The 57,671-nt window shown below is 46.6% G+C and carries 49 protein-coding genes and 2 tRNA genes; 19 read left to right on the forward strand and 32 right to left on the reverse strand.

The window, feature by feature from the left end:
• Positions 1-175: 175 nt before the first annotated feature.
• The 12 genes from IY568_RS03830 to aspS all read right to left on the reverse strand — a co-directional run bounded on the left by IY568_RS03830 (position 176) and on the right by aspS (position 10,348).
• Positions 176-251 (reverse strand) — tRNA-Lys (locus IY568_RS03830).
• A gap of 35 nt (positions 252-286) precedes the next feature.
• Positions 287-362: transfer RNA gene (locus tag IY568_RS03835), tRNA-Lys, on the reverse strand.
• 157 nt (positions 363-519) lie between these two features.
• Entirely contained in the window at positions 520-1,275 is a 756-nt protein-coding gene (gene ybgF / locus IY568_RS03840) for a tol-pal system protein YbgF (protein ID WP_049866418.1), read from the reverse strand.
• Positions 1,276-1,290: 15 nt separating this feature from the next.
• Positions 1,291-1,824, reverse strand: a complete 534-nt coding sequence (pal, locus tag IY568_RS03845; RefSeq protein WP_194866823.1) for a peptidoglycan-associated lipoprotein Pal — start codon at positions 1,822-1,824, stop codon at positions 1,291-1,293.
• 41 nt (positions 1,825-1,865) lie between these two features.
• Positions 1,866-3,224: a Tol-Pal system beta propeller repeat protein TolB gene (gene tolB, locus IY568_RS03850; protein ID WP_194866824.1), complete on the reverse strand. Its 1,359-nt coding sequence runs from the start codon at positions 3,222-3,224 to the stop codon at positions 1,866-1,868.
• Positions 3,225-3,233: 9 nt separating this feature from the next.
• On the reverse strand, positions 3,234-4,175 hold the full coding sequence (gene tolA, locus IY568_RS03855) for a cell envelope integrity protein TolA (RefSeq protein WP_194866825.1): 942 nt from the start codon (positions 4,173-4,175) through the stop codon (positions 3,234-3,236).
• Positions 4,175-4,603 (reverse strand): protein TolR, encoded by a 429-nt coding sequence (tolR, locus tag IY568_RS03860; protein WP_058795850.1) that lies wholly within the window; start codon positions 4,601-4,603, stop codon positions 4,175-4,177. Before tolR ends, tolA begins: the two co-directional genes overlap by 1 nt.
• Positions 4,590-5,294 carry a protein TolQ gene (gene tolQ / locus IY568_RS03865; protein ID WP_010382197.1) on the reverse strand — a complete coding sequence of 235 codons (705 nt, stop codon included), beginning with the start codon at positions 5,292-5,294 and terminating at the stop codon, positions 4,590-4,592. The genes tolR and tolQ overlap by 14 nt, the downstream gene beginning before the upstream one ends.
• A 984-nt stretch (positions 5,295-6,278) precedes the next feature.
• On the reverse strand, positions 6,279-7,286 hold the full coding sequence (gene ruvB, locus IY568_RS03870; protein ID WP_125560215.1) for a Holliday junction branch migration DNA helicase RuvB: 1,008 nt from the start codon (positions 7,284-7,286) through the stop codon (positions 6,279-6,281).
• Between the two features lie 20 nt (positions 7,287-7,306).
• Positions 7,307-7,924, reverse strand: coding sequence for a Holliday junction branch migration protein RuvA (ruvA, locus tag IY568_RS03875; RefSeq protein WP_010382201.1), 618 nt, complete (start codon positions 7,922-7,924; stop codon positions 7,307-7,309).
• Between the two features lie 2 nt (positions 7,925-7,926).
• Positions 7,927-8,448 carry a crossover junction endodeoxyribonuclease RuvC gene (ruvC, locus tag IY568_RS03880; protein ID WP_010382203.1) on the reverse strand — a complete coding sequence of 174 codons (522 nt, stop codon included), beginning with the start codon at positions 8,446-8,448 and terminating at the stop codon, positions 7,927-7,929.
• Between the two features lie 124 nt (positions 8,449-8,572).
• Complete coding sequence (aspS, locus tag IY568_RS03885) at positions 8,573-10,348, reverse strand: aspartate--tRNA ligase (protein ID WP_194866826.1); 1,776 nt, start codon at positions 10,346-10,348, stop codon at positions 8,573-8,575.
• Positions 10,349-10,526: 178 nt separating this feature from the next.
• On the opposite strand from aspS, the gene IY568_RS03890 reads away from it, so the two are divergent.
• A complete protein-coding gene (locus tag IY568_RS03890) occupies positions 10,527-11,375 on the forward strand; it encodes a DUF72 domain-containing protein (RefSeq protein ID WP_125560211.1) in 849 nt (282 codons plus the stop codon).
• 34 nt (positions 11,376-11,409) lie between these two features.
• Positions 11,410-11,562 (forward strand): hypothetical protein, encoded by a 153-nt coding sequence (locus tag IY568_RS03895; RefSeq protein WP_194866827.1) that lies wholly within the window; start codon positions 11,410-11,412, stop codon positions 11,560-11,562.
• Here the strand turns inward: IY568_RS03895 and IY568_RS03900 are convergent.
• Complete coding sequence (locus IY568_RS03900; RefSeq protein WP_194866828.1) at positions 11,532-11,939, reverse strand: GFA family protein; 408 nt, start codon at positions 11,937-11,939, stop codon at positions 11,532-11,534. The two genes, IY568_RS03895 and IY568_RS03900, sit on opposite strands and share 31 nt — an antisense overlap.
• A gap of 71 nt (positions 11,940-12,010) precedes the next feature.
• Here IY568_RS03900 and IY568_RS03905 point away from each other — a divergent pair, with 71 nt between their 5' ends.
• Positions 12,011-12,535, forward strand: a complete 525-nt coding sequence (locus IY568_RS03905; protein WP_194866829.1) for a M48 family metallopeptidase — start codon at positions 12,011-12,013, stop codon at positions 12,533-12,535.
• A gap of 1 nt (position 12,536) precedes the next feature.
• Here IY568_RS03905 and IY568_RS03910 read toward each other — a convergent pair whose 3' ends face one another.
• The 3 genes from IY568_RS03910 to IY568_RS03920 all read right to left on the reverse strand — a co-directional run bounded on the left by IY568_RS03910 (position 12,537) and on the right by IY568_RS03920 (position 15,066).
• Positions 12,537-13,334, reverse strand: a complete 798-nt coding sequence (locus tag IY568_RS03910; RefSeq protein WP_125560205.1) for a M48 family metallopeptidase — start codon at positions 13,332-13,334, stop codon at positions 12,537-12,539.
• A 117-nt stretch (positions 13,335-13,451) separates the two neighbouring features.
• Entirely contained in the window at positions 13,452-14,063 is a 612-nt protein-coding gene (gene grpE / locus IY568_RS03915) for a nucleotide exchange factor GrpE (RefSeq protein ID WP_010382216.1), read from the reverse strand.
• 58 nt (positions 14,064-14,121) lie between these two features.
• On the reverse strand, positions 14,122-15,066 hold the full coding sequence (locus IY568_RS03920) for an HrcA family transcriptional regulator (protein ID WP_228553125.1): 945 nt from the start codon (positions 15,064-15,066) through the stop codon (positions 14,122-14,124).
• Positions 15,067-15,158: 92 nt separating this feature from the next.
• Here IY568_RS03920 and nadK point away from each other — a divergent pair, with 92 nt between their 5' ends.
• The 3 genes from nadK (at position 15,159) to recN (ending at position 18,447) form a co-directional block, all read left to right on the forward strand.
• On the forward strand, positions 15,159-16,043 hold the full coding sequence (nadK, locus tag IY568_RS03925; protein ID WP_125560199.1) for an NAD(+) kinase: 885 nt from the start codon (positions 15,159-15,161) through the stop codon (positions 16,041-16,043).
• Positions 16,044-16,105: 62 nt separating this feature from the next.
• Positions 16,106-16,681, forward strand: a complete 576-nt coding sequence (locus tag IY568_RS03930) for a hypothetical protein (RefSeq protein ID WP_125560197.1) — start codon at positions 16,106-16,108, stop codon at positions 16,679-16,681.
• A gap of 89 nt (positions 16,682-16,770) precedes the next feature.
• Positions 16,771-18,447 (forward strand): DNA repair protein RecN, encoded by a 1,677-nt coding sequence (gene recN, locus IY568_RS03935; protein ID WP_125560195.1) that lies wholly within the window; start codon positions 16,771-16,773, stop codon positions 18,445-18,447.
• Between the two features lie 1,286 nt (positions 18,448-19,733).
• Here the strand turns inward: recN and IY568_RS03940 are convergent.
• From IY568_RS03940 to IY568_RS03950, 3 genes are all read right to left on the reverse strand, one after another.
• Entirely contained in the window at positions 19,734-21,149 is a 1,416-nt protein-coding gene (locus IY568_RS03940; protein WP_194866830.1) for an FAD-dependent oxidoreductase, read from the reverse strand.
• Between the two features lie 8 nt (positions 21,150-21,157).
• Entirely contained in the window at positions 21,158-25,618 is a 4,461-nt protein-coding gene (gene gltB / locus IY568_RS03945) for a glutamate synthase large subunit (RefSeq protein ID WP_194866831.1), read from the reverse strand.
• A gap of 524 nt (positions 25,619-26,142) precedes the next feature.
• The gene (locus tag IY568_RS03950) at positions 26,143-26,490 is read right to left on the reverse strand and encodes a Grx4 family monothiol glutaredoxin (RefSeq protein WP_046006741.1); all 348 of its coding nucleotides are present in this window, start codon (positions 26,488-26,490) and stop codon (positions 26,143-26,145) included.
• Positions 26,491-26,763: 273 nt separating this feature from the next.
• On the opposite strand from IY568_RS03950, the gene IY568_RS03955 reads away from it, so the two are divergent.
• From IY568_RS03955 to IY568_RS03970, 4 genes are all read left to right on the forward strand, one after another.
• Entirely contained in the window at positions 26,764-27,345 is a 582-nt protein-coding gene (locus tag IY568_RS03955) for a Fe-Mn family superoxide dismutase (RefSeq protein ID WP_010382239.1), read from the forward strand.
• A gap of 423 nt (positions 27,346-27,768) precedes the next feature.
• Entirely contained in the window at positions 27,769-29,691 is a 1,923-nt protein-coding gene (locus IY568_RS03960; RefSeq protein ID WP_010382242.1) for a PrkA family serine protein kinase, read from the forward strand.
• Positions 29,692-29,714: 23 nt separating this feature from the next.
• Complete coding sequence (locus IY568_RS03965) at positions 29,715-30,995, forward strand: YeaH/YhbH family protein (RefSeq protein WP_125560189.1); 1,281 nt, start codon at positions 29,715-29,717, stop codon at positions 30,993-30,995.
• Positions 30,996-31,009: 14 nt separating this feature from the next.
• A complete protein-coding gene (locus tag IY568_RS03970; protein ID WP_058795865.1) occupies positions 31,010-32,521 on the forward strand; it encodes a SpoVR family protein in 1,512 nt (503 codons plus the stop codon).
• Positions 32,522-32,577: 56 nt separating this feature from the next.
• Here IY568_RS03970 and IY568_RS03975 read toward each other — a convergent pair whose 3' ends face one another.
• Together IY568_RS03975 and IY568_RS03980 are read right to left on the reverse strand one after the other, a co-directional pair.
• Positions 32,578-33,549 carry a diguanylate cyclase gene (locus tag IY568_RS03975; protein ID WP_125560187.1) on the reverse strand — a complete coding sequence of 324 codons (972 nt, stop codon included), beginning with the start codon at positions 33,547-33,549 and terminating at the stop codon, positions 32,578-32,580.
• A 4-nt stretch (positions 33,550-33,553) separates the two neighbouring features.
• Entirely contained in the window at positions 33,554-34,558 is a 1,005-nt protein-coding gene (locus IY568_RS03980) for a response regulator (RefSeq protein ID WP_125560185.1), read from the reverse strand.
• Positions 34,559-34,760: 202 nt separating this feature from the next.
• On the opposite strand from IY568_RS03980, the gene tpx reads away from it, so the two are divergent.
• Positions 34,761-35,348, forward strand: a complete 588-nt coding sequence (gene tpx, locus IY568_RS03985; protein ID WP_125560183.1) for a thiol peroxidase — start codon at positions 34,761-34,763, stop codon at positions 35,346-35,348.
• 63 nt (positions 35,349-35,411) lie between these two features.
• Here the strand turns inward: tpx and IY568_RS03990 are convergent, their stop codons facing one another.
• Entirely contained in the window at positions 35,412-35,846 is a 435-nt protein-coding gene (locus tag IY568_RS03990) for a GNAT family N-acetyltransferase (protein WP_125560181.1), read from the reverse strand.
• Positions 35,847-35,896: 50 nt separating this feature from the next.
• On the reverse strand, positions 35,897-36,640 hold the full coding sequence (locus IY568_RS03995) for a sporulation protein (RefSeq protein WP_010382254.1): 744 nt from the start codon (positions 36,638-36,640) through the stop codon (positions 35,897-35,899).
• A gap of 214 nt (positions 36,641-36,854) precedes the next feature.
• On the opposite strand from IY568_RS03995, the gene IY568_RS04000 reads away from it, so the two are divergent.
• A complete protein-coding gene (locus IY568_RS04000) occupies positions 36,855-38,426 on the forward strand; it encodes a cation:proton antiporter family protein (RefSeq protein ID WP_125560179.1) in 1,572 nt (523 codons plus the stop codon).
• 284 nt (positions 38,427-38,710) lie between these two features.
• On the forward strand, positions 38,711-38,995 hold the full coding sequence (locus IY568_RS04005) for a hypothetical protein (RefSeq protein ID WP_125560177.1): 285 nt from the start codon (positions 38,711-38,713) through the stop codon (positions 38,993-38,995).
• A 56-nt stretch (positions 38,996-39,051) separates the two neighbouring features.
• Here IY568_RS04005 and IY568_RS04010 read toward each other — a convergent pair whose 3' ends face one another.
• The 6 genes from IY568_RS04010 to ilvY form a co-directional block, all read right to left on the reverse strand.
• The gene (locus IY568_RS04010; RefSeq protein WP_194866832.1) at positions 39,052-40,029 is read right to left on the reverse strand and encodes a sterol desaturase family protein; all 978 of its coding nucleotides are present in this window, start codon (positions 40,027-40,029) and stop codon (positions 39,052-39,054) included.
• Positions 40,030-40,137: 108 nt separating this feature from the next.
• The gene (locus IY568_RS04015) at positions 40,138-42,366 is read right to left on the reverse strand and encodes a TonB-dependent receptor family protein (RefSeq protein ID WP_228553126.1); all 2,229 of its coding nucleotides are present in this window, start codon (positions 42,364-42,366) and stop codon (positions 40,138-40,140) included.
• 10 nt (positions 42,367-42,376) lie between these two features.
• Positions 42,377-43,651, reverse strand: a complete 1,275-nt coding sequence (locus IY568_RS04020; RefSeq protein ID WP_125560171.1) for an imelysin family protein — start codon at positions 43,649-43,651, stop codon at positions 42,377-42,379.
• Positions 43,652-43,736: 85 nt separating this feature from the next.
• Positions 43,737-45,536 (reverse strand): DUF4856 domain-containing protein, encoded by a 1,800-nt coding sequence (locus IY568_RS04025; protein WP_194866833.1) that lies wholly within the window; start codon positions 45,534-45,536, stop codon positions 43,737-43,739.
• Positions 45,537-45,869: 333 nt separating this feature from the next.
• A complete protein-coding gene (locus IY568_RS25230) occupies positions 45,870-46,568 on the reverse strand; it encodes a response regulator transcription factor (protein ID WP_125560167.1) in 699 nt (232 codons plus the stop codon).
• 62 nt (positions 46,569-46,630) lie between these two features.
• Positions 46,631-47,521 carry an HTH-type transcriptional activator IlvY gene (ilvY, locus tag IY568_RS04035; protein WP_125560165.1) on the reverse strand — a complete coding sequence of 297 codons (891 nt, stop codon included), beginning with the start codon at positions 47,519-47,521 and terminating at the stop codon, positions 46,631-46,633.
• 131 nt (positions 47,522-47,652) lie between these two features.
• Between ilvY and ilvC the strand changes: the two genes are divergently transcribed.
• From ilvC to IY568_RS04055, 4 genes are all read left to right on the forward strand, one after another.
• A complete protein-coding gene (gene ilvC / locus IY568_RS04040) occupies positions 47,653-49,125 on the forward strand; it encodes a ketol-acid reductoisomerase (protein WP_194866834.1) in 1,473 nt (490 codons plus the stop codon).
• A gap of 222 nt (positions 49,126-49,347) precedes the next feature.
• Entirely contained in the window at positions 49,348-51,255 is a 1,908-nt protein-coding gene (locus IY568_RS04045) for a methyl-accepting chemotaxis protein (RefSeq protein ID WP_194866835.1), read from the forward strand.
• A 201-nt stretch (positions 51,256-51,456) separates the two neighbouring features.
• The gene (locus IY568_RS04050) at positions 51,457-52,662 is read left to right on the forward strand and encodes a tetratricopeptide repeat protein (RefSeq protein ID WP_194866836.1); all 1,206 of its coding nucleotides are present in this window, start codon (positions 51,457-51,459) and stop codon (positions 52,660-52,662) included.
• Positions 52,643-53,533, forward strand: coding sequence for a M20/M25/M40 family metallo-hydrolase (locus IY568_RS04055; protein ID WP_194866837.1), 891 nt, complete (start codon positions 52,643-52,645; stop codon positions 53,531-53,533). Before IY568_RS04050 ends, IY568_RS04055 begins: the two co-directional genes overlap by 20 nt.
• Here IY568_RS04055 and IY568_RS04060 read toward each other — a convergent pair.
• A complete protein-coding gene (locus tag IY568_RS04060; protein WP_049864269.1) occupies positions 53,473-53,781 on the reverse strand; it encodes a GIY-YIG nuclease family protein in 309 nt (102 codons plus the stop codon). The genes IY568_RS04055 and IY568_RS04060 overlap by 61 nt on opposite strands.
• Positions 53,782-53,911: 130 nt before the next feature.
• On the opposite strand from IY568_RS04060, the gene IY568_RS04065 reads away from it, so the two are divergent.
• The gene (locus tag IY568_RS04065; protein WP_125560155.1) at positions 53,912-54,271 is read left to right on the forward strand and encodes an outer membrane protein assembly factor BamE; all 360 of its coding nucleotides are present in this window, start codon (positions 53,912-53,914) and stop codon (positions 54,269-54,271) included.
• A 53-nt stretch (positions 54,272-54,324) separates the two neighbouring features.
• Here IY568_RS04065 and IY568_RS04070 read toward each other — a convergent pair whose 3' ends face one another.
• Positions 54,325-55,686 carry an ankyrin repeat domain-containing protein gene (locus IY568_RS04070; RefSeq protein ID WP_194866838.1) on the reverse strand — a complete coding sequence of 454 codons (1,362 nt, stop codon included), beginning with the start codon at positions 55,684-55,686 and terminating at the stop codon, positions 54,325-54,327.
• A gap of 362 nt (positions 55,687-56,048) precedes the next feature.
• Here IY568_RS04070 and IY568_RS04075 point away from each other — a divergent pair, with 362 nt between their 5' ends.
• Positions 56,049-56,225 (forward strand): DUF2897 family protein, encoded by a 177-nt coding sequence (locus IY568_RS04075; RefSeq protein WP_125560151.1) that lies wholly within the window; start codon positions 56,049-56,051, stop codon positions 56,223-56,225.
• A 32-nt stretch (positions 56,226-56,257) separates the two neighbouring features.
• On the opposite strand, the gene IY568_RS04080 is transcribed toward IY568_RS04075, so the two are convergent.
• Positions 56,258-57,628, reverse strand: coding sequence for a YjiH family protein (locus IY568_RS04080; protein ID WP_194866937.1), 1,371 nt, complete (start codon positions 57,626-57,628; stop codon positions 56,258-56,260).
• Between the last annotated feature and the right edge of the window lie 43 nt (positions 57,629-57,671).

Consider the following 57,671-nt stretch of genomic DNA (forward strand, 5'->3'; position numbering starts at 1 on the left):
ACCAACTGAGCTAATGACCCGCTCGGTGTTAAAGTGCCATTAAGTCATCCTGACGATTGGGCCCGGCTTGTCGTCCTGACTCGCTTCGAAAACTGCGAAGCGGTGCTTCGTTTTTCTCACCCAACTGAGCTAATGACCAGCTCGAAAATACTTAAGTAATACACCAAATTTGAAATGGTGGGTCATGATGGACTCGAACCATCGACCAATGGATTAAAAGTCCACTGCTCTACCAACTGAGCTAATGACCCGCTCGAGGATACTTAAGTAATACACCAAATTTGAATGGTGGGTCATGATGGACTCGAACCATCGACCAATGGATTAAAAGTCCACTGCTCTACCAACTGAGCTAATGACCCACTAAATTGTTCGCTGCAAGAAGTGTGTAACACTATCGGCTGCTGCGGGCGCTTATAATACTTATTTAAAAATCTTGTGCAACCGAAATCGCCTGTTTTTTTCAATTTTCGCGTCTAAGCGCCTAATTTTAAATCACTCTGAGAAAAATTCAGCCATTTATATTTTACTGAGTCGTTCTGTTGCCAGTTTTGCCGCTGTAGTACTGGGGTATTCTTTGATTAAATTCTCAAACAGAGCCTTTGCTTCAGCAGATTGCCCCACTTTTTGCAGTAAGGTTCCCAGCTTTAACATCGCATCAGGTCGCTTATTTGAGTCAGCAAACTGATCAACCACTGTACGGAAGTGCACCATGGCCTGAGCATCCTGATTCTTGATAGACTGAAGCTGACCCAACCAGTAATGTGCATTAGGAATATAAACAGAATTTGGGAACTGCTTTAAGAAGCCTTCAAATTCAGGAATAGCGGCATCGTAGCGCTTATCCTTCATGATCAAAGCAACCGCTCTGTCATACGCCTCATTTTCAGATAAGTCCGTGCTCACAGCCTGCGCAGTTGCACTATCAGGCGTCACAACGGGTTGCAGCTGCTTGCTTTGCTCATAGACTTGGGTGACACGTGTTTCGATTTCCTGATACAGCTCACGTTGGCGCTGCAGTACTTTTTCGAGCTTGTAACTTTGTTCCTCTGTCACACCACGGATCTGGCTCACTTCATCCTGAAGTTGATCAAGTTGTGTTTGCAGTTCAGCCTGGATCAAGTTGCGGTTACGCATTAAATTTTCAAGCACAGACAAACGTTGTTCTATAGTTTGGGTAGCACCAGCAGCATCAGATACAGCAGCGGGAGCTGCCCACAATTGGGAGCTCCCGCTGACTAAGATGATGGCTGCCAAAATAGTATTCGGCTTCATAGCATCTCTTTACAATTAGTATACCAGTACCGCGCGGCGGTTCTTAGCAAAAGCTTCTTCGTTGCGCGCTTTGTCCATCGGCTTCTCTTCACCGTAGCTCACAACAGAAATTTGGCTGTCAGATACACCCAGGCTCTGTAAGTACTTAGCAACGGCTTTACCACGGCTTTCGCCCAGTGCGATGTTATACTCAGGCGTACCACGCTCATCGGCATGACCTTCAATCAGTACTTTTACGCTTGGGTTTTTAACCAGGAAATCAGCGTGTGCTTGTAGCAGCTCTACAAATTCGCTGCGTACAGTAGACCGGTCAAAGTCGAAGTACACGATCTGCTCTTGACGCAACGCTTCATACTTTTCTTTCAGTAGCTCTTCTGCTGATTTCTGACGTGTTGCAGTGTTCACATCAACGTTGCTGCCGTTGTTTGCAGTAGCTGCGTTTGTTTCGCTGCCAGCGCCTTCACCAACATTTGACGACGAGCTACATGCAGCCAGCGTCATCACAGGCAACGCGACCAAAAGGGCCTTGAGAGTTTTGTTAAGTTGCATCGAGTATATTCCTATATCTTTTATAAGTCTTACCAGCAAAATTACTGTAAAAATGGCGACCAAGCTGGTGCCTTAACCTGTCCGTCTAATACCGGCAGGCGAGCCTTGAAACGGCCATCCATCGACACCAGCGCCAGTACCTGCTTATTATTATGCAAGGTACTATAAATAATCATAGAGCCGTTCGGCGCAATACTCGGTGATTCATCGAGTCTGGTGCGCGTTAATACCTGAAACAGCCCAGAATCCAATTCTTTCTTAGCAATATGGTAACGGCCTAATGTACGATTTACCATTACCAGTTGTTTACCATCTGGCGTGATTGACCCGGCTAGGTTCATGTCGCCGTCAAAAGTTACACGCCGTGATCTTCCTGTATCTAAATTTAACTTATATATCTGGGCATTACCACCCCTTTCAGATGTATAGACTATTTCTTTGCCATTTGGGTGCCAGGTTGGCTCAGTATCTATACTACGGTGCTTAGTCAGACGTCTTTCTTTACGCGTTTCAAGGTCAATCACATAGACTTCTGTAGCGCCGCCTTTATCTTTTGACAACACGATCAGCATTTGTGTGCCGTCAGGAGAAAATTGCGGTGCACCATTGATCCCGGGATAACTGGTTAAGATCTCACGCTTACCTGTATAGATATCCTGAATATAAATTTGTGACTGACGATTCTCAAACGTGACATACGCTAACTTGTTACCATCCGGTGACCAGGCCGGTGACATCAACGGCTCTTTAGAGCGCAACAGCACCTGTTCATTGTAGCCGTCATAATCTGCCACAACCAGCTGATAAGGTTTATCCTGCTCTTCACGCACAATGACATAGGCAATTTTAGTACGAAATGCGCCTTTTTCACCCGTCAGAGATTCGTAAACAACGTCACTGATCTGGTGCGCATAATAGCGAAAGCTCTGCGCATCAATAACGCTCTGGCGCGCCTCCAGGACATGATCCTGGCTTTTCATCAATTTGCCGTTGGTCATCATGCGCGTTTCCCCTCCGGTGATTTGAGCACGGATCACATCGATCAGCTCATATTTCACCAGGTAACGATTCGCAGGCTGTTGAGTAATGGTGCCCACAACAACGGCTTCGACACCTAGTTCAACCCAGGCGTCGTAGTCTACTTCTTCATCCGTTGTTGGTAGCTGAGGCATTTGTTCCTCTGCCACCGGCTTAAACTTACCACTGCGGATCAAATCCGCTGCAATCACTGAACTCAGCTCAGCAGGTGCTTCGCCATTGCCAATGTATTTAAACGGGGCTATCGCAATCGGTCGAGCACTGTCGACCCCTTCTGTAATTACGATCTCCAGTGCGGCGTAGGCGACCCCCTGCGCAGCGAAAGCCAGAACCAATAGTAAATTTCTTAAATGGTTGTACATGGTCTTCCTTTATAGAGTTGGTTTAATCGTCAGGTTAATATTCTTAAGCTGTTCGAAAACATCTTTATTTTCAGAAACAGGTAACGTATCTGCCATTCGTACTGCTCGTAAAGCCGCTTCACATACCAGTTTGTCACCACCGAGTGACTCTGCTTGTGTCACCAGGCCATTAAAGCCCAGACGAATGTTCAGACGACACTGCTTACCTTTCATTTTCTCATCAATCAACAGGTTGGATTGGATCCGCTGCATGATCAATGCTTTGTACTTGTCGACTTCCGTCAGGATCTGTTGCTGGCGGACTTTTGCCCTGGCGGCTTGTTCTTGCGCCAATTGCTCCTGAAGCAATTGCTCTTGCAAGGCTTTTTGACGTGCTTCTTCAGCAGCCTGAGCCTTACGTTTAGCTTCTTCTTCTTGTTGCTTGCGCTTCGCTTCTGCCTGTCTCAGCCTGTCTTCCTCAGCTTTACGCTTTTCGGCAGCGGCTTTAGCGGCCTGCTCAGCGGCATGGGCTTCTTTACGGGCTTTTTCAGCCTGCTGACGCTCTTTGTTTTGAATTTCCTGAGCACGTTTCGCCTGCGCTTCTGCCTTACGCTTTTCTTCAAGCTTAGCCAGACGCTGTTGCTCTAGTTTCTTGATCCTACGGGCTTCGGCTTCACGGTCTTTACGTGCCTGAACTGCACGGCGCTCTAAATCGCGGATCCTTTTTTCTTCGGCTCGTTTTTGTTGCGCTTCTTTTTCACGAAGCTGAGCAATCTTCTTTTCTACAGCCTGCTGGTCAACCGAGATCGCTGACACAGCTTTAACTTCTTCTATTTCATTAACGGCAGGATTAAGCTGAACTTCCATCACACTGGGGCTGGAAAACTGGAAATTAGCCGTTGCAAACAATAACCCGGCTATCGCGAAATGCAGTAAAAATGACTTAAATATGCCGCTGGTTAAAGCATCCATTAACTGTCCTCAAACGATTTAGTCATTAACCCAACAGACGGCACACCGGCATTTTTCAAAAAGTCCATGAGTAACAGAACTTCCTGATATGACACATGCCCTGAGCCTTTAATCATCACCGGGGTCTCCGGGTTTTGCTGTAACTTCAACTTAATAATGGCTGCCACTTCGACGGCATCCATTGGTGCATCTGGATCAGTGCCCACGGTCACATAGTAACGGCCCTCAGCATCGATAGTAGCGATAATGGGTGGCGCATCTTTTGTGTCTACCAGGTCCGACTCTTCCATTTGCGGTAAGTCCACTTTAACACCATGGGTGATCAGCGGCGCCGTTGCCATAAAGATAATTAGCAGCACCAGCATAACATCAATGTATGGCACCACATTGATCTCTGCGACAGGGCGGCGTCTCTTATGCTGATACATTTTGCTTAGCCTCAGTTAAGCTGGCAGCCTGGCGATGCAGAATATTGGCAAACTCTTCCATGAAGTTGATGTAGTTTGACTCCAGCTTTTCTACATTCTTTGCAAAGCGGTTATAGGCCATGACCGCCGGAATAGCCGCAAACAGACCCATTGCCGTCGCAATCAAAGCTTCAGCAATACCAGGCGCAACCATTTGCAACGTTGCCTGCTTCACTTCACCCAGCGCAATAAATGCATTCATGATCCCCCAAACAGTACCGAATAGGCCGATGTAAGGGCTGATAGAACCCACCGTTGCTAAAAATGACAATCCGGATTCCACTTTCTCAACTTCACGGGACAGAGCCACACGCATAGAGCGGTGTGTCCCTTCTATGATCATGCTCGCCGATCCTGTGTTTTGTTTTTTGTGACGTGCAAATTCTTTAAACCCGGATACGAATAGCGCCTCTAAGCCACTAGAGCTGCCCGCTCTGGCCGTAATTTCATTATATAACTTGCCCAAATCCATTCCCGACCAGAACTTTTGTTCAAATTTCTTCGCATCTGCCAGAGACTGCGCCAGTATGCTGCGGCGCTGAAAAATAATGGCCCATGAAGCAACCGACATGCCGACCAGTGTCAACATTACAAGTTGCACGAGAATACTGGCTTCTAAAATGAGATCTACGAAATTAAGTCCCGATTCCACGTTGTTATACTCCTAGAAAATAATTGTGTTCTCGGCCAAGGCAGCCGTCACCGTATTGACTGTAAGCCAGCAAAAAGGTTCAGGTAGTTTAACCACACTAATAAGGGCTTACAATCTCAATGCCGTAAAATCCACTTAAATGCCGATAATTCGCACATTCAGCCCCTTGACGCTTTATTTTGGCCCGATTGACGGACCTACACTCAACATCGGCGCAAATACAGCTCACACAAAACCCCACCTACATAGCCCACGGTTAGCAGTAAAACCGGCCCATAATAAAGTGAACTGAACCCTTAATTGCAAAGCCTAGCGCGTGTTTGTGACAGAAAATTAATGTGGTCGGAACAGTACAGCGTTGAGCGTGTTTATTTATTTATGCAACCTGCATAAAAGTAAAGTTTTATTCACTATCTCCGAATAAACCCTCAAAAACCGATTGGTAATACCAATTAACAACAAATAATCTAATATTCACAAATTGAGTATAATAAAGACAAATTCTTATTTTACATAAACTTACAGAACATCATCAGTTTATGTTTTGCTCAATAAGGGACTGCAAAAACTCATCGCATTAGTTTTTTTTATAGCAAAACTGCAATTTTTCTAGTTTGATAAAATCCCTCAGTCGCCTTATTATACTCCCCGTACTGAGCGAGCAGCATCTCTCAATGCAAATGCACAGTTACTTAGGCCGCAGAAGTCTGATTTATTCTGCAGTCATGATGAGGAAGTTTTGGATAACACCTTAATGTACTCATCTGTTCCCTGGATTACTTCCTTCAACTTGTTGTTTTCGCCCGCACACTGTGCGGGCTTTTTTTTGTCCGCAATATACCAGCACAACAGATTCTTGATCCGCTTAAAATAAATGAAGCAAAATGAGCACGAAATGAATACGGGTGCGGAAATAGAAGAGAAAGACCCAGGCAACGCGTTGCGCGCTGCCAGTCAGGTCGTTTGAAGGTATAACAGTATGCGTTAGTCGTCTGGTTTCGCTAAGTCAAAATGCAGATAAGCCCTGTCTGATACGATCCGCCCTCTGGGTGTACGCTGAATAAAACCCTGCTGGATCAGATAAGGTTCTATCACATCTTCTATGGTTTCACGCTCTTCACCTATGGCCGCAGCCAGGTTATCCAAACCCACAGGCCCCCCCGTGAACTTTTCAATGATTGCAAGTAAGTACTTACGATCCATGTAATCAAAACCACATTTGTCAACGTCGACCATATCCAGCGCCTGACTGGCAATCACTTCATCGACACTGCCATCTCCTTTTACCTGAGCGAAGTCCCGGACACGTCTTAGCAAACGGTTAGCAATACGCGGCGTACCACGCGCCCGTTTGGCCACTTCAACCGCCCCGGCGTCACTGATCTCAAGATTCAAGAAATGTGCAGAGCGTGACACAATCGATGCCAGCTCAGCCACAGAATAAAATTCCAGACGTTGTACAATGCCGAAACGATCTCTCAGCGGTGAGGTCAGTGATCCTGCTCGGGTCGTAGCCCCCACAAGCGTAAAAGGTGGCAAGTCCAGCTTTATTGAGCGGGCTGCCGGCCCTTCACCAATCATAATATCGAGCTGGTAATCTTCCATCGCGGGGTAAAGAATCTCTTCAACCTGAGGACTCAGACGATGTATTTCATCAATAAACAACACATCCCCTTGCTCCAGATTGGTCAGCATTGCAGCAAGGTCGCCAGCTTTTTCAAGCACAGGCCCTGAGGTGGTTTTAATATTCACCCCGAGCTCATTCGCCACAATATTTGCCAAGGTCGTTTTACCCAACCCCGGCGGACCAAATATCAGCAAGTGATCGAGTGCTTCTTCACGACTGCGCGCCGCTTCAATGAAGATTTCCATTTGCTGCTTGACATGCTGCTGACCGGTATAGTCCGCCAACAACTTAGGTCGTATTGCTCTGTCTACGGCCTCTTCACTGCCCTGAACTTCCGGCTCTATGAGTCTGTCTGCTTCAATCATAATTACCTAATCAGCCTTTCTTACATCATAGATCTCAGGGCTTCTTTGATCAGCCCTTCGGTATCCATGCCTGGTTTACTCACCGCTTTCAGTGCTTTTTGCGCTTGTGCAGGTTTATAGCCAAGTGCTAACAATGCTGCCAGCGCATCGTCTTCAGGCGTATTCGCCACAGTGGGATCTTCCTGAGGTGCTAAGATGGCGTTATCGCTGAATGGAGTCAACAAATCATGACCAAAGTTCTTCAACTTATCTTTCATCTCAAGCACCAGCCGCTCAGCCGTTTTCTTGCCTACACCCGGAATTTTCACCAAAGTAGACGCATCGCCCTGATTGACACACTGTACAAACTGCTCCGCGGACATACCCGACAAAATCGCCAGTGCCAGTTTAGGGCCAACCCCATTGGCCTTGATCAACTCGCGAAACAACGCCCGCTCAGTTTTATGGTTAAAGCCAAACAGTAATTGTGCATCTTCGCGCACCACAAAATGAGTATAGATGGTTGCTTCATTACCCGCCTGAGGTAACTCATAAAAGCACGTCATCGGCATTTGCACTTCATAACCGATCCCACTTACGTCTAACAGGATCTCTGGTGGTTGTTTTTCTACCAGAATACCTTTGAGTCTGCCTATCATAATTACCTCAATCTTCCTCGTACGGTTTTTTTCGCGTTACCTGCCAGCTTGATCAGGTTTTGCTCTGAATGTGCATGACAAATTGCAATGGCCAGCGCATCAGCAGCATCGGCCTGGGGAGTGCCCGGGAGTTTTAATAGTCGCTTAACCATTTCCTGAACCTGAGACTTATTCGCTCCGCCGGTGCCAACAACGGCTTGTTTGACCTGCCGGGCTGAGTATTCAAAGACCTCAATCTCGTTCATCGTAGCTGCAACAATGGCTGCACCGCGTGCCTGACCGAGCTTTAAAGCTGAATCTGGGTTATGCGCCATAAAGACTTGCTCAATCGCAAATCCCTGCGGATTAAACTGTTCGATGATCTGGCTTACGCCCTGATAAATCATCTGTAGTCGTTGTGGAAATGGCTTATCACCAAGCCGAATACAACCGCTGCCCAGATACTGAAACTGACTGCCTTGACGCTTAACTACGCCGTACCCGGTCAGCCTGGAGCCTGGATCTATGCCTAAAATTACTGCCAAGCGCATACTCTCGTTGTTTTTTCGCTATCATGCCAAAATACTGTATGAATTTCCAGTTATCTGTACGACTCGCAGAATAAAAAAAAGCGGCTTAGTCGCCGCTCTTTCATGCTATTCGCTGTAATTATTCAGCATCTTTTTGCTGCGCGGTTACTGTTACCGCGAGCTCTTTTAGTGCATCCGGATTAGCGACGCTAGGGGCATTGGTCATCAGACATGATGCCTGAGTCGTTTTCGGGAACGCAATCACATCACGAATGTTGTCTGTACCACACAACAACATGACCAGACGATCCAGACCAAATGCCAGACCTGCATGTGGTGGCGTACCGTACTTCAGTGCATCCAGCAGGAAGCCGAATTTGTCTTGCTCTTCTTGTTCATCAATACCCAGGATACGGAAAGCCGCCTGCTGCATATCGTTGTTGTGGATCCGCACAGAGCCACCACCGACTTCGTAACCATTCAATACCATGTCATAGGCATCTGAAATTGCACCAGCCGGATTGGCTTCCAGCTCTGCCGCTGAAATATCTTTAGGTGCCGTGAACGGGTGGTGTACTGCATGCAGATTACCTTCGTCATCTTCCTCAAACATTGGGAAATCAACAACCCACAGCGGTGCCCACTGGTTCAGGTTTGTCAGCTCAAGGTCCAGGCCCACTTTCAGACGCAGTGCACCCATTGCTTCATTGACAACATTACGCTTATCAGCACCAAACAGGATGATGTCGCCAGTCTGCGCATTTGTGCGCGCCAGGATCCCTTTGATCACTTCTTCGTTCAGGAACTTGGCAATCGGTGACTGAATACCTTCAAGGCCAGCGTCCAGATCGTTCACCTTCATCCATGCCAGGCCTTTTGCCCCATAGATACCCACAAACTTTGTATACTCGTCAATTTGCTTACGAGACAATGACGCACCACCCGGTACAGTCAACACAGCCACACGGCCTTTCTCGTCATTTGCAGGGCCGGCAAGTACTTTAAACTCAACGTCCTTAACCAGATCAGCAACATCAATCAGCTCAAGCGGGTTACGCAAGTCAGGCTTGTCTGAACCATATCGACGCATTGCTTCTTCGTAGCTCATTACCGGGAACTGACCCAGATCTACCTCAAGCAATTCCTGCCACATTTCGCGGATCAAACGCTCAGTGATATCACGCACCTGATCAGATGTCATGAACGACGTCTCTAAATCGATTTGTGTGAATTCAGGCTGGCGATCTGCACGTAAATCTTCGTCACGGAAACATTTCACGATTTGATAGTAACGATCAAAGCCAGACATCATCAGCAACTGTTTAAACAGCTGAGGCGATTGTGGCAATGCATAGAAACTGCCTTTATGTACACGGCTTGGTACCAGATAATCACGCGCACCTTCAGGGGTTGCTTTAGTCAGTACCGGCGTTTCGATGTCCAGGAAGTCATTGCTATCCAGGAAGCGGCGCACAAAGCTTGATGCTTTGGCACGCAGTTTAATGCGGTCGCTCATTTCAAGACGACGCAGGTCAAGATAGCGATAGGTCAGGCGACGCTCTTCTGAGTTTTCCTGGTTAAAGTCCAGTGGCAGTGGCTCAGCGCGGTTAATAATTGTCAGACCAGTACCGAGGATCTCTACTTCACCGGTCGCCATGTCCTGATTGATTTGGCTCTCAGGACGCGCACGAACTGTACCTGTCACTTTAACACAGAACTCTTGACGCAATGTGTTAGCAACATCCATCAGGTCATCTACTTCTGGATCAAACACAACCTGGACCAAACCTTCGCGATCTCGCAGATCAATGAAGATCAGGCCACCCAGATCGCGACGTTTGTTGATCCAGCCACATAGCTCCACTTCCTGACCTACATGGTCCTTGTTTAATTTTCCGCAGTATATTGAGCGCATAATAATCCTATTTGCCTACTTACTCTAAAGGGCATAATGAATGATAAATTTAATCGCCAATTATATAAAATTGCCACGCTTTGTCATCCCACAATGGCCGGATTCTTTCGCTGTTACGATTTTTTCTCCATCCGGACTTTGTTAGACTCCAACGCAAAGCAATATGGGAGCGAATGAGATGCTGTATTTGGGGTGCCCTCAGTGGAGCGCAGCACACTGGAAAGGCCGTTTTTTTACGAGTGACTGTAAAACCGCAGATATGTTGCGCGAGTATGCACAGATCTTTAATAGTGTAGAGGGCAATACCAGCTTTTATGCCAGCCCTAAGCCAGAAACGATCACAGCCTGGTCAAACGCCGTACCTGACACCTTTCGCTTTACCTTTAAAATCCCGAAACACATTTCTCACGAACTGGCGTTAAGCCAATGCCAGCAAGAACTCAAGCAGTGGCTCAATTTATTCGAGCCACTCTTTTCACGCCTTGGCATGGTTATGCTACAACTCCCGGCCAGTTGCAGCCCCGAGTACCTCACCCGTATTGCAGACTTCATAACACAAATGCCAAAAGAACTAACATTGGGTATTGAAGTCAGACACCGGGATTTCTTTGCCAAGGGAGACGCAGAAAAACGCTTTAACCAGCTCTTAATGCACGCAGGTGTGAATCGTATTATCATGGACACCCGGCCGTTATTTAGTGAGCCCCCGGCAACCCCCGCCATCATTGATGCTCAGCAAAAGAAACCTCGGGTACCCGTAAATGTCATCGCTACTTCTCAGGCACCGATGCTGCGCTTTGTTGGCTGCTCAGATTTAACAGCTAATCGCGCATTTTATGCGCCCTGGCTTAACAAAATTCGCGTCTGGTTGAATGAAGGCCGCACACCTTATGTGTTTTTTCACACTGCTGACAACCACGATGCCCCGCTGCTAGCCAGACAGTTTATTCAAGATCTGGGGATACCACATCAAGTGCTGGACCCATTTCCTGCTGAACGTCAGCCCCAACAACAGACTTTAATTTAACTACTTGAGAGTAAACAACAATAAGAACAATATTATGCAATTAAAATTCAAAAAGTCGGTAAAACAGCTCTCTGATGAGCAGTCGGTATTGCCAGCAAAAGCGGCACTACAAAAAGCAGGTACGCGCATCGATAGCTGTACTGCGTGGCCTGCTTATCATTCTCTGCCCGGCTCTTTAGCCTCATAGCGAGGTAAGCTGGCATCCAACTCTTCCCAGTTTGCTTTCGACGTCACATAATTATGCGACATAGGTCGTTCCGAAATATCAGAATCCAGAAGCCCGAGCCGCAGCCTGAGCTTATCAGGGTTGTCCTCATTAGAACTGAATAAAGGCGATGCACAAACCCCACAAAAATGCCGTAGTCTGCCGGGTTTAAAAGCATAATGACGAATATGTTCCGCTCCGGAGACGATCTGCAGTGCATCACGATCGACAAATCCATTCGTCGCATAAGCTGTGCCCGAGGATTTACGGCACAAAGAACAGTGACAATGAATGATGCTCGAGATGGATCCGTTTAACTCCAGTTTAACCGCACCACATAAACAACTGGCCTGATACATTTATTATTATTCCTGTTATGATCATGAGCCAACTAGCTTAGAATGTTTGTTTCCGGATTACTACCGCCATCATGAACTATTTGCAGTACTTTCAATACTATCCGCCCAGCTTGCAAGCACAGATCAAGGCCTTGCTGGAGCCCAATAAACTCACTAACTATTTTAGACATAAATATCCACAAGGCCATCAGCTGCAACATACACAGGCACTTTACGATTACTGTCATGTTTACAAAAAAAAATACCTGAAAAATGTACCCCGCCTACATAGAGTCAACTATGCAAAAGGCCGGGATCTAATGACGGGAACTCTGGGACATCACAGCCAGACGCGCAAGCAACATGGCGGAAAAGTCAAAATACGCTATGAAATTGTACTTTCTCAGCTAGTGAAACATGCACCGGAGGCGGTATTGAGAGCACTGGTTGTTCACGAGCTTGCACATTTTAAAGAGTTGGATCATAACAAAGCATTTTATCAGCTTTGTTGTCATATGGAGCCGGATTATCATCAACTGGAGCTGGATCTCAGGCTGTTTATTGTACTAGATAAACTGGGCAGTAACTTTTATCAAAGCCCCGCCCAGCACCTTTAGCTTACTGGCAAGATGGATTACGCCCCTGCCGCTTAGCATTCGCAGCCAGGGTATTTGCCTGTGCCATCTTACTTTGCAGCATAGCTATCCTGTTTTGCGGCGATGGGTGCGTTGATAAAAACTCCATCGGGCGCTCTCCCCCGGCCTTCTCCATATTTTGCCACAATTCAACAGCGCCCTCAGGCTTAAACCCGGCTTTTGCCATCAGATCAAGTCCAATGACATCTGCTTCACTTTCATGAGCGCGGCTAAATGGTAGCGCTATTCCATATTGAGCGCCTAACCCCAGGCCCTGCATGATGGCATTCCGATACTGCACATTGCCCATTTCGAGCGCCGCATTGCCAGCCTGCAACCCAAGCTGTAGTAAGCTGTTTTGAGATACCCGTTCGTTGGCATGTTCGGCAATCACATGGCCGACTTCGTGGCCCATCACAGCTGCGAGCTGATGTTGATTTTTGGCCACATCCAACAGCCCGGTATGGACCCCAATCTTGCCGCCTGGCAGGGCAAATGCATTCGCACTGGGCTCTTTAAAGACAATCACTTCCCATTGCTGCTGAGCATACTGCGCAGGTAACTGCGCGATCAATGCATCTGCAATGCACTTAACATAACGATTTGTATCGGCATTACGTTCTATGGCCTGCTCCTGCTTCATTTGCTCAAAGCTCGCCACGCCCATTTTATCCATCTGCTGCTCTGAATACAGGGCTATCTGAGTTCGCCCTGTCGGGGAAGTTTTGCAACCTGCCAGCGCTAAGGCTAAAACGGTTGCGGCTATGATTTTTTTATTCATTGGGTCATGCCTGCTAAAACATACTATTGATTAGTTTAAAAGGAGCCTGTGGCCTATGCAAATCAGATCAAAAAAGCCCGCACAAATGCGGGCTTCAAAAACTTTACATTCGGTCGCTTAGTCAGCCGCTTTTGACACCATCACCATAGCTGGGCGAAGCAAACGGCCGTTTAATGTATAGCCTTTTTGCATCACAGCTAATACTGTGTTCGGCGACACATCATTGCTCGGCTGAATTGACATTGCCTGATGCAGTTCAGGGTTAAATGCTTCCCCTTGTGGGCTTACCGCTTCAACACCAAACTTAGCCAGTGCATCATTGAACGATTTTAATGTCATTTCGATGCCTTCTAAAATTGACTTAGTCGCTTCGTTTTCTTTATCAGCAAACTCAATGGCGCGCTCTAAGTTGTCAACCACAGGTAGCAACTCATTTGAAAACTTTTCCAATGCAAACTTCTGTGCTTTTTCTACATCCTGAGCGGCACGGCGACGGACATTTTCAGAATCAGCAGCGGCACGTACCACACTGTCTTTCTGACCTTCAATAGTTTGCTTCGCCGCTTCTAGCTCTGCATACAAACCTGCAATCTCTTCTTCTGGGCTCAACTCAGCTTGCTCAGTTTGTGCACTCTCTTGCGCTGGTTCTGCTTGCTCAGCCGTATTTTCCTGTACGTCTTCTTGCACTAACTCTTGTTCCTGCTCTTGGGCTTTTGTCTGCTCAGACATGAAAAACTCTCTCCGATTCTTTACAACTGCCGTAATTATGGGGATTCAAATTCGTTATTCAAGCTTCTTTTTTGGGGATTTGCGTAAATTCACCGATAATTGCTTCAATTGGCGCATCGGCCGGACAAATCAAACAAAAACGACTCTGGTATTCGCTGGCCGTAAAATAAGGCACACTCAGAACAACAAATCGCTCTAAATTCAAATAGCTAAGTTCACTACCAAGTAACACGGACAGGCCATTTTTAAATGCCAGATGATCCTCTACCTGATGCAAAAAACTCACACCCAAATTCAGTTCGTTGTTCCCTTCCAGGCGGTTATACAGATAGCGTTCTCCAACCACAATGCTGTTATCTGTGCCCAGCTGCAAACTTAACTCACGGCTCCATTGCATCAAAGAGCCCCGGCAGTCGGCCATCGCACTTTTAGCCATCGCCCGCATTCTGTGTAACCCTTCTTTAAGCGTTTGCTGACTAAATACCGTATTCATCCAGGCCGCAAACTGATAGCGCACCTGATCTGAATTCGACTCCGGTTTATTGATCAGAATATTATTGGACTGGCCTGTGCGGTCTATCAGTAATACCAGCCAGTGCTTACGGTCAAAATCTAATACCTCGACCCGGAAAATGGTCTGCTCACTCACCTGCGGTAAACCAACAATACAACACACCTGGTATTTTTGGCTTAACGTATGGGCAAAGCCTGTGAGTTGCTCACGCTCAGGCTCCCAATAAGGCGCAATCTCCTCAAGCCCGAAATACTCCTGTAGCCAGTATTTGATCCCCAGATCGGAAGGAACCCGCCCTGCCGATGTATGAGGAGAAAAAAGCAACCCCTGATTTTCGAGGCGTGCCATGGCATTGCGCACTGTCGCAGAGCACACCGCCATACCTTTTAGTTTTGCTATCTTACTCGATGCCACAGGGTGACCTTCACCATTACAATAAAGGCTCATTACGGCAGAGAAGACTTGTTTATCACGTGCACTAAGTTTCATAACATTATAAATAAGGCTAAATTTGCGAGTTTCAAGCGAATTCATTTTAAGATAATCTTGGCAATAGATATTTTGCCAAGGAAACTCACTGAATGAGCACACCATTTAATACCATCGGCCTGATTGGAAAACCCAACCATGATGGCGCTGCCCTGACATTACAACGCCTGTACACTTTTTTGCAAGCACTTGGCTATGAAGTTTTTGTTGAGCAACGCGTTGGCAAGCAGATAGCAGATCTACCCGACTCACACATACTCGATGTGGTTGCGCTGGGCGAACGCTGCGACCTGGCTGTGGTAGTGGGTGGAGACGGCAATATGCTTGGGGCTGCCCGGGTGCTGGCCAGATTTGATGTGGCAGTGATAGGAGTGAACCGAGGCAACTTAGGATTTTTAACAGACCTTGATCCGGACGATTTTGAAGCAGAGTTAGAACAGGTGTTGAGTGGCAAATTTGTTGAAGAACAGCGTTTTTTACTGGAGGTTGAAGTATTTCGCCATGCCGAACTAAAGAGCGCCAACCTGGCGGTTAATGAAGCAGTGTTGCACGCCGATAAAGTGGCTCACATGATCGAATTCGAAGCCTTTATTGACGAGCAGTTTGTGTTTTCTCAGCGATCCGATGGCCTGATCGTCACCACACCAACAGGCTCCACTGCCTATTCGTTATCGGGCGGAGGTCCTATTTTGACCCCGGAACTCAATGCCATGGCACTCGTGCCTATGTTTCCACATACGTTATCAAGCCGGCCATTAGTGGTCGACGCCAGTAAACAGGTCAAACTCAAACTCAGCCCGGAGAATACCGCAAGCTTACAGGTCAGTTGCGACAGTCATGTAGTACTCGCACTGTTACCCGGAGATGAAGTAGTCGTAAAAAAAGCAGAGAAAAAGCTGCGCTTAATCCATCCTGACAGTTATTCCTACTACAATGTTCTGAGACAGAAATTAAATTGGGGCAGCAGGCTTTACTAAGCGCTGGAAGTTCAGCAGAATAAGTAAAATTTGTTTTCTATTTTAGGGAAAAGTAAACCAACATGAGCTACGTTGTTTTCGTATCTATTACCTTATTAATCACCATTTTGGGTGTCTATGTGGTAATTGAGAATAACCGTAAAAAAGCACGCGAAGCCGAAAAGCGCGTGTTCAATGAACGCCTGAAAGAGATCAGCAGCCACTTTAAAAGTAAAATCAGTGAGTTTGTGAGTTATAAATTGATCCGCCCTAAACATGCGCCTCAGTTTAACGCCATTGTCGGCAACTTTTTTGTTGTTCAGGCTCACAATGACGACAATCTGGAAGCACTTGAGCGGGTCACAGATCACTTGCTTGGCACCATAGGCAATGAACTAAATAAATGTCGTGAAAATGGCAATATGGAGCTGCTAGCTGACCAATTGTTTATGTTTGTCAGTGAATTGCCGTCTGCTGGGCTTGCCTACAACAAAGCATTTTACAGCGAAATATTGCCTGCACTGATATCACGGATCCAAACCCCTGATATGCCGGCTCAAGCCGATGCCCAGGAAGTGGTGCAGAATGAGGAAGAACCTGTAACACAGAGCGAAAGTAACGACTCTTCAACACAACAGCAAAAAGCTGCTGCTCTGTAACGCACTCACACACCAAAGTGCAATTTCAAGTTGCATTTCCTAAGAATGCTGTATAGATTAACAGTAATTATACTGTTTGGATATACAGCATGCTTATCAGTCTGCAAATTAAAAACTTTGCCATTGTTAACGAACTAACCATCGACTGGCGCTCAGGTATGACCGCTATCACAGGTGAAACCGGAGCGGGTAAATCCATTGCGATCGATGCATTATCTTTGTGTTTGGGTGAACGCGCGGATGTTGCCAGTATTCGTCCGGGTGCCGCCAAAGCAGAGATTTCCGCTCAATTTGATATCAAGCAGCTCCCCTACGCACAGCAATTTCTGAGTGATCTCATGTTGGATGATGAAGAGCAAAACTGCATATTGCGTCGAGTCGTCATGCAAAATGGCCGTAGTAAGAGCTTTATAAATGGCAATTCAGTGACCGCGGCCCAGTTAAAAGAGCTAGGCCAACGCCTCATCGCCATCCACGGTCAGCACGCTCACCAGCTATTGCTCAAGCCTGATCACCAGCTCGGGTTACTGGATGCCTACGCCGGGCACGACACTTTACTACATGCTGTACGTGCTCAGTACCAGCACTATCACACGCTGCAAAAAGAACATGCCGAGCTCATTAAACAGCAACAAGCACAGGCTGCCAAAAAGCAGCTGCTTGAATACCAGGTTCAGGAGCTGGATGAATTCGCTTTGGAAGAGGGTGAGTATGAGCAGATTGAAACTGAGCATACCCGGCTAAGCCATAGCCAAACGCTGGCTGAAAGCTGCCAACGCGAATTAATGTGCCTGTCAGAACAGGACGATCAGACAGTATTAGGCCAGCTGCAACATAGCGTACAGACTTTCATTGAGCTCAGTAATTATGACCCCAAATTACAAGAGATCAGCCAGTTATTAGGAGAAGCCGCGGTGCAACTCGAAGAAGGCTGTCGGGAGCTGCGTGCTTATGGTGAAAACATAGAGCAAGACCCGGAGCGCCTACAGAGCGTCGAAGACAGGCTGGCACAGGCCATGGCCTTGTCACGTAAACATCAAATCAACCCAGAGTTACTGCACCAGCATCATCAGCAGTTACATGAAGAGCTGGCTTCCATTTGCTCTAACAACGAACGCATTGAAGATCTGCAACACGAAATAGCGGAGGCACTGCACGCCTATCAGATCTCAGCAGCACAGCTTAGCGAAAGCCGAGCACAGGCGGCACTGACGTTAAACGATCTGATCAGTGAAAGCATGCATGAACTGTCAATGGAAAACGGCCAGTTTGCGATTCAACTCAGTCAACATGAAGACCGACGCCCCAATGAGCTGGGCATGGATCAAATTGAGTTTCTGGTTTCGACCAACCCAGGCCAACCTCTGCAAGCACTGGCCAAAGTGGCCTCCGGGGGTGAACTATCGCGGATCAGCCTGGCCATTCAGGTGATTATCGCAAATCGCGTGACCACCCCCACCCTGATTTTCGATGAAGTCGATGTGGGAATATCAGGCCCAACCGCTTCTCAGGTCGGTAAACAACTACGCTTACTTGGTAAGTCAACTCAGGTTATCTGTGTGACACACCTGCCTCAGGTTGCCTGTAGTGGCCATCATCAGTTCTTTGTATCCAAGCGTGTTGAGGGCGGGGAAACCTTTACGTCTATGCTCCCACTGGTGCTGGAGCAACGTATTGATGAAATCGCCCGCTTGCTTGGTGGTGACAAAATCAGCAGCACCACACTTGCCAGTGCTAAAGAGCTGCTTGAGGTGCAGGGGGCATAACGCGGCAAGTTAGGAGTTGTGACAAAGTGAACAGGCAAACGAGAAGCTCGATTTTATATGATTTATAAATCCTCTAATGCCGTTTGCTTATGCCTAGAATGATTGTCGACTCTGTACTGAAATAAAAGTTCGAGGTGAGCCAGCCTTACAAAGTTATACGCTGTGCTCCGCTCAACTTCAAACTAGTTATTCTTACTATATGACTAAAGCTGCTATTTAAATTGCTTCTGCACTGTCAGTTCAAACCTACTATACAAGTCGGGCCAACATAGCTAGACATAAACGATCTCCGCCCGCAATTTTTAGTTATCATAACCTGATAGCCCTTTTGCGCAATAGACAACTGTGTCTGACGCATTTGAAACACAAAGCATATCATTGTCATCCGTACTCGATATTTCAACGCCGGACAGGTCATTGATAATAACCTCCTTCTCGCTTCCCTTTACGATTATGGACACTCTAGCCCCGTTATCATATTCCCATCCAGCGGACAGACTATGTATATTTCTACAAATGAAAGCCTCACAGATAAACTCTTGTTTTTGACTCGTCTTAGTGACTGAACAGGATGTGTCAATTACAGTACATGCAGCACGTACTTTGAAGCTGGTTAGCAGACCGACGACAAAAAAACCTAAGAGCATTGATTGAATATTCACTTTCAAAACGTTCCTTACCTTGTAGATACCGACTTTAAGGTTGACGAGAAATCTATCTAAATAGTGTGGGAAGTGCGCCATCTATCCAGGCCTGTACAGGAAGTCGCCCGCTCTCCAGACAAATAGAATTTCCTGTTGAAGCCGGATAATCGAAATAGACGCACAACTCATCGATGTGCGTTGCCCAATCATTTATCTCGTACATGCCCACTAAATCGTGCTTTACATCAATCACGACTAGGCGCTGAGACGCCCTCAGTCCCCCGTTAAAATAACGACGATAGTTAAAAACCTTATCTCCATTACTGAGCGGTCCTAAAAATTAAAATTCAGTCTGTTTATCAATAACAATATGTTCTGAGGATGAGGCTGTTTTTTTAAATATCAGACTAATATCTGAGCTAATCGGTATAGTTACCAGAGCGATTGCGACAGTAATATAGTTCATGGATCCCTCAATCAATGCTTACAGCACCAGTAGCTGGCTTGAGCGTACTCTACTTGATAATCCAGTCCAAGAACAGAGCGATTACTCCCCAAAAATCAAAAAGCCTACCGTACAGGAAACTGATTTACGGTAGGCTTATTTTAAGGCAGAACCACACTCAGTGCAGTTTCACAACTTTATACCCCAAGATAGTCCATGATCCCCTCTGCAGCATTACGGCCTTCGAAGATAGCTGTGACCACCAAGTCAGAACCACGTACCGCATCGCCACCTGCGAAGATTTTTTCATTGCTAGTTTGATGTGTGAACGCGCCTTTTTCAGGGGCAACGATACCGCCCCACTCATTGATAGCAACGTCATATGCTGCAAGCCAGTCAAGGTTATGAGGTTTAAAACCAAACGCCATAATCACCGCATCAGCTTCAATCAGGTGCTCTGATTCAGAGACTTCCTGTGCCCGTCTGCGTCCGTTCTCGTCTGGCTCACCCAGTTCAGTTCGGACCATGCGTACACCTGTTACCTTACCGTTTTGGTCTAATTCGATGCCTTTGGGCTGAACGTTAAAGCTAAACTTAACCCCCTCCTCTTTGGCGTTTTTTACCTCACGGCGTGATCCCGGCATATTGGCTTCGTCACGGCGATATGCACAGGTTACCGACTTTGCGCCCTGACGCACAGAAGTGCGCACACAGTCCATCGCGGTATCACCGCCACCTAACACCACCACACGTTTACCGGCCATGTCGATATACGCCTGCTTCTTCTCGTCGTATCCCATTACGCGGTTGGTATTGCCAATCAGAAACGGCAGTGCATCATACACCTGATCTGCATCTTCATTGTCCAGCCCGGCACGCATGTACTGATAGGTACCCACGCCGATAAACACCGCATCATACTGAGATAGCAGTTCATCCATGCTAATGTCTGTGCCAATTTCAGTATTCAGACAAAACTCCACACCCATTTCCGTAAATATCTCTCGACGTTTCTCCATCACCGATTTTTCCAGCTTGAATGATGGTATGCCAAACGTCAGCAAACCGCCGATCTCTGGGTTGCGATCAAATACCACAGGTTTCACCCCATTACGTACCAGAATATCGGCACAACCGAGCCCGGCAGGGCCCGCGCCAATGATGGCCACTTTTTTATCGGTCCAGGTCACATAAGACATATCGGGCTTCCAGCCCTGTGCAAATGCAGTGTCAGTGATGTATTTCTCAATATTACCTATGGTCACGGCACCGAACTCATCGTTCAATGTGCATGAGCCTTCGCAAAGCCTGTCTTGTGGGCAAACCCGGCCGCACACTTCCGGCAAGCTATTGGTCCGGTGCGACAACTCTGCAGCTTCCTGGATCCTGCCCGTACGGATCAATTTAAGCCACTGCGGAATATAGTTGTGCACCGGACACTTCCACTCGCAATAGGGATTACCACAATCCAGGCAACGATCGGCTTGCGAGCTAACCTGCTGCTTAGAAAATGGTTCGTAAATTTCAACGAAAGAGCTCTTACGCGTCGTGATTGGCTTCTTTCTCGGGTCGATGCGCTGAACATCGATAAATTGATAGACATTTTCGCTCATACTTCCCCCTACTGTGCCTGTACACGTAATTCAGCACTGCTGCGTGCACGGTGCCCCAACAAGCTCTTCACGTCGCTAGATTTTGGTTTGATAAGCCTAAACATAGGCACATACAGCTCAAAGTTAGCCAGGATCTGCTCTGCCCGGCATGACGCCGTATGCTCAAGATGTTCAGCGATCAGGCCTCGTAAGTGCTCCTGCATAGTTGCCAGCCCTTCCAGCGACAGCACTTCAACCAGCTCAGGATTGTAGCGTTTATCAAAATCCCCAGCCTCGTCCAGCACATAGGCAAAACCGCCTGTCATACCAGCGCCAAAGTTAACCCCTACCTGACCCAGTACGCACACCACGCCCCCGGTCATGTATTCACAACCATTATCACCTAGCCCTTCCACTATGGCCTGAACACCTGAATTGCGTACTGCAAAACGCTCTCCGGCACGACCAGCTGCATATAACTTACCGCCGGTGGCCCCATACAAGCAGGTATTACCAGCGATCGTGGCAAGGTGCGTTTGGAAGCTCGAACCGACCGGTGGGCGCAGTACCAACTTACCACCCGCCATGCCTTTGCCAACGTAGTCGTTCGCATCGCCAACCAGGGTCATTTCCAGACCTCCGGCATTCCACACACCGAATGCTTGTCCGGCAGTACCATGTAGCTCAATCACGACAGGATCTGCGGCCATCCCCTGATTGCCGTGACGAGACGCAATATAGCCAGACAACATGGCGCCCACAGAGCGATCCGTATTTTTGATCCGATTCACCAAAGACGTGCCGGTCTTATCGTCAATCGCCTGTTTTGCCTTATCCAGTAAGCTCTCATTCAGTTGACCTTGATAGTGCGATGTATTTGGCGCACTGCAAAAGAGCGTTTCGCCCGAAGGATTCGCAGGTTTTGCCAGTAAGGGTTGCAGATCAAGCTTTTGCTGTCTTACAGTCGTGCCTTCCAGCACCTCAAGCAGGTCCGTTCGACCAATCAGGTCGGTCAGCTTGCTTACCCCCATCGACGCCATGAGCTCTCTCGCTTCCTGAGCGATGAAGCGGAAATAATTCATCGCCATTTCTGGCAGGCCATGGTAGTGCTTCTGTCGCAGTGTCTCATCCTGCGTTGCGACACCTGTCGCACAGTTGTTGAGGTGACAAATACGCAGGTATTTACAACCCAGCGCAACCATAGGTCCGGTGCCGAAGCCAAAGCTTTCAGCGCCCAGAATGGCCGCTTTGATGATATCCAGGCCCGTCTTCAAGCCACCATCCGTTTGCAAACGGATACGATGACGCAACCCATTCTCAACCAGAGCTTGCTGAGTCTCAGCGAGGCCTAGCTCCCAGGGACTGCCGGCATACTTAACTGAGGTAAGCGGGCTGGCGCCTGTACCACCGTCATATCCCGCTATGGTAATTAAGTCTGCGTAGGCCTTCGCCACACCGGTCGCTATGGTGCCTACTCCAGGCTCAGACACCAGTTTGACGGAGATCATGGCTTTAGGATTGACTTGCTTGAGGTCAAAGATCAGCTGCGCTAAGTCCTCAATGGAGTAAATATCATGGTGCGGCGGTGGAGAGATCAAGGTGACCCCAGGCACTGAGTATCTTAATTTAGCGATATAAGGCGTCACCTTTTCACCCGGTAACTGGCCGCCTTCTCCAGGCTTCGCGCCCTGCGCGACCTTTATCTGGATCACGTCGGCACTTTGCAGATAATGCGGCGTCACCCCAAAACGGCCTGATGCCACTTGCTTGATACGCGAGTTTTTCTCAGTCCCAAATCGGAGTTTATCCTCACCACCTTCACCGGAGTTAGAACAGCCACCAAGCCGGTTCATAGCAATCGCCAGGGCCTCATGAGCTTCTGGCGAAAGCGCACCAATACTCATTGCCGCTGAGTCAAAACGTTTATATAACTCAGTGGCAGACTCAACCTGGTCAACATCTATTGCGGGGCCGCTGGTATTGAGCTTGAGTAGATCCCGTAAATTGGTTACCGGTCGGTTGTTTACCAGATCGGCATATTTTTGATAATCCGTGTAGTTACCGGAGCGCACTGCAACCTGGAGTGACTGAACAACATCCGGGTTATAGGCATGATACTCGCCACCATGGACGAATTTTAATAAACCGCCATGTGACAGTAACTTGCGCTTGCTATGCGCCAGTTTGTGTAACTGCACGCCGTCAGCCTCAAACTCCGCAAAGCCTGCACCTTGTATCCGACTGCTTACGCCTTTAAAACACATATCAACGATTTCGTCTGACAGACCCACCGCCTCAAACAGCATAGAACAGCGATAAGAAGCAATTGTACTGATCCCCATTTTGGACATGATCTTGTACAGGCCTTTATTAATCGCATTGCGATAAGCTAGGGTGACATCACGATAGGTTTTATCAATGACTTTACTGTCGCACAAAGCAACCAGAGTCTCGTAAGCCAGGTAAGGGTAAACTGCGGTTGCACCAAACCCGAGCAAAACAGCAAACTGATGTGGGTCGCGCGCGCTGCCCGTCTCCACGATAATGTTAGAGTCACAACGCAGATTGGTGTTTACTAACCGTTGCTGTACTGCTCCCACCGCCATCGCTGCGGGTACCGGCATAGTATCTTTACTAATAGCTCGGTCGCTTAATAACAACATCACACAACCGTGTGCTGCTTTTTTTTGCGCTTCATCACAGATCCGAGCGATTGCACTTTGCAGACTTTCGGCTTGAGGATCGTAGTTCAAAGAAATACGACACGCACTGTAATGATCGTCATCAGCAGCCAGCAATTGCTGAATATCTGAATAGGTCAAAACCGGTGAATCAAACTGTAGCCGTTTAGCGTGCCCGGTGGTTTCGTTAAACACATTCTGTTCACGACCAATGCAGGTCGCCAATGACATCACGTGGTTTTCTCGTAACGGATCAATTGGTGGATTGGTGACCTGTGCGAACTTTTGTCTGAAATAGTCGTAGAGCGAGCGGATCCCTTCCGATAACACAGCAAATGGCGTGTCGTCTCCCATTGACCCTGTTGCTTCCTGGCCATTTTGGCCCATCACCCGGATCACTTGCTCAATTTCTTCATTGCTGTAAGCAAACAGCTTTTGATAAGTCAGCAAGGTATCGTCATCAAAATCCCGTTGACCCGCATCCGCTTCAGCCAGGGCTTCAAATGGTGTTAGCCGCTTAACGTTTTGCTCTAGCCAGGTTTTATAAGGGTGTCTGGCCTTAAGGTCTTCGTCGATTTCGTCGGATTGCCAGATTTTGCCATGCAGTGTGTCTACCACTAACAGTTCACCAGGTCCAACACGGCCTTTCTCAATAACTTCATCGGGCTCGTAATCCCAGATTCCGACTTCAGATGCCAGAGTGATAAAGCCATCTTGCGTAATCACATACCGCGCAGGTCGCAGGCCATTTCTGTCCAGGTTGCACGCAGCAAAACGACCATCAGACATCACGATTCCTGCTGGACCATCCCAGGGTTCCATATGCATTGAGTTAAAGTCGTAAAATGCCCTGAGCTCTTCATCCATGGCACGATTTTTTTGCCAGGCAGGCGGCACCAACATGCGCATCGCGCGAAAGATATCCATGCCCCCGGCCAGAAATAATTCAAGCATATTGTCCAGGCTGGAAGAGTCTGAACCGCTTTCATTGACAAATGGCGCGGCATTTTGCAAGTCTGGTAGCAATGGCGAAGCAAACTTATAGGCCCGCGCTTTTGCCCACTGACGGTTACCAGTGATGGTATTAATTTCACCATTATGCGCCAGATAACGAAATGGCTGCGCCAACGGCCAACGCGGTTGTGTGTTAGTCGAAAAGCGCTGGTGAAATACACAGATGGCGCTTGTCATTCGGATGTCTGCCAAGTCCAGATAAAAGTTTGGCAGATCGGCCGGCATCATCAGGCCTTTGTATATAGTCACCAGGCCCGACAGGCTCGCAATGTAAAAGTCCGGATCTGCTTCCAGACGCTTTTCAATACGCCGACGTGCAATGTACAGTCGGCGCTCCAGGTCTTTTGGTCGCCACCCTTCCGGGGCAGACACAAACACCTGCTCAAACTGAGGCAGCTGCTCGGTAGCGATTGGGCCAAGCATACCCGGGTCTGTCGGCACTGTCCGCCAACCGACGAGCGTTAAAGTTTCTTTTTCTAATTCTTCGTTGATGATGTCACGTGCTTGCTTGGCAAATGACGGATCCTGGTTAAGAAACACCATGCCTACTGCATAGTTTTTCCCAAGATGCCAATCATTCTCAGCTGCAATTGCTCTGAAAAAACTATCGGGTTTTTGTAGCAGCAAGCCACACCCATCCCCTGTTTTTCCATCCGCAGCTATGCCCCCACGATGCTGCATTCTGTCCAGGCCAGTAATTGCCGTACGGATCAGCTTATGGCTCGCCTGACCTTGCGTGTGCGCAATCAAGCCAAAACCACAGTTTTCTTTTTCTAATGCCGAGTCATATAACATGGACTCCTCCCCTTGCTACAACTGCCAGCCGGTAATTTCAGACGAACTACTGGCAGATAATCAAAGCTAGCCTTGATTAGTATTCGAGTCAATACAATAAAGAATAGTTATTCACTTACATGAATATTTCTCATTAAAAGGTACTCAAATCTCTTCTTCTCATATAAAAGAATATTGAATAAAGGTAGAGAACCACAAAATGACACCGGTATCAAATCAAAAAAATAGGACAAACCGAACAAAACAAGGGAAGTTTACGTTAACGTAACCCCACTATTGAAATGAATAAATATTCACTATTCACCTTGTGAATTTGGCAACCCCTTGATTTGTGCAGGACGCGAGCTTGACGCATGCGTAAACCGAGTGTTGCAAAACTTAAAATACACCGTGAAACAAGAGAAAAGATATCAATGATAAATGCACAAATAAGCTGGTGCGGTACAAGAACAGAAAGGAGGAAAAAGGAACAAAAAAGGGCATGCAACCAACAGTCACATGCCCCACTATGAGTTAAATCAGACTTACTCGGCTTTTTCAGCGTCGTCTTCTTTATACTTAGCGGCTGTTTCAGCAATCAATGGCTGCAATTCGCCTTTTTGGAACATCTCGATAATGATGTCACACCCACCGATCAGCTCACCCTCAACCCATAGCTGTGGAAAAGTCGGCCAGTTGGCATAATGAGGCAGCTCAGCACGAATGTCCGGGTTAAGCAAAATATCGACGTAAGCAAACTGTTCACCACACGCCATCAGCGCCTGAGATGCCTGCGAGGAAAAACCGCAGTTAGGTAGCTTAGGTGACCCTTTCATATATAGAATGATCGGATTCTCTGCGATTTGCTGTTTAATCTTTTCAATGGTTTCCATTATTTACCTCAAAATGACGATAGCATAACCCATAATCGCATCCGCTTTGCCAGGCACCGCCTGTCAGCCGTTACTCTGCCCGTACAAAATAAATGCAATCTGAGCCATTCATTTTACAAGTCTTGGCTATTGCCATTGCTGTTTGCCAAAACTTGAGTAAAATACTCAGGAATTATAATATCACTATATGCCGTCAAATCGTATAGAAATGTAAGCTAAGAAAGACATTGCTTTTATTTGCTTTGACAATTTAACAACGAAATGGAGATTAACATGGCTTTTGAACTACCGTCACTTCCGTATGCTATCAACGCGCTTGAGCCGCATATTTCTCAGGAAACGCTTGAGTTCCACCACGGTAAACACCACAACACGTACGTTGTAAAACTAAACGGCCTTATCCAAGGCACAGACCTTGAGAACAAATCTTTAGAAGAAATCGTATGTAATTCAGAAGGCGGCGTATTCAACAACGCAGCGCAGATCTGGAACCACACTTTCTACTGGCACAGCCTTGCACCAAATGCAGGTGGCGAGCCTACTGGTAAGGTCGCTGAGCTGATCAATGCAAAATGGGGCTCTTTCGCAGCATTCCAGGAAGCATTCAATGACAAAGCTGTTAACAACTTCGGTTCTAGCTGGACTTGGTTGGTACAACTTGCTGACGGTTCATTGGATATCGTTAATACTTCTAACGCGGCAACTCCGTTAACGGAAGCAGGCGTAACGCCAATCATCACCGTAGACCTGTGGGAACACGCTTACTACATTGATTACCGTAACGTTCGTCCAGACTACCTGAAAGGTTTCTGGGCACTGGTTAACTGGGATTTCGCAAACGCAAACCTTGCTTAATTCTGAGATAGTGTAAAAGGCGCTTTTTAGCGCCTTTTTTGTTACCCTTTACACCTGACTATTACCCCTTTTCACCGTCCGTTATTCCTAATATTAAACACTTCAATTCCAACACCTGAGATGTACTGCACATAGCTCATTTTCGTTATACACTGCTGACACCAATACAGGAACTGAATTACATATTCAGACGGGCTAATTGGCATTTAGATACCTGCCTTACTATCCTAATTTGACCATTTGTATGAAATCTGTAAGTAAAAGCTCCTTAAGGTCAATTGACGCCCATATTCCACACTAATGCATTGAGCTGAATAGACATTAAATTACTGGAATTTTTAGGCAATTTTTAAATAACCCGACTAAGCTTTAAGTAGCCTTGCATTAAGAGACCGCATCATCAACAGGTTATTGGAGTTCATTATGAGTATATTTGAGCATTACCAGTCCAGATACGAAGCGTCCCAAGAAGAAGAGTTCACGATTGCGGAATATTTGGAAATATGTAAAGAAGATAAAGCTGCATATGCGAGCGCCCCAGAGCGCCTGCTAATGGCAATTGGTGAACCTGAAATGGTTGATACTTCGACAGATGCGCGGCTCAGCCGTCTGTTCTCAAATCGCGTCATCGCACGCTACCCCGCTTTCCATGAGTTTTATGGCATGGAAGACGCCATTGAACAGATCGTTTCTTACCTAAAACACGCCGCACAAGGCCTGGAAGAGTACAAGCAAGTACTTTACTTGCTTGGCCCAGTCGGTGGCGGTAAGTCCTCAATTGCTGAAAAACTCAAGTACCTAATGCAGCAGGTACCCATCTATGCAATTAAAGGCTCCCCGGTCAACGACCACCCACTGAGCCTGTTTAATCCGCTCGAAGATGGTGAACTACTTGATAAAGAGTATGGCATTAACAGCCGTTATTTGCGCACCGTAATGTCACCTTGGGCAACTAAGCGATTGCATGAATTTAACGGTGACATATCCAAGTTTAGAGTAGTAAAACGCTATCCCTCAATTTTAGACCAAACAGCCATCGCCAAAACTGAACCAGGCGACGAAAACAACCAGGACATTTCCGCATTGGTTGGTAAAGTCGATATTCGTAAACTGGAGCATTACGCTCAAAATGATCCAGATGCCTACTCATATTCAGGCGCACTGTGTTTAGCGAATCAGGGCTTAATGGAATTTGTAGAGATGTTTAAAGCCCCCATTAAAGTGCTGCACCCATTACTCACCGCAACGCAGGAAGGCAACTATAACGGCACAGAGGGTATCTCGGCTCTGCCCTTTAACGGCATAATTTTAGCGCACTCCAACGAGTCGGAATGGCAATCATTTAAAAATAATAAAAACAATGAAGCGTTTCTGGATCGGGTCTTTATCGTTAAAGTGCCCTACTGCTTACGTGTTTCGGAAGAAGTTAAGATATACAAAAAACTCATTGAAAATAGTGAACTCAAAACTGCACCTTGTGCTCCTGGTACGCTAGAAACCTTAGCTAAATTTTCAACTCTGTCTCGTATTAATGAGCCTGAAAATTCCAGTATCTATTCTAAGATGCGTGTTTATGATGGTGAAAGCCTCAAAGACACAGATCCAAAAGCGAAGTCTTATCAGGAGTATCGAGACTACGCTGGGGTCGATGAGGGCATGACAGGCTTGTCAACTCGCTTTGCATTCAAAATATTGTCACGTGTATTTAACTTTGATCATGCAGAGGTTGCTGCCAACCCTGTACACTTGTTTTATGTACTGGAGCAACAGATTGAACGTGAGCAATTCAGTGCAGAAGTCCAAGAGCGTTACCTCAGTCACCTGAAAGGCTACTTGATCCCACAATATGTCGAGTTTATTGGCAAAGAGCTACAAACGGCGTACCTTGAATCGTACTCCGAGTATGGACAAAATATTTTCGACCGTTATGTCACGTACGCCGATTTTTGGATACAAGATCAAGAATACCGCGACCCGGATACTGGCCAGTTATTCGACAGAGCAGCACTCAATGCTGAGCTTGAAAAAATTGAAAAGCCAGCAGGCATTTCGAACCCTAAAGATTTTCGTAATGAGATCGTCAACTTTGTGTTGAGAGCTCGTGCTCACCATAATGGTGCAAACCCTGTCTGGACAAGTTACGAAAAACTCAGAACGGTGATCGAGAAAAAAATGTTCTCGAACACAGAAGAGTTGTTACCCGTTATCTCATTCAATGCGAAAACCTCAGCTGAAGATCAGAAAAAACACGAAGACTTTGTCAATCGTATGATGGAAAAAGGCTATACCCAAAAGCAAGTCCGCTTACTTTCCGAGTGGTATTTACGGGTTAGAAAATCTCAATAACATTAGCGGTTGGAGGGTGTTCTATGGCACATTTCATCGATCGTCGACTGAATGGCAAGAATAAAAGCACGCTGAATCGTCAGCGCTTTATTAGACGTTACAAGAAACAGATAAAAGAAGCTGTTTCTGACGCCATCAATAAAAGGAGTGTCACTGATATTTCAAGCGGTGAGAGCATCTCTATACCGCAGCGAGATATCAGTGAACCGATTTTCCATCAAGGCAAAGGCGGTAATCGCGAGCATATTCACCCGGGCAACGATCAGTTCACAACCGGTGACAAAATTCAGCGTCCGCCCTCAGGCCAGGGCGGAGGTGCTGGTGAGGGCAATGCGAGTGATCAAGGTGAAGGCCAGGATGATTTCGTTTTTTCCATATCGAAAGACGAATATCTTGACCTGTTGTTTGAAGACCTTGAGTTACCAAACTTACAAAAAAGCCAACTCGACAAGTTGGTACAAATGAAAACACACAGAGCGGGCTTTTGTAATGACGGTATGCCCAGTAATCTCGACATTGTGCGATCTTTAAAAGGATCTGTTGCACGCCGAATTGCTATGACAGCCAGTAAAAGAAAACAACTTAAAGAGTTGGAAGATAAGCTTGAACTATTGTTGCAAGAACCCGTTCCTAAACAAACCGAAATCCAACAGCTAGAGCAGGAAATTGCAGAACTGAAACGTAAAATTGAAGCAGTGCCATTCATTGATAATTACGATTTGCGGTTCAGGAACTACGAAAAGCGACCGCACCCTACGAGCAAAGCAGTCATGTTTTGTTTGATGGATGTGTCAGGCTCAATGGATCAGGCAACTAAAGATATGGCAAAGCGCTTTTATATTTTGCTCTATCAGTTTTTAACACGCACCTACAAAGACATTGAAGTCGTTTATATTCGTCACCATACACAAGCCAAAGAGGTCGACGAGCAGGAGTTTTTCTACTCGCAGGAAACGGGCGGTACCATTGTGTCGAGTGCGTTGAAATTAATGGATGAAATTATCGCTGATCGTTATGCGCAGGGCGATTGGAATATCTATGCCGCGCAAGCATCTGATGGCGATAATTGGGCGGATGACTCTCCACATTGTACTGATATATTGACGAACAAACTGCTAAACACGGTGCGTTACTACGCCTATATCGAAATCACCACACGTGCACACCAGAGTCTGTGGCGCGAATACCAAGGTATTGCGGACACATTTGACAACTTTGCCATGCAGCATATTCGGTCGGTGGAAGATATCTATCCGATATTCAGAGAGCTGTTCAAGAAAAACCGACAACAGAATGCAGCCTAACAGGGGAAGTGCCTATGACGTATAACCCGCTAAATGATGGCCCGGATTGGACGTTCGACCTGCTTGAGGAGTATCAGGCTGAAATTGCCCGTGTAGCGGCCCATTATAGACTGGATACCTATCCGAACCAGATTGAAGTGATCACCGCAGAGCAAATGATGGACGCCTACTCCAGCGTTGGCATGCCCATTGGCTATGCACACTGGTCTTACGGTAAGAAGTTTATCCAGACTGAGCAGACTTATAAACGAGGGCAAATGGGCCTGGCTTATGAAATTGTGATTAATTCAGACCCCTGCATTGCCTATTTAATGGAAGAAAATACCATGCCAATGCAGGCGCTGGTAATGGCACATGCCTGCTACGGACATAATTCCTTTTTCAAGGGCAATTACCTGTTCAAAACCTGGACAGACGCTTCTTCAATTATTGATTATCTGGTTTTCGCAAAAAACTATGTTGCCAAGTGCGAGCAAAAATATGGGATAGATGAGGTAGAAAACTTACTGGACTCTTGTCATGCTCTGATGAATTATGGCGTGGACCGCTATAAACGCCCTCAGCAGATATCAATGTACGAGGAACAGAAGCGTCAAAAAGAACGTGAAGACTATCTACAGTCACAGGTCAATGAACTCTGGCGGACCATTCCTCAAGGCAAGCAACAGGACGAACGAGAAGACGTAAAGTTCCCATCTGAGCCACAAGAAAACATTCTGTACTTCATCGAGAAAAACGCACCGCTGCTGGAGTCCTGGCAACGTGAGATAATTCGGATTGTGCGCAAAGTCTCTCAGTACTTTTATCCACAACGACAAACTCAGGTCATGAACGAGGGGTGGGCAACATTTTGGCATTACACGATCCTTAACCACCTGTATGACGAGGGGAAGTTAAGTGATGCATTCATGCTGGAGTTTTTGCAAAGCCATACCAATGTGGTTTATCAGCCTCCCTACAACAGCAAATTTTACTCGGGCATTAACCCCTATGCGCTGGGCTTTAATATGATGGTCGATATACGTCGTATCTGTGAAAACCCAACGGATGAAGACAAGTATTGGTTTCCGGAGTTTGCCGGTAAAGATTGGCTGGATACGCTGCACTTTGCTATGGAGAATTTTAAAGACGAAAGTTTTGTGAGCCAGTTTTTGTCGCCAAAAATAATGCGCGATTTTAAGCTGTTCACCATTATAGATCAGGAAAAGTCCCCTCACCTGGAGGTCGGCGCTATTCATGATGAATCAGGCTATCAGAAAGTCAGAAATAGTCTGTCTGCTCATTACAACTTGAGTAATCATGAACCAAATATTCAGGTTTACAATGTTGATATACGAGGTGACCGCTCACTAACTTTGAGGTACGTACCGCATAACAAAGTACCTCTTGCAGATTCGAAGAAAGAAGTAATAAAGCACCTGTATCGATTATGGGGCTTCCCCGTTAAACTTGAAGAGCTTCAGGATGATGGGTCAGTGAACATACTGGGCCAGTGTCCTCAGGAAAGTAAAGAAGACGCTTTATAGCAAAAAGCCCTTGTGATAAGGGCTTTTTTCTTTGTCACTACAAATATCAGACTTAATTAATGGGCCATCGAAGGGTCGTACACAGTCACCGTGTTACGACCATTTTCTTTTGAATGGTACAAAGCGGTGTCTGCAGCCTCTATCCACTGCTCGTACTTTTCGAAATTGTCATCACAACATGCAATGCCGAGGCTCACCGTTAATTTAATCTCTTTGTTATCATAATAAATAACTGAATTCTCGATTAAGCTACGCAGCCTCTCTGCGAATACTTTGGCGCCTTCGGCGTCGGTATCAACTAAGGTTACCGCAAACTCCTCACCACCATAACGGCCTGCAACATCTGTTTCACGAAGTGTCTTTTGTAGCAAGTCCGAGATATGGCGAATAGCCTCATCACCGCCGCTATGCCCGTAGGCATCATTTATGCGTTTAAAGAAGTCGATGTCAAACATCAGCAAACTGCTGCTACCATGACTGCGCTGCAAGCGTTTGAACTCTGTCCTTAAGCTCTCCTCCCAATAACCACGATTTGCCAGTTTAGTGAGGCTGTCAGTGCGGCTCATTTTTTCCAGAGTTTTATTGACCTTTTCAAGTTCAAGCTTGTTCATGGCTTCGTCAGTCACATCGTAAATGATGACACAGATGTGACCCACTTCGCCGGTCACTGTCGTTAGTGGAATAAAAGTCGCATTTTGATACATATAGTCGGCTTTGCCGGTAATTGGCCGATAATTCTTGAACCGAAAAATATAGGGCTGCTGCTCCCAGATAGTAAACGAGCGGTTCTTCAATACAAAAACCGGTTCTGATTTACTCTTAAACCACGCTTCGTCAATACCAGGGAATAAGTCGAACACGTCTTTGTCTTTAACCGCGCTTGGCAATAACCCGGAATGGTTTTCCATAAAACCATTCCAGACGCACACTCGATAATGCCTGTCCAGTACGACCAGGCCAACATCAACTGTGTTAAACATATCCATTAACCAATGGATCTCATTCATGTCAAAATCAGATGCAGGCATAATTCTAATCTTCTAGCAGGTACTCAACTTTATATTTGAGTGTTTTCAGTGAGTCTTCGGTAAACAACAACATTAAATCACAATTAATGTCATGGTTTTCGATCCCGTAACTAATTTCAATCGCTAACGTACGTTGCCACCTGGCTTTATTTGCCTTCACCAGTTCGGACACTTCGCAATGCTGCCCTAGTACCACAGGGTGGCCCTGGCTGAATGGCATGTCGAGCTGCTTCGAGAGTCCGGTCAATATTGCTCCTATCAGAATATTACTGATGTCCATGAGCAACTCAAGCTCCACTTTTTGATTGAGCTCTCCTTGATAACTCATCAACGACGCAATTTCTTTAAAACTGGAATCATTGAGCAGGAGTAAGGCTTCTCCGGATACACCACCACCGATGAACCCCTGGCACACACCGGACGTCGTGGCGCTAGCATCGATGGCTTGCAATGCCATATGCAGCTCACTGACCTCAAGGACGTTGACATTCGGAATAGGTAATTCTACGAAGACGTTCAACAAGCGTGCCAGTAAATCACCGGCCTGACCCATCGCGACATTGGTGATCTCCTGATAGATATCACGGATCTCAGGCTCAAGCTGCTCCCCGAGTTTATGCACCAGATTGGCCCGAATGGCTTTGTCCTTGATCCCATGATGAGTGATGATTTCTTCAAGCTTCGCGGCATCACAGGGTTTTCGAATAAAATCTATTGCGCCCAGTTCTATGACTCTTTGGTGCGCGTTTGGCTGGATATCTCCAGAGACGACGACTGTCAAAACATTCAATCCTTGTTCGTTTATTGCTTGTAACACCTCATATCCATCCATGTGAGGCATGTTTAAATCCAAAAAAAGTATCTCAGGCGAGACCACTTTTATTTTTTCAATACAGTCCAGGCCGTGCTCAGCAAATTCTACTTTAATATCCCAGTCGTCCGGCAATGACCGCGCCAGTTGCCGGCGAGCCAATTTTGAATCATCGCATATCAGGACAGGTGTTGACATAAAAGCTCTCTTCGCTTAGCGGCTAACTCATTGTAAGAAGCCGAAATTTTTCTAATTATAGTTATGACACAGCAGCATTTTAGGACTTACATGGTAATCAAAGCTTGACTGATTTACAATCCAATTTACTGCAAAGGTTGGTTATATAATTTCAGTATAATACACTGACGAGAATTGCAAAAAATTTAAAAGGGAATACGTTATGCGGATCTTAACCTTGCTTGCTGCGTCTCTATTGACAATTGCCAACCCAATCCATGCCAGTGAGTTGCCTGAAAATCAGGTTGACGCGGGCAAAGTCAACGCTCAGGGAAAGCCTGTTACCTTATTAGGCCAGGGCATTAAAGTCGGCGACACTGCACCTGACTTTAAAGTTGTCGATGGCAACTTTGTACCTGTTACCTTAGCCAACTATCAGGGAAAGCCCGTTCTGATCAGTGTGGTGCCGAGCCTGGACACCGGGATTTGTAGTCTACAAACCAAGTACTTCAATGAAAAAGTAGCTAAGGAGTTTGCTGGCGTAGCAATGCTCACCATCAGTGCAGACCTGCCATTTGCACAAAAGCGTTTTTGTAAAACAGAAAACATCGACCAAATTGATACCCTGTCAGATTCAGTCTGGCGTGACTTCGGCGCTAAGTACGGACTCTACATCAAAGATATGGGATTATTAAGCAGAGCGGTTTTGGTCTTAAACAAAGACCATAAAGTGGTATACAAGCAGCTGGTCAGTAATCTGGCCAGTGAGCCTGACTACCAGGGTGCCATCGAAGCACTTAAACAACTCTGATTAGCACTACATACCGCTAAACTGGTATATAGTGCCCACTGTATACCAGTACCCACTCTAGCTCTAGCGCAATATCATGTCTATGTGCTCAATCCCGTCTTCCAGATATGCCTCGCCACAAGGTACAAAGCCGAGAGACTGATAAAATGGAGTCAGGTAAGTTTGCGCTGCGATTTTAATCGGTTGTGCACCATAGTGAGCGTGACAGGCCTCTATCGCTCGGGTCATCAAAGTTTGTGCAACCCCCTTCCCCCGGCATTCTGGCGATACCAGCACACGTCCAATTGCACTGGTATTGGATTGTGGCTTGTAACAGCGGGCATATGCCTGCACTTCCCCCTGCTTAATTAAGAAAACGTGATGTGTATCAGCGGCCCTGTCAACCTCATCAATTTCCTGATAAGCGCAGGCCTGTTCAACAACAAACACGGCAACCCGAGTTTTCAAAATACTGAAGAGCTCGTCATGTGACAACTGGTAAAAGGTTTTAACTTGCATGGGTTTTATCACTGTGGGTAGATACGCCTCCGATGAGGCGTAGAATAGATTCAGGCAAATAGCCTTTCCAGCTGGTCACACAACTGAGACAGGTTCACGTGGTCATGCTCAATCGTCAGGTCTACATAGCCATCTCCACGAAAAGCTCTGTCGAGCTCAATCAGCACATGCGTGCGATGTGCTTCCGGCACAAAAGACAACTCAACTTCCTGAAGTCCGAACAAAGACGTATTCGCGGGACGGTATTCTATTTCCTGATAACAACCAGATACTGATTGAAAATTCGACGCTTTCAGATAACCGCGCTCAACATCTGCTTTAATCATTCGAAAACCGAGTTTCTCCATTGCCATTAAGCAGTTTTTAACGGCTTCATTTGGATATATATGCAACAGATCTTTGTCACTCGGATCTAAAGCCAGGTCGATATCCAATCCGGTTTCCAACCACACATAACTATGGTTATACGGTGCATTGATTTCGGTAATCGGAGTTTCTGAATGCAATCTGGCCTCAAACGGGATCACTTTCTTTTCACCCGGTGCTATGGTGAATTGGCTACCCACACGCCACTTTTCAATGACCTGATTTGCGTAGTACTCGCCATTGTCTCCTTCAACCTTGACTTTCGTCATCAGCGCTAACTCTAAACCGCTAATTTCTTGTTCCACATCTCCACCCACAACAACGATCTGCGCCTGAAATTTCTGGCCCGGATGCAGGTGTTCTGTTTCTAAAATTGTATCTACTTTCGCGGCACCAATACCTACGGATGCCAAGAGCTTTTTAAACATCTTATCTCCTCTCGAGGATGTCCCCTTATCCGCATCTTAACCACATTTTTTCTGGTTTGTCAGCGAAAATTTATAGTGATCAGCCAAATAGTTGGAGATAAACCTTATTACTAGCATCATACAGCACTTACTATTCACTAAAGCGGCCAATTTTTCATTTATATATCAGTTTGTTTTGTTACACTGCTAACACCTTCGACTTGACTGAATCACTATGGAATTACTGTACTTTGCCGTTGCCTTTGCCTGTGGCTTTTCTGTCTACCAACTTAAACTCCCGCCTTTAATTGGCTTTTTGCTGGCGGGTTTTGTGCTCAATCTGTTAGGCCACAGCAGTACCGACTTACTCACCCAACTAGCCGATTTGGGTGTCACGCTATTACTGTTCAGTATTGGTTTAAAACTGAAGGTCTCGAATCTGATTAAACCTCAGGTTTGGGCTCCCGCCAGTTTACATTTGGTGACCAGCATTGCTTTTTTCGCCTCCTTGCTGCTGATGCTGGGTGCGTTTGGCTTGCCTTTATTTGTTGACTTGTCGTGGCAAAGTGCCTGCCTGGTAGGATTTGCGTTCAGTTTCTCCAGCACCGTTTTTGCAGTTAAAGTGCTGGAAGAACGAGGCGAGATGGCCAGTCTGCATGGTAAAATTTCCATCGGGATCCTGGTTATGCAGGATATCTTTGCTGTGATCTTCCTCGCTATCAGCACAGGAAAATCTCCCAATGTATGGGCGCTTGCTCTGCTGGTTGGTTTGCCATTGTTGCGACCGCTGCTATTTTGGATACTCAACCGTTCAAAACACGGCGAATTGTTACCCTTATTCGGGTTCTTCTTTGCACTGGTGCTCGGTTACCACGGATTCGAGTTAGCAGGTCTGAAAGGTGATTTAGGTGCCCTGATCATAGGCATGTTGTTCGCACCGCATAAAAAAGCAGGTGAACTCTCCAAAGCTCTGCTCAATGTCAAAGATATCTTGTTGGTCGGCTTTTTCCTCAACATCGGTCTGAATGCCAATATCTCGCTCGAAGCTGTGCTGATTGCCGTATTACTTGCCGTTGTGTTACCAGTTAAAGTCTTTATTTATTATCTGTATACCAATATGTTCAGACTACGTGCCCGGACATCGCTACTCAGCGCATTTACACTGTCAAACTACAGTGAATTTGGCCTGATCGTGTGTGCTGTAGCAGCCAGCAGTGGCATGATCACCGCCGACTGGCTGGCTGTGGTTGCACTGGCAGTTTCAGTGACGTTTGTGCTCGCCACACCGCTCAATAAGAAGGCAAACGAAATTTATGTGAAGCTGGAACCCCTGCTGGTTAAGTTTGAGAGTGATAAGCGACTAGAAGAAGAATTACCAGTTAATCTGACCGACACGCGTATAGTGATCTTTGGCATGGGACGTATTGGTACAGGTGCTTATGAGACCATTCATGCCTCCTATCCGGGCTCAGTCGCTGGTGTAGATATCAAACCTGAGGTGGTAGAAAAACACATCAGCCTGGAGCGCCGCGTACTGCTGGCCGATGCAACTGACCCAGATTTCTGGCAACGCGTAAATCACTCTAATGTAGCAATGGTTATGTTGGCAATGCCCAAGCATATGCAAAATATTTACGCGCTGGAGCAGCTAAAAGCGTCAGGCTTTTCAGGTCAGGTTACCGCTATCGCCAACTATCCGGATCAACAAAAAGAACTTGAAGATTTGGGTGTACATTCAACTTATAACTTCTATCTGGAGGCCGGTAGCGGCTTCGCAGAACACGTTAAAGAAAAATTATTTTCATAGACTAAAAAATAATTCTCAGTATCGATAGGGGTACTGAGAATTATTTCTAATTCCGCATCATATAGTTACATCTAGACGTCTAAAAATCAGGCACATAACTCTGACGGTTTTGTAACTCTACGATTTACAAAGCTTTACATCATCGTTGGTAATTGCCCCTCAATTCGAAGTACACTGAGCTCAGTAGGTTAGTTGCACTAATCTATTTTCTCAATTTAAATCTTATACTTATACCCCTCAATCAGGAACATTGAGTGGGGACCATATTATTCGAGAGGGCAAGCATGTTAAAAAATAAATCGGCTTCTTACTTTCCTGCAGCGGTGGATGATGCAAATGCAGGCCCGCTCGCAAAATTGCAAGCGCAATTGGATGCTATTCAAGATTCAGGAATGACAGCGTTGACAATTAGGGACATTCTTTTTCACAAAATGCTGGACATGCATGCAGTCCCTAAAGAACACTTTTTACGCGATCAGGCAACCCCTGACAGATTAGACGACCCGGCGATTATTGAGCAACTAAACGCGCTGGGATTCTATCGCACCTCGCCAGGTCAGGTGCACTGAGTTTCAATTTATGGGAGCCTACTCTCCCTTATAGGCTGGCAATGCCCGTCGCCAGCCTATTTCTCTTCTTTCACGCCACCACGCACTTTCTTTGGCAACAAGCTAAACCACGCTTCTCGCAGCGGCTTCAGATATATGGCACTTAAGCTATCATGACCTGCGTCGTATCGACCTACGCCGATTTCAATGTTGGTCACTGCTGATGCACGGATCAAAGTTCGCCCCATTCTGTCCCAGATGGCCAGTGCCGAACCCAGATTAGTATCAAAATGAGCCGGATCAGCACTATGATGGATCTGGTGTTGTGCCGGGCTGATAAACCAGTTTTCTATCTTGTCCCCCCAACTGAACCAGATGTGTGAATGCCTCAGATTCGAACCAAAAATATTGAATAAAAAGACGAAAGCATTCGCACCCAGAATATCAAACATGCTCAGCGCCGTACCGAAGACAAAATAGCCCAAACCAACCACAATCCCCTGCGTCAGAGCCATCCGACATGCATACAAGTAACTTTCAACCGGATGAGAGCGGTAAATAGTGAATGGAGTCAGCACTTTTGCAGAATGATGCACCTTATGAAACTCCCAAAGAAACGGGATTTTATGTAACGCAAGATGTAACAGGTAACGCGTAAAGTCATCGACCAGAAACAACATCAGTGTGAACAGAAAAATCACCACTGAATCATGCCAGGCCAAATGCAATGGTGCACCAAATAACCACTCAAGACCATCAGAGACAGCAATAGCAACGGGTACCATAGTTAATACGATAGGCGCAAAGGTCAGTGCTTTGATCAGTTTGTTGACAACAAATAAGCCATAATCCAGTTTCGCACTGTCAGACAGCCACACATCACGTGGGAACAGAAACCCCAGGAATCCTTTAAACGAACGAGGGACTTGTAGTTTGTTGTAAACCAAACCAGCCATCACTACTGCACTCAGCAGGTATAGCCAATAAATGCGTTTGTTGGCATCCAGTAAATAACCGGGCAAAGATATCAAGCTTTGCCAGAGCGTTTCTATCATATAGTAGGCAGACTCCTGTAAAAAAGGCCACTGATGAGTGGCCCTGTAAGTATACATAATTATGTCAGATAAGCAGCGGATTGTGCATCTGACATTAACTCATCCAGATTAGAATGAATATTTATAACCCAGTGTAAACTGGCGAGGTTTGCCTGGCCGAGCCCCATAAGGACGACGGCTGACAATCTTGGTCTCATCCAGCAGATTATCAACTTTAGCGTAGACCTGGCCATATTTACCTAATTCATAAACTGCGGACAGATCAACGGTTGTAATAGCTGACACCTCTTTGCCTTCAAGCACCAGATCATAGCTACCATTTGGTGCATTTGAATCTGTAGTGCTATCCCAGCTTCGCCCAGCCGCTTCAGACATAGAGCCGACATATTTTACAGCAAGTGATACGCGCCAATCCGGAGCCGACACACCGATGTTAAAGCTGGCCTGATGCTCGGGCAGATAAGGTAACTCGTCACCGCTCTTTACATGACCCCATTGGGCAAAATTAGTATATCGATCGTTTTTGAATTCACCTTTGGTGTAGGTATAAACAAACCCGTAAGGGATATCAATTTGCAGATTCAGAGGATAACGCTGACTAAACTGAGCTTCCAGACCATAGACATGGGCCTCACCGCCGTTGAACTCTTTGCCGACTTCCAACGCACCACAGTTGGACTGGCCGCAGCTTTCTTTCAGATTGCTGTAATCATTGAAAAAGCTTACCACTTCAAGCTGAGTTATCCCATCGTTAAAGCGGCCACCGAATTCATAGTTGGTGCTCTTCTCGATTTCGATATCAACCGACTGCTGCGGAGAGGCTGGAGAGAACCCCTGATGAACACCAAACAAAATACCTGAGTCTTCTGACAGCTGATAGAAGCCACTCATACCTGGCAACCAGATCCGGGTGGTTTTATCCTGCCAGTCGTCTGCATCAACGGTATTCTGATACGCCATGTCCATCAGCTCACCACGTATACCCACACCCAAAGTTAAGGCATCTATAGTGACCTTGTCCTCAAGGTAGACAGACCAGGCCTTGGTATTTTCAGTGTTTTGGGAGGTATAGACTTTATCTAAGCCCAGATTAAACGCACTGCCGTCTCTCATTCCGTAAGTTTCGTTGAAGTGCTTACGCTCTATTTCATCTTCATGAAAGCGAACACCAAACGATAAGGTATTGTCGTACCCTGCCAGCTTAAATTTGGCAGACCCGTCCACCTGGATCCCCTGCGAGAAGTACTCACGATCATTGGTGCCCATGGACAGGTAATTAGGACGACCATTGTCAGCAATCGAGTCAGCCGTGCCACTGATCACCTGATACAAACGTTGATATTGCTCGTCTTCCGGATTTGCAAGGATCTCAGGTAAGGTCGCATCGGTGTTGGTCAACCCGTCCAGCTTTAACCAGGCGCGCTCATAATCATTGCGATAAACGCGTGATGTCAGACTCACATCCTGATATTTCAGATGGTGGGAGAACATTACCTGACTGTGCTTAGTATCCATGTTGTCAGGCTGAGACGCAGCATAACGCCGATATGGCGTGGCATCAAAGTCCGCATCAGTCAGACCCAGGTAGGTTTCATTAGATAGCTCGTCAGCATAGCTGAGCTTAAGTCCGAACGTGTGCTCGAACTCCCCTTGCTGCAGCTTATAATTGAACTTAGCCAGCAGGTCATTTTTCTCAAATCCGGTATCTGCACCCCCATCAAGGTCTTTAAAGCCATCGGCTTGCAGATTCACCCCTTCAAGCAAAAATCCAACATTATTTACCACAGACCCAAAATATGCGTGCGCTTTGGTGTAACCGTCACTGCCCGTGGCCAAATCAATCGCACCTTCAGAAAACTCAGGTACCGCACGAGTAACCAAATTCAGTGCACCAGCCACAGATTGCGGTCCATGTTTGATAGCTGCTGGGCCTTTAAAGACCTCTACGGCTGTCATCCGGGTTGTCACAGGAAAATAATAAGCAGCAGGGGCAGAGTAAGGTGCCGGGCCAATCAATACACCATCTTCCATAATGGTTATTTTTTTGCTTCGTTCTGGTGTTACACCACGAAAGCCGATGTTCGGACGCAGGCCATAGCCATCTTCCTCACGGATATTCACACCCGGTACTGATGCTAATATACGATGGATGTCATCGTACTCAAACTCCGCCAGCTGCTCTTCACTCAACAACGTCGCAGAGCCCGCTTCTGTGCGAAGTTTATCGTAATGACTCAGGATTTGAATGTGTTCCATGTCGTCATTGTTTGCATCACTGTTTGCCAATACCTGAGGCGCTGCCAGCGCAACCGCCATAGCCAACACAGATCTTTTCATCATGGGTCCTTTAGTCATTATCACCTGCCGATGTTTTAGGAAGTTCCAGCGCCAACTTTTGAATAAAGTCGTTTTTAAGCTCATCAGTAACGTCTTTGACCTTAGCATGGGTGTTTGTCACACCTGCGGTGTCTTCTTCTAACGCTTGCTGTAAGCTACCATTCAGTGCATCTGTCGCCGCTTTTGCATCTGCAATACCCTGCAACATCACTTCTTTGGTCTGACTGGCATCTTGTTCGTCAAGGAAATCATCAAAGCCTGTGGTGTCTTCACTGTCTGTGCCCTGACCAAGGAAGATTTGCTCAAATGCCGCGATATTGGCCTGGATATTTTCTATTGAATGCTCAGCAAAGCGCGATTCTACTGCCTGAGGACACACTTCAGTACCGCATTGGTTAGCAAATAAGCCCAGCGGTGTTGCAAGTTTATAATCCTTGAGCTCTTCGGTCATATAAAAGAGCGCATCGGAAATAAGGTTAACCGCCTCAGTGACTGTGGTAAATTCACTACCGGACTCACCCGCATTCTTTAGCTTAGCGGCGTAGCCTTGTTCGCCCGCCCATTCAAACATTAGTCGCTCTGACGTTGCTTTCAGATCAGTGGACACCTCAACGGCATACTGACAACGCATGATACGGCGTTGTTGGTCTTCGAGCGTATTCCATTGGGCTAGAATTTCACCACTGGCTGCCGCAGAGCAACTGTGGTCAAGCTCGTTGTTAAACAATAAATACTCAAGAGCGTCTAAGCCACGACGCTTATCACTACGCTTGCTGATATCGTAAGGGACACCATTAATTTCGCCCTCAGCAAAATAGGCCACATCCTGATCAACGTTACAATAGTTGGTATCTGGCCAGGAGTAGATGTCTTTACGCAGTGCTTTGTCGTCTGCCAGCAATGGGCCAACGATCATCAATTCAGCATGCTGCCAGCTCACCATCGCCTCTTTCCAGCTATTTTGTGCAGCAAGTAATGCTTCATCACGCGCTGTTTTCGCAGCATCGTCCTGCAAGGTCGGATCAAATGCCGTTTCCAGATCACAATACGCTTTAATCACAGCGGTTTGTCCACTTGCTTTGTCAGCAAATTGCTGGAACGTGGGGGTGAAAACATTGTCGGTTAGGTTCGCTACGAGCTTTTTCTGATCGAACGTTGTTGGCTCTACCACCGGGGTACCCTGATTGTATCCTGGACCCGCAGAGCTGGACGTGCTTTCACCACATCCGCTTAATGCCAAACCAATGGCCGTTGCCAGTAAGATAGGTCTGGTTTGTCTTCTCATTATTTGCCTCAAATGAATAGTCTAGATACGCAAAAGGCTAGCAAAACACGCTAACCTTTTGACAGTTCAAAGAATCGTTTATAACTTACCAGTTAGCAACATTCTCTGCATCAAAGCCGTATACTTCCTGAAGGATGTCACGTGCCTGACCCAGCTTCTCAATGTAAGCATCTACGTCATTTGGTTCGATCGCTGGCTGCGTGCCCATCAGGTCATGCATTTGCTCGAATTTACCGACATTACCTTCTGCATAGAAAGGTGAGAAACGGTTGAACTGGAAGTTCAGTGCAAAGCCTTTCATTTCTGACCAGTGCTTAGCGAGTGTAGCGAAATCTGATGCTTTGTACTCACCGCCATTTACGCCTTCTTTCAGCGCTTCCAGGTCTTTAGTTGTGTCATTGATATAATGTACAACGGTTGCTGCAATGGCTTTTTCCCATGCCATCAGTGCATCTTTCGCATGGCCTTTCAGTTCATCCATTTGCGCTTCACTAAGCGCGCCTTCAGTTGCGTTAATCAACTTACGACCATTGTAAAACGCTTCAAATGCGTCTTTAGTCAGGTCAGTTGGATTTGCATTATCTACAGTACCACGGTCACGCTTAGCTGCGTTGGTCGAGTTACCAAAGTTATACTCTGAGTTAAAGTCAATTTTGCCATCAGCATTAGCATCGTTGTAACCAGCGCTGAAGCCGTCACGTCCGCCTTTACCTGCAATCTCGTCATCAGAGTAGCTCATGTAGTTACGCGCTGCACCGAAGTAGCCGAAACCTTCATCCCACTGATGCTCAAGGTTAGTGTAAGTTTTACCTTCAACGGCAACCGTGTTATCAGTCTGCAGACCTTTGCCTTCTGTGTCATAGTCCAGATAATCATCCGCTGACTGAGAGAAAGCCACGGCACCGTATAGGAACTTCTGGATCAACTGATTAAGGTCAACACCTGTTTCAGTCACATAAATAGTGTCGATCTCTTCACCACCAGGTGCGGTTGCATTACCTGTAATCGCACGCTCAGCTAACTGATCAAACAATTGTTTTACAAATAGCTCAGGAATTGGGGTCTCACCGTCTGCTGCGATGGCTGTCCAGCCAGCGAAGCTGCCATCTTCAGTCCAATCTTTGTACTGACCTTTTGCATCATTACCAGCGACTTTTCCACTCAGGTTTTTATGAGAAGATGAAATATCAGTCAAAGTAGTCTGTGCCGCAGGGTCTGTCACCACAGTAAGAGCACGATCTTCCCAGATGCTGTTATAGTCTTCTTCAGATACGGCATAAAACTTGTTTAGCTCAGTAAGTAGCGTTTCTTTTGTTGCATTTTCGCCTTGTGCGTCCGTAACGAACTGAGCGCTGCCAATGTAATTGAACAACTCTTTGATTAACACGTGACGTGCAATCTGGCCTGAGTAAGCAACACTGGATTCACCTTCTGCAAAACGGCTGATGAAATCATAGTCCATTTCGTCCAGTACTTTAAACTTAACCTGGAATTCTTCCGTGTTTTCACCGTCATTAACGGTAACCGTAACAGTCACTTCCTGCTCTAATTCATAGTTCAGGTGTTCACCGGCTTTTAATCTTAAAACGCCTTCAACAACTTCAAAACGCGAGTCAGACACTTCAAAAGTGTGGCTGTCATCGTCGCTGTCAGTTACAACCAGAGTACCTATCTCTACCGCAACCATATTTTCAGTCACAGTGACTTCAGTTGCGTCTGCATCCTTACTTGTCAGAGTAACAGCGGTTGGCGCTGCATTTGTTGATGTGTCAGGTGTCTGACCATTATTGATATTGTTGTCATTTGAGCTTGAACCACCACATGCGGTCAAACCTAAAGTGGCAACTAAAATAGAAGTAGCAAGCAGAGATTTTTTGAAAATCATTGAGCATTCCTTAATAAAGCAATGTTAAAAATTATTCTTAGTCGCGTTAAGTATACACCGCTTTAAATAGCAATCAATTCTATTTACGTTGCTAAATACACGATTTAGATCAAGGAATGCGCAATTTCACTGCCCACATAAATCGGTTAGGGACAACTAAACTAGATATGAAATAAAAATATATGTTTGATTTATATAGACTATTGAGGCGACAGTGTCACTAGAACAAAAGAGGAAAAAGAAGCAATGTACAAACGAGAGCGAATGGATAGTTCGAATAATTGGAACTATCCAATGTGGAAATTTCGTCAAATTATGAGCTAAGCTTTAGGTTCACCAGGCATCTTTTACAAACAGATAACCTTTACGCCAAACCGTTTTAATTTTTTCTGCCCCGACAGCGGTATCTCCCAGTTTTCTGCGCAAACATGATACACGCACATCTACCGTGCGACTGTTTGCCTGGTAATGCTGTCCAACCACCTTTTTATAAATGTCTTCGCGACTGACAACGTCCGGGGCGCGAGAAGCCAACAGCCAGAGTAACTCAAACTCATGACTGGTCAAGCTAACCGGTTGCTTTTTCAGTGAAACACTGCGCTCATGCAAATTCAGATAAAGCTGGCCAAAGTGGAGCTCATCTGGCGTTTCAGACTGCATGGCCGATATGGCCGGGTGTTTACGTACCAAAGCATCAAGCCGGGCACGCCATAATCGGGGTTTGGCCATACAGGGGATAACATCGTCTGCGCCCAGTTCCAGCATCAGGCTCTGCAAATCTTCATTGTCCTCGTCAAGCGCTACCATCAGAGGCGCATCAAAGCAGGATTTGAGTGTATTAATAGTATCGTACTGCGCACTGGTTGCCAGAGCCTGACCAATCACAATACTGTCTACTTGTTGAGCCGGATACCCTTTACGAGTTGCCTCATGAATATTCATAAACCGCATAACATAACCATGCTGCTGCAATGCTTCAAAGGGTGCGATGCTGTGTCCTTTTTCATCTTGCGCGATTAATACCGTTGACACGAAAAAGCCTCGTTAAAACTAACTATGCAGGCTAGTCTAGTGACCCTAGCTGAACAAACGCTTTACGCGGCGAACAAACGCGCCGCAACCCGAAATAAGGCACTAACAACCGGGTCCTGAAGACGTTTTTTCTTGCATACCAGGCCAATTTCAATCTCTTCGCTTTGCAACCCCAACGTCTGAACCTGGTTTCTAAACGGGCTTTGCTCTAATACGACTTCTGGCACATAAGCAATGCCGAAGCCCAGGCTGGTCAAAGCAACCATGGCCTCATGACCGGAAACATGTGCATAGATCTTCGGCTGTAGTGCTTTCTTCTTAAAAAACACATCCAGACGCTCTTTCAAAACACCATGCTCGGGCACGATGAAAGGTACCTGTTGCCAGGGTAGTTCTCCACGCTGCTGCTCCAGCAGCTCACTCAAAGGGCATTTCATCGTTGGCGCAATAAACAGCAGCCGTGAGCGACCAATACTGAGGTATTCCAGCCCCTGGGGCAGGTTACGGGGCCGAACGGCAACGGCAACATCAACCACTTCTCCCTGTACCTGAGCAATAGAGTTTGCCGGATCGCCAGTCAACAAGTTGAGCTCTACCTGAGGGAAATCCTGTCGGTAACGGGCAAACAAGTCATAGATAAAACTGTAAGAGGCAGTCACAGAACAAAACAAGCTCAGCTCACCACTGAGCGGCTTGTCTTCATCCAGACATTCACTTTTAAACTGGCGCCAACTTGCCAGCGTAGCCTGCGCGTAATGAATAAAAGCCTGCCCTTGTGATGTCAGAGCGACACTGCGGTTGTCACGGATAAATAGCGGCGCGCCAACCTCCTCTTCAAGCTGTTTTATCTGCCGACTCAGCGTTGGGGGGCTAATATAGCAGCGCTCACTGGCGCGGGAAAAATGCAGTGTATCCGCCAATGCCAGAAAGTACTTAAGTTGTTTATGGTCCATCTCAAATTGTTCACTCTATGTATTTCACAATATGAAATACAATAGTTTAAATATATCATTTTACGCAACTTAAACTTATTACTAGTCTAGAACCTAACTCATTATGTTAGAACAATCAGACAGGACAAATCATGGCGAACTATTTCAATTCACTGCCACTGCGTGAGCAACTAGCCCAACTGGCGCAGTGCCATTTCATGGACCCCAAAGAGTTTGAGGACGGTGTTAACGTCCTGCTTGGTAAAAAACTGGTGATCATTGGCTGTGGCGCTCAGGGCCTGAACCAGGGTCTGAACTTACGCGATTCAGGGTTAGATGTCAGCTATGCGCTGCGTCAGTCTGCCATTGATGAAAAGCGCCAGTCATTTAAAAATGCCAGCGAAAATGGCTTTGAAGTGGGTACCTACGAAACCTTGATCCCACAGGCTGATCTGGTTCTTAACCTGACGCCAGACAAGCAACACACAGCGGTAGTTGAAGCCGTGATGCCACTGATGAAACATGGGGCCACACTCGCCTATTCCCATGGCTTCAATATCGTTGAAGAAGGTATGCAAGTACGTGAAGACATTACCGTTATCATGGTGGCACCTAAGTGTCCGGGCACTGAGGTTCGAGAAGAATACAAGCGTGGCTTTGGCGTGCCGACCTTAATTGCAGTGCACCCGGAAAATGACCCTCAAGGTCATGGTCTGGCTCAGGCTAAAGCCTATGCAGCGGGAACAGGTGGGCACAAAGCTGGTGTACTCCACTCGTCCTTCATCGCCGAAGTAAAGTCTGACTTAATGGGTGAACAGACCATACTGTGCGGTATGCTACAAACCGGCTCATTGCTATGCTTTGATAAAATGGTCGAACAAGGCATTGAAGCGGGTTATGCCTCAAAACTTATCCAGTACGGTTGGGAAGTGATCACTGAAGCTCTCAAACACGGTGGTATCACCAATATGATGGACCGCCTGTCCAACCCGGCGAAAATCAAAGCGTTTGACTTAAGTGAAGACCTTAAAACACTCATGCGCCCTTTATACAATAAACATATGGACGACATCATCAGTGGTGAGTTCTCTCAGGGTATGATGGCTGACTGGCAAGAAGACGATGCCAAGTTACTCAGCTGGCGCGCTGAAACCGCAGAAACCGCGTTTGAGAAACAGCCAAACTGTGAGCAAGAAATTACAGAACAAGCGTTCTTTGACAACGGTATTTTGATGGTCGCCATGGTTAAAGCAGGTGTAGAACTGGCGTTCGAAACGATGACAGCCGCGGGCATCATCGAAGAGTCAGCCTATTATGAGTCTTTGCATGAAACGCCGCTCATCGCCAATACGATTGCCCGTAAAAAGCTGTTCGAAATGAACCGGACAATCTCAGACACAGCGGAATACGGCTGTTATTTATACAATCATGCTTGCTTACCGTTGCTCAAACCATTTATGGACAAAATCGGTACAGACGTCATTGGTAAAGGGTTGCCGAACAACTCCAATGAAGTGGACAACCAGACGCTGATCCAAGTCAATGCGGCAATCCGTAATCATCCAGTTGAAGTGGTTGGAAATACCTTACGAGGCTACATGTCAGCCATGAAAAAGATCATCTAACCATTTGAAAAGAAAGAGTACAATAATCTTTTAAGTGCATTGAACTCTGCCCTTTTTTGCCATTTTAGTTCGCTTGTTAGAAACCAAGGCCCGCCTGCTATGCAGCGGGCTTTTTTACCTTATAAAACATGACAGTATTGTGACAACGACTTTATACCTATAGGTGTTAATTATTGACCATGCTAAAATTATAAGCCACGGGATATAGAAGTAGTAACTTTAATGCATAACACTGGTTTAACAATTACACAACGTATTACTCTGCTAGGCAGTCTAATCGCGGTTGTTGTCGCTTGTCTGATCGGCTTTATTTCAACCTATCAGGCTAAGTCTATGATCGAGACGCGCATGCTGGGCTCTGAATTACCCAGCAAGGTTGAGAGCATCAACAAGTCGATTAGCCAACAAATTGGCCAGCTTAAGAGTGCGGCAAAACAACTTTCAAGCAATCAATTTTTACTTGATGCGGTCAACAAAGGTCAGTTAGATGAGCAAGTTTTGCTTACTGAGTTGGCGCGCGTGCAAAATCAATACTCACTGGTTACCGCCTCCTGGGCAAACAGGGAAACGCATCAGTACTGGAACCAAAACGGCTTTTTGCGTGTCCTCAACCAGCAGCAAGATGGTTGGTTTTTCCACTTCACACAAAGCGCTGAAGAGTACTCCATTAGCATTTACCAGGAAGCGCCGGGTGATGTGAAAATGTTTGTCAACCATCAGCAAACTAATGGCATTGGTCTAGCCGGCCTTGCAAAAAGTATAGATGCCATGCAAACCATGCTGGCTAACATGACCATTGAGCAAAGTGGCTTTGTCTTTGTGGTCGAAAAATCTCAGGGCGTTGTGCAGCTTCATCCTGACGCGAGCAAAGTAGCCAAAACCAAATTAATCGACTTATATGGCTCGCAAGCTGCCGGACAGTTGCGCAATAGTCGCGACTTTGTTGTGCTCGATCTGGAGGCCAATGGCACACCGTCTTTGGTTGCTGCCAGCCCGATAGCAGGCACCGATCTGCTTGTTATTGCGCAAGTGCCTAAATCAGAAGTCTTTGCACAAGTTTCTTCTTTACAGTGGCAAATTGTGATCTGGTCACTGGTCGTGGTGATTGTGGTCTGTATTGCGAGTATGCTGATGGCACGCAACCTCAGTGCACCCTTGCTAAAAATGGCTGACGTGTTCCGTCAGCTCGGTAGCGGTGATGCAAAACTGAATTACCGGGTGCCTAATGCGGAGCAACCTGAACTACAAGCTCTAGGTCAGGGGTTTAATCAGTTCATTGAAAAAATAGAAGCCGCGATCTGTAACGTTGCGAAAGAAAGCAGCGATATACGCATTGCCAGTGAGCATGTTTTTACCCAGGCAAAGAAAAATTCATCGTCATTGGATGAGCAAAAATCTCAAACACTCTCTGTTGCAGCGGCAATAAACCAGATGGCAGCAACGGTACAGGAAATAGCGGGTAGTGCCAACAATACCGCCAAACTCACCGATGAAAGCCGCGAGCACACCAAACACAGCCACAGCTGTGTGCAACAAAGCCAATCTACCTTGCATCAGTTAGCACTGGATATACAACAAATGGCTGATCAGGTCGCAACGTTGGCGAGCAAAACACAATCCATCGCCAGTATTTTAGATGTGATCAGAGGGATTTCAGAACAAACCAACCTCCTTGCACTCAATGCAGCAATAGAGTCTGCCCGCGCTGGTGAACACGGTCGTGGTTTTGCGGTTGTTGCAGACGAAGTCAGGGCACTGGCGAGTAGAACCTCCCAGTCAACAGACGAGATTCAGGCGACAATCCAGGAGCTTACCGCAGCATCGGATTCGATCGTGACACAAATCGCACAATCCTCTGATCAAGCGCAGCAAAGCGTCAACAATATGCAAACGTCGGTAGAGCTGATGAATACCATTAGTGAAACTGCCGATCAGATCAACGATATGACCACTTTAATCGCGACAGCCACCGAGGAGCAGAGTAACGTGGTCGCAGATGTCGGACGCAGCATCGAGCAGATCAGTGTGATCAGTGACGCTGTAATGAGTGAGCAACTCGACACTGAGCAGGCGATCCAGCAGCTGGCTAATTCGGCCAAAGCACTAGATAAGCTGGTTGCCAGCTTCTAGCGTTAGGTGCAAAGTGGCCACTTGTATGTGGCCACTTACTTACACAAAAAATCTACTTTATTATTTCTTTTATGACCTTTCTTACAGACCCATCTCCCCGATAAAACGTGTATTTACTGCAATGGATTGTAACAATTTTTGCTTCCTTAACCGGCCAAAATAGCTACACTAAAAGTAAGCTGTAGATTTAGGAACGTCTTTATGTTGTCGTATACTCGTTTTGCCAGACGCTATCTTTGCCCTTTGTTGGCCGCCTCCACTTTGTTACTCAGCGGATGTGAAACAACCAAGGTCCAGCCTGAAATCAACATGGTACTGCTCGATAATGCCCCCTTCAGACAACATGAAGTAGAAACACAAATCAGTATCTTTGCACTAGATGCAAATATTCGGGCCACATTAGACCGTTACCTGGAACGCAACAATGGCTCTAATATCAAAGTGGCAGAGCAGTTACTGCAATTTTTAGTTGAAAATGGCGATTCAAGCCTCGCATATATGCGCGGTGCCAACCTCAGTGCCTCAGATGCCTTTTATAACCTCAATGCCAATTGCCTGTCACTGTCGATCCTTGCTTATAGCTTATCGGATTACCTGGGCTTTAAGGGCCAGTTTCAGCGCGTACATATCCCAGAGTACTGGGCACAAACCAAAGGCTACAGCCTGCTGACCGGACACGTTAACTTAGTGGTGACCCAGACCAATTCCGGAGCCCGGAAAAACAGCGAAAATCGCGAGGTGCTATATACGCGCCCGGCCCGGGTTGTTATTGACTTTGACCCCAACAGCCGACAACAAAAATTCGCAACCTCTAAAATCAGTAAAGAGCGTATCACCGCCATGTTTTACAGCAACAGAGGCGCCATGCACATGATCAATAAAGAAATGGATCAGGCATATAGCTACTTTCGTGCTGCCATAGACATTGATCCACTCTACTCCGCAGCATGGGGGAATCTGGCCGTGCTCTATCGCATTAACGATCACAACGCACAAGCCGAATCACTGTATCAACAGGCACTGCGCATCAATGACGAAAACAAAACTGCGCTGGGTAATTTAGCACTGTTATACGAACTGACTGACAGACCACACAAAGCGCAAGAGATCAGAACACAGTTACATGCACTGCGTAAGGATAACCCCTATTATTTAATTGCACTCGGTGACGAAGCCTTTGCCGCTGAAAACTACGATCAGGCACTGAAGCATTACCGCGCCGCAAACAAATTGTCGGCGTCAATCCACGAAGGTTACTTTGGCCTGGCAAAAGTCTACTATATACAGGGTGAGCTTGAGCTGAGCAGAACATTTCTAAACCGGGCGTTGAACCACGCCAGTTTCAACCATGACAAGAAACGCTATCAAAACAAGCTGGAGTGGCTCAGTGCAACGGCTAAAAATTAGTGCCCTATGGCTTTGTTGTATTACCGCTACTGCGCATGCGAATACGCAGCTGGAAACAGACCTAAAGGTACTGACCAGCCCGGAACACGCGGGTCGGGGTTCAGGCAGCATCGCCATAAATGAAAGTGCCCGCTATATTCACACACGCTTCGTGGAGGCGGGGTTAGATACCTATTATCAGTCTTTTCGCTTTCGTCAGGGGCTCGGTAAACTAGGACATGGTCACAATGTTGTTGCCACTTTGCCCTGCAACGCGCCGGTATGTCACAAAGCATTGGTGATCAGTGCCCATTACGACCATTTGGGCAGCAGGGGCTCGCGTTATTATCCCGGCGCCAATGACAATGCCTCTGGCGTGGTGGTGATGTTGGACATTGCGCAGCGCCTGGCCTCACAGCATAGGCACCGGGAAATCACATTTGTAGCCACCGATGCCGAAGAAAAAGGCCTCTACGGCGCACATTTTTTCGCAGCCACGCTGACGCCCAGTCAGGTTGCCCTGAATATCAATCTGGATATGCTCGCTGTAAGCGGAAAAAATCGTTTGTATGTCCTTGCCTCAAAACAGGCAAGTGAGTTTACCGATGCCATTGAGCCTGCTTTTGACAACCAGATCCGTGCTCTGGTTTATACATCTGCGACCAGTATGGCACGTCGCTTAGACACGCCGCGAGTAGACTGGCTCCGGGCCAGTGATCACTATGCCTTCCATAAAGTCGGAATACCTTTCGCTTATTTTGGCGTGGGCATTGACCCCAATCACCACACTCCAAAAGACCAGTTTGATAAGGTAAACCTGCCCAAGCTGAATCAGGTGTCGGAACATATCAGTGCTTTTATATCAGCGTTATCGGTGTCAGCCGCCCCCTGAACGAGTGCAACCTTGCGTGACTTAGATAACCGTTTAAACCGCCATTCAAGCCGGGCTGCAGTGCGCTTGTCTTCCACCGCCAGGCTGTAGACAAGCTTTAACGGGCCTTTGCCACGCAAATTCTTGGCGCCTTTGCCAGCATCATGTTCGGCAAAACGCCGAGAAACATCGTTGGTGATGCCGGTATACCAATGACCAAATCGATTTTCAATTATGTACAGGTACCAGGGCTGCTGGGGTTTGCTCATTGCTTTGACCACTCAATACAATTAATGGAACTATTTTAACGGTGAACAGTCGAAACTTACCAATAATTCTACTTTACCTTCTTTATCCATTCTGTATCATTCATACAACCAAAAATAAGGATACACATACATGCAGTTAAAAAAGCGCCTTTTTGTTTGGCTTAGTATTATTCTTACAACGACATTGCTGTCTGCCTGTTCCAGCTGGGTATACCGGATAAACGTGCCTCAGGGTAACTTCCTGGAGCAGTCCGATGTCGATAAGCTCAGAATTGCTATGACAAAAGAGCAAGTTTTATATGTATTGGGCACGCCTGTGGCTAAAGACGCGTTTAACAGCGAAATCTGGCATTACTCTTATGTGTTCAATCTGGGTAGAGACTCAGAGCAACGTAAAGAGCTGGTGGTTTATTTCAACGGTGATGCATTGAATGATATTTCAGGGGATTTTGATAAACCGGCGGATTTCAATACGCCACTTACCGAGTGATTTGATTCTCTCGCTACTGTCCCCCCATTAAAAGCAGAGCTTGTGCTCTGCTTTTAGCTACCCATCACCGCTATCAACACCACGACACTGAATAAAAATTGCAGTGACATACTCAGCCAGGCCAACACATTAACACCAATCAGGCTCCAGGGTGACGCATCCTGCGGGTAGAGCGGACTGCGCTTTTGCCAACGAGCAAGCGCGAAAAACAGCAGTGTCAGACTGGAGATCATGATGGTTGCAGACAGCTTGTTACTGTGTGACTCATTAAAAAAGAAATTCAGTTGCACCGGCATCAGAATTGCTACCAATGCATACAAACTGTAAACCCGTGCGACTTTCTCATACTTGGCCGCAAAAGATAACTCAATGATACCCCGCGCTTCGAGAAACTTCTTTGCTGCGACCGCTTGTGCCTGATTTGCCAAGCGATAAGGCGTCATTCCAGTGACATCTGCCAGTCTCGGGTCTACACCCATAGACTCAACCAGCTCTAGCATGGCTGTTGAATTAGAGAGCACCGCATAGTGCATCAGATTACGGCCAAGATCATCCAAGGATTGGGGGCAATACTGCTCTTTAAGCGCCTCAGCAGCGCTCACAAAGCCCTGCTCTACCAGCCACATCATGGCCGACTTACCAGATTGATCTTTGCTTTGTCCACTGGCCCCTTTCTCTATGAGTTTGAGAGCAATAGATTGCTTAGCCTGCTTAGACATCACATGAGCCAGGAGTGCCTGATCCAGCAGGCGTTCAACTTCGTCACCATCACACAAATGTTGCAACAGCCCGACATAGACCTCATCGCTTTGCAGACACTCAACGGCCAACTGTAAGGTCGCTACGGTGTCTTGCAACACTGATTTCAGCATATCACTCAGCTGCTGTCGTGTTTCTTCGTCAGCAATACGCCATAAATCACAGGCTTCTTGTGCTGTAAGGGTTAAACCGTGGTGCAGAAGTAGCAATAGAGCGCGGGTGTAAGTTTTATTCAGCAGCAGTGTCGCAGGTGAGACCTCAGTATGATACGCAAGCTGCGCCTTAATATCTGCATACTGAGCAAACACACCCAACAATTTGGCAATCAACTCATCCTGGCTAACGCCTGCATTGGCAATATGCGCCAGTAAGTCATCACAATAAGTCTGGTGCGCCTCATCGTAGTCATCAATATGCTGATAATGACAAGACTCGAATGGCTCCAATGGTTTAAGCCACAAAATATACATCAATGGAGGTAAAACCGATGAGCGTACACCTTGTTGGTCTGTCAGTGTTTCACACTCAGGCCAGGCTTCCAGTGCATCCAGGATAAATGCCCCATTATTTTCAACCAGCCCTTTGAGTAGCAAAGGAAACTGAGCCGGCCAAATTAAAACATGCTCCATTAAAGAATTAACCACCTTATTAGTCATATCACACGCTTATTGCCATCAATATTGTCGCAACGCTGTTAGCGGAATGATACCAATTGCATCTTAAAAAAGCTGCTGCTGATCTCAAGAATCTCACCAACTTACCTAATATATGGACAACCAAACAATTATCGCGTTCCTCATATTTCTCAAAGCTTGCCTAAACCGTCTTTCCAGAACACATAAATAACGCTATACCACGTTGTTATTATGGAAAATGACTCAGCTCTTTGATGCCTAATACGGTGAGTAGCAAGGGTGTTTTGTAAGTAACTCAGGTCTATGCTTGAGGTATTGAACGCTTAAGATATACAATGGAAGTGAACGTCCAATGAAGGCCCTGCGATAGGGAGCAAGTCAAGATGGAAAACACCTTACCAACCTGGCACGTGATACTGATCATTGTCATGGTCCTTGGGTTCATTATCAGTAATATTATGTTATTGAAATATATGACCCGCTTTGATGTTAAAGGCAAGCTAGATAAGCAAACCAAACCAGAGCCAGAGGCCAAACCCGAGGAAAAGGAAGATAAGTAGGGCCGCTCTGCGCCAGCCCTACTTCAGTTAGCTTAACCTACCAGCCAGTGCGCCATCAGCGCAATTACCGGTAATGTCACCAGCGTGCGCAAAATAAAGATACAGAATAACTCAAACAAGTTGACCGGGATCTTACTGCCCAGTAGCAACGCGCCGACTTCCGACATATAGATCAACTGAGTGACGCTCAATGCTGCAACAATAAAACGTGTCACGTCGCTTTCAATGTTTGAGGCCGCCAAAATAGACGGAATGAACATGTCTGCAAAGCCAACGACAATGGTTTCAGCGGCTTTGGCAGCTTCTGGTACTTGAAGCAACTCAAGGTAAGGGATAAACGGCTTACCCAGGATCTGAAAAACAGGCGTATGCTCCGCGATGATCAAAGCGAACGTACCGACTGCCATCACCACAGGCAAAACAGCAAACACCATATCCAGCGCATTATGCACGCCTTCTTTTAACGTCCCTTTTACCCCAGGGGCTTTTTCTGCTTTTGCCAGTGCGACGTCCAGCGCATGACCAAACAGGGTTTTACCCTCAGGTACCAGCTCTGCACCCGGGTTTGCATCACTGCCGTCAACATAACAGTCTTTTTTCCATCGTAATGGTGGTAAGCGGGGAACAATAATCGCGGCGGTAATACCAGCGGCACATACAGTCAGATAAAAGGGAGCAAATAAATGCTCCAGTTTAACCTGACCAATGACCACCAGACAGAAGGTAATAGACACCGCAGAGAACGTGGTGCCGATGATGGCAGCCTCTCTTTGCGTATAGTGCTTGTCTTCATATTGACGAGAGGTCATCAAAATACCAACGCTGCCGTCACCAAGCCAGGAAGCCACACAATTCACCGCACTGCGTCCGGGTACCCCAAACAAAGGCCGCATCACTTTCGTCAGTAACGTACCAACCAGTTCCAGCAAACCAAAATTAAGTAACAAAGGCAGCAAAAGACCTGCTAACACAAACACAGAAAACAGCACAGGCAAAAGCTCATGCAGCACCAATGCACCAGTACCTGAAGAGTAAATGGCTTCAGGGCCCACCTTAAAATAGGTCATTAGAATGAACAGCATACCTGCCAGCCGGGTCACTAACCAAATTGGACTGACAGCAAATAAGTGCCGGAATAAGTGATTTTTTAGTAATTGCCTGGGTTCCACCAGGGCAACAAAAGCACTCATTACCCCGGTGATGCAAACTATGGCTACTATCATAGCCTGCGCAAAGGGGGCTATCCAGCCTTGCAGAGCCTTTGCCATCACAGCAATAGGAATGGTCATGGCTTCGCCGATTGCAACAGGTGTCATAAACAAAAACACCCCAATCAGGGAAGGCACGATAAACGCAAATAGCGTGCGCCAGTTTGGCGACGCTGAACCCGTAGATTCTGACATCATATGATTACCCACTAAAAAGAAAAAGAGCGTAAGGCTCTTT

The sequence above is a fragment of the Pseudoalteromonas sp. PPB1 genome, assembly GCF_015356275.1.
Taxonomy (GTDB): domain Bacteria; phylum Pseudomonadota; class Gammaproteobacteria; order Enterobacterales; family Alteromonadaceae; genus Pseudoalteromonas; species Pseudoalteromonas rubra_D.

Coding starts and splice junctions, on each gene's coding strand:
- ilvY (WP_125560165.1), bottom strand. CDS start 47,521: ATGGACCATAAACAACTTAAGTACTTTCTGGCATTGGCGGATACACTG.
- IY568_RS03890 (WP_125560211.1), top strand. CDS start 10,527: ATGCTGTATTTGGGGTGCCCTCAGTGGAGCGCAGCACACTGGAAAGGC.
- IY568_RS03990 (WP_125560181.1), bottom strand. CDS start 35,846: ATGCAAGTTAAAACCTTTTACCAGTTGTCACATGACGAGCTCTTCAGT.
- tolR (WP_058795850.1), bottom strand. CDS start 4,603: ATGTATCAGCATAAGAGACGCCGCCCTGTCGCAGAGATCAATGTGGTG.
- IY568_RS04080 (WP_194866937.1), bottom strand. CDS start 57,628: ATGTCAGAATCTACGGGTTCAGCGTCGCCAAACTGGCGCACGCTATTT.
- IY568_RS03910 (WP_125560205.1), bottom strand. CDS start 13,334: ATGAATAAAAAAATCATAGCCGCAACCGTTTTAGCCTTAGCGCTGGCA.
- IY568_RS04005 (WP_125560177.1), top strand. CDS start 38,711: ATGTTAAAAAATAAATCGGCTTCTTACTTTCCTGCAGCGGTGGATGAT.
- IY568_RS03970 (WP_058795865.1), top strand. CDS start 31,010: ATGACGTATAACCCGCTAAATGATGGCCCGGATTGGACGTTCGACCTG.
- tolA (WP_194866825.1), bottom strand. CDS start 4,175: ATGGATGCTTTAACCAGCGGCATATTTAAGTCATTTTTACTGCATTTC.
- ruvA (WP_010382201.1), bottom strand. CDS start 7,924: ATGATAGGCAGACTCAAAGGTATTCTGGTAGAAAAACAACCACCAGAG.
- IY568_RS03965 (WP_125560189.1), top strand. CDS start 29,715: ATGGCACATTTCATCGATCGTCGACTGAATGGCAAGAATAAAAGCACG.
- IY568_RS04070 (WP_194866838.1), bottom strand. CDS start 55,686: ATGACTAATAAGGTGGTTAATTCTTTAATGGAGCATGTTTTAATTTGG.
- IY568_RS03930 (WP_125560197.1), top strand. CDS start 16,106: ATGAGCTACGTTGTTTTCGTATCTATTACCTTATTAATCACCATTTTG.
- IY568_RS04075 (WP_125560151.1), top strand. CDS start 56,049: ATGGAAAACACCTTACCAACCTGGCACGTGATACTGATCATTGTCATG.
- IY568_RS04050 (WP_194866836.1), top strand. CDS start 51,457: ATGTTGTCGTATACTCGTTTTGCCAGACGCTATCTTTGCCCTTTGTTG.
- IY568_RS04045 (WP_194866835.1), top strand. CDS start 49,348: ATGCATAACACTGGTTTAACAATTACACAACGTATTACTCTGCTAGGC.
- IY568_RS04010 (WP_194866832.1), bottom strand. CDS start 40,029: ATGATAGAAACGCTCTGGCAAAGCTTGATATCTTTGCCCGGTTATTTA.
- recN (WP_125560195.1), top strand. CDS start 16,771: ATGCTTATCAGTCTGCAAATTAAAAACTTTGCCATTGTTAACGAACTA.
- ilvC (WP_194866834.1), top strand. CDS start 47,653: ATGGCGAACTATTTCAATTCACTGCCACTGCGTGAGCAACTAGCCCAA.
- pal (WP_194866823.1), bottom strand. CDS start 1,824: ATGCAACTTAACAAAACTCTCAAGGCCCTTTTGGTCGCGTTGCCTGTG.
- IY568_RS03955 (WP_010382239.1), top strand. CDS start 26,764: ATGGCTTTTGAACTACCGTCACTTCCGTATGCTATCAACGCGCTTGAG.
- IY568_RS03895 (WP_194866827.1), top strand. CDS start 11,410: ATGCAATTAAAATTCAAAAAGTCGGTAAAACAGCTCTCTGATGAGCAG.
- IY568_RS04000 (WP_125560179.1), top strand. CDS start 36,855: ATGGAATTACTGTACTTTGCCGTTGCCTTTGCCTGTGGCTTTTCTGTC.
- aspS (WP_194866826.1), bottom strand. CDS start 10,348: ATGCGCTCAATATACTGCGGAAAATTAAACAAGGACCATGTAGGTCAG.
- tpx (WP_125560183.1), top strand. CDS start 34,761: ATGCGGATCTTAACCTTGCTTGCTGCGTCTCTATTGACAATTGCCAAC.
- IY568_RS04025 (WP_194866833.1), bottom strand. CDS start 45,536: ATGATTTTCAAAAAATCTCTGCTTGCTACTTCTATTTTAGTTGCCACT.
- grpE (WP_010382216.1), bottom strand. CDS start 14,063: ATGTCTGAGCAGACAAAAGCCCAAGAGCAGGAACAAGAGTTAGTGCAA.
- IY568_RS03905 (WP_194866829.1), top strand. CDS start 12,011: ATGAACTATTTGCAGTACTTTCAATACTATCCGCCCAGCTTGCAAGCA.
- tolB (WP_194866824.1), bottom strand. CDS start 3,224: ATGTACAACCATTTAAGAAATTTACTATTGGTTCTGGCTTTCGCTGCG.
- IY568_RS04060 (WP_049864269.1), bottom strand. CDS start 53,781: ATGAGCAAACCCCAGCAGCCCTGGTACCTGTACATAATTGAAAATCGA.
- IY568_RS04020 (WP_125560171.1), bottom strand. CDS start 43,651: ATGAGAAGACAAACCAGACCTATCTTACTGGCAACGGCCATTGGTTTG.
- IY568_RS04015 (WP_228553126.1), bottom strand. CDS start 42,366: ATGAAAAGATCTGTGTTGGCTATGGCGGTTGCGCTGGCAGCGCCTCAG.
- IY568_RS03995 (WP_010382254.1), bottom strand. CDS start 36,640: ATGTTTAAAAAGCTCTTGGCATCCGTAGGTATTGGTGCCGCGAAAGTA.
- IY568_RS04065 (WP_125560155.1), top strand. CDS start 53,912: ATGCAGTTAAAAAAGCGCCTTTTTGTTTGGCTTAGTATTATTCTTACA.
- ybgF (WP_049866418.1), bottom strand. CDS start 1,275: ATGAAGCCGAATACTATTTTGGCAGCCATCATCTTAGTCAGCGGGAGC.
- ruvB (WP_125560215.1), bottom strand. CDS start 7,286: ATGATTGAAGCAGACAGACTCATAGAGCCGGAAGTTCAGGGCAGTGAA.
- nadK (WP_125560199.1), top strand. CDS start 15,159: ATGAGCACACCATTTAATACCATCGGCCTGATTGGAAAACCCAACCAT.
- IY568_RS03900 (WP_194866828.1), bottom strand. CDS start 11,939: ATGTATCAGGCCAGTTGTTTATGTGGTGCGGTTAAACTGGAGTTAAAC.
- IY568_RS03960 (WP_010382242.1), top strand. CDS start 27,769: ATGAGTATATTTGAGCATTACCAGTCCAGATACGAAGCGTCCCAAGAA.
- IY568_RS03975 (WP_125560187.1), bottom strand. CDS start 33,549: ATGCCTGCATCTGATTTTGACATGAATGAGATCCATTGGTTAATGGAT.
- IY568_RS03980 (WP_125560185.1), bottom strand. CDS start 34,558: ATGTCAACACCTGTCCTGATATGCGATGATTCAAAATTGGCTCGCCGG.
- gltB (WP_194866831.1), bottom strand. CDS start 25,618: ATGTTATATGACTCGGCATTAGAAAAAGAAAACTGTGGTTTTGGCTTG.
- IY568_RS03920 (WP_228553125.1), bottom strand. CDS start 15,066: ATGAAACTTAGTGCACGTGATAAACAAGTCTTCTCTGCCGTAATGAGC.
- IY568_RS03940 (WP_194866830.1), bottom strand. CDS start 21,149: ATGAGCGAAAATGTCTATCAATTTATCGATGTTCAGCGCATCGACCCG.
- IY568_RS03950 (WP_046006741.1), bottom strand. CDS start 26,490: ATGGAAACCATTGAAAAGATTAAACAGCAAATCGCAGAGAATCCGATC.